We start from the raw sequence: 57,671 nt of genomic DNA, 5'->3' as shown, positions 1-57,671 counted from the left end.
TCCGATGACTTTACTCTTATGATCGACTACGCGCACAATGCAATGGCGCTTAAGAGCCTTCTTTCAACGCTCAAGGATTATCATCCCAACAGACTTATTAGTGTCTTTGGCTGCGGTGGTAACAGAAGTAAGCTCCGTCGTTTCGAGATGGGAGAAGTAAGCGGCAAGTACGCGGACTTTACGATCATCACATCCGATAATCCGAGATTTGAGGAGCCTCTTGATATCATGAAGGACATTGAGACCGGAATGAACAAGACTGACGGTAAATACATCATGATCGAGGACAGAAAAGAAGCGATCCGTTATGCGATAAACAACGGAGAGCACGGAGATATCATCGTGCTTGCTGGTAAGGGACATGAGGATTATCAGGAGATCAAGGGAGTTAAATATCCCATGGATGAAAGAGATCTCATTGCTGATATACTAAAAGAAAACAGTGATAAGTGATCGGCTTTAGATCACTTATCATACAGGATAAAAGGAGAGTTTTTTTGACAGCATGTGAGTATGCAAACGTCATAATAGATATATCTCACGAGAAGGTCGACAGGCCTTTTCAGTACAGGGTTCCCGAAAGCTTACGAAGCGGTATCGACATCGGGGATCCTGTTTATGTGCCTTTCGGAAGGGGAAATACCAGAAGAAAGGGTTACGTTATTTCTTTTACCGACGAAGCGGATTGGGACCCTGCAAAGATCAAAGAAATAGAGGGGATAGTTAAAGACAACATCTCCGCGCAGGATATCTCGATAAGACTAGCCGCATGGATGAAGCATCACTACGGATCGACCATGATCGCTGCGCTTCGAACGGTTCTTCCTTCTTCCAAGAAGCAAAACAGACAGGTCCATAAGTATGTTTCGCTGCGCCTTCCTTTAAGAGAAGCAACGGAATACTACTATGAGTGCGTTCGAAAGAAGCAGTCCGCAAGAGAGAGGATAATAAAAGAGCTCCTTGATAACCCCGAAGACAGAATACCTTATGAGCTTATAACGGGTAAGCTCGGCGTTACATCGGCGACTCTTAAGGCTCTTTCCGATAAGGGAATCATCAAGATAGAGAGCGAGGAGTATTACAGAAATCCCATTGCGGCTTCTTCCGACAGATATGGGAAAAAGACCTTGAGCGATGAGCAGCAGGCTGTTGTAAGCTCTTTTTCCAAGGATTATGACGAGGGCAAAAGAGATACCTACCTTATCCACGGGATCACGGGTAGCGGAAAGACCGAGGTATATATCGCACTTATAGATGATGTGATCAAAAGAGGTAAGCAGGCGATAGTGCTCATTCCTGAGATCGCGCTCACATATCAGACTTTGATGCGCTTCTACAGGCATTTCGGAGACAGAGTATCCGTCGTGAATTCATCAATGTCTCCGGGCGAGAAATTCGATCAGATGGAGAGAGCAAGGACCGGAGATATAGATATAATCATAGGCCCGAGATCGGCTCTTTTTACCCCGTTTTCCAACCTCGGAATAATAATTATCGACGAGGAACATGAGACGACTTATAAGAGCGAAACAATGCCCAAATATCACGCAAGGGAGACAGCCATAGAACTGGCAAGGCTTGTGCCGGACGGAGCAAGTGTTGTCCTTGGTTCCGCGACACCTTCTCTTGATTCCTATTACAAGGCACGGAACGGTCAGTACAAGCTCTTTGAGCTTAATAAAAGACTTACGGGCGGGACACTTCCGTTTGTAGAGATCGCGGATCTAAGAGAGGAGCTTCGAAAAGGCAATCGCTCTATCTTTTCAATAAGATTGCAGGAGCTTATAGAAGACAGACTTTCAAGAAAAGAGCAGGTGATGCTCTTTATCAACAGAAGAGGCTACGCGGGCTTTATTTCCTGCAGGGCTTGCGGTCATGTATTTAAGTGCCCTCACTGCGATGTTGCGCTCTCGGAGCACAGAGGAGGACGCCTTGTCTGCCACTACTGCGGCTACGAGGAGCCTGCCAAGAAGATCTGTCCCAAGTGCGGCTCCAAGTTCGTGTCTTCGTTCAGAGCGGGCACGCAGCAGATAGAGGACGAGGTCAAAAAGTTCTGGCCCGAGGCAAAAGTCCTTAGAATGGACGCCGATACGACGAGGACTAAGGGAAGCTATGAAAAGATATTGTCGGCTTTTGCCAACAAGGAGGCCGATGTTCTTGTGGGAACACAGATGATCGTAAAAGGACATGATTTCCCTGATGTAACTTTAGTTGGAATCCTGGCAGCCGACATGTCGCTCTATGCCTCGGATTACAGGGCAAGTGAGCGTACTTTCCAGCTTCTTACTCAGGCTGCGGGAAGAGCGGGAAGAGGAGAAAAGCCCGGCAACGTCATCATTCAGAGCTATCAGCCTGAGCACTACAGCATAATCACTGCGTCCAAGCAGGATTACAAGGCTTTCTATGAAGAGGAGATCGCGTACAGGGATATTTTAAGATACCCTCCGATCTCGCATATGATGTGCGTTCAGGTGCAGAGCGCCGGCGAAGAAAGAGGTATGCAGTTTGCGAACAGGCTCCGCGCTCTTATGGAACAGCAAAAGATCAAAAACGCTGTGTTTATCGGACCTGCCTTTGCTTCGGTTGGTAAGATAAACGATGTATACAGGATAGCCTTGTACGTTAAACTCGATGACTACGAGAAACTGGTTGAGCTTAAGGACAGCCTGGAACGCTTTGTAAGAGAATTAAGCGACGCCGGCAAGCTAAAAGATATTTCGGTTCAATTTGACTTTGATCCCGTAAACGGATACTGATAAGAAGTAATGATATAATAACCCTGCTGTTATCAAAAGTATTTGATAATAGTGGGGTTTAAGTTTTATAATAAGCAGGAACACAATAAGTATAGATAGAAGGAGGCCTAAATGGCACTTAGAACAATAAGAGAATTCGGCGATGAAGTACTTGCACGCCGTTGCAAAGAAGTAAAAGAGATCACACCAAGGATCAAAGAGCTTGTACAAGATATGATAGATACCATGTATGAGGCTGACGGCGTGGGACTTGCCGCTCCTCAGGTCGGAGTTCTTAAGAGAATTTTTGTTATCGATGTTTCACCCGAAGGGGATTCACCAATGGTATTCATAAATCCCGAGATCCTTGAGACAAGCGGAGAACAGACCGGTTACGAAGGATGTCTTTCAGTTCCCGGCAAATCCGGAATCGTTACAAGACCCAATTACGTTAAGGCTAAGGCGACCAATCTTGACGGCGAGGAATTTGTGGTAGAAGGCGAGGAGCTTTTTGCAAGAGCCATTCTTCATGAGAACGATCACCTCGACGGACATATGTATGTTGAAAAGGTAGAAGGCGAGCTTGTTAATAACGAGGATCTGATCGCACAGAATGAGGAAGCACAGGAATGAAGATAGTTTTTATGGGTACGCCCGATTTTGCGAGGGCAGCTCTTGAAAAGATAATAGATGCGGGCCACGACGTTGTTCTTGTTGTGACTCAGCCCGATAAGCCCAAGGGAAGAAGCGGTGAGCTTCAGATTTCGGACGTAAAGGACTGCGCTATAAAGCACGATATTCCTGTATTTCAGCCCGTTAAGATAAAAGAGGCCGATAACGTCGCTTACCTTAAAGGAATAGAGGCGGATATCTATGTTGTAGCCGCATTCGGACAGATTCTTTCAAAAGAGATACTGGACATCCCGAAATTCGGCTGCGTCAATATTCATGCTTCTCTTCTTCCGAAATACAGAGGAGCCGCACCTATCCAGCAGTCAATAATTGACGGCGAAGCTACAACAGGTGTTACCATCATGCAGATGGCAATAGGCATGGATACGGGAGACATTCTCCTTCAAAGAGAGATTCCGATTGACGAAAACGAGACGGGCGGAGGCCTTTTTGATAAGCTTTCGGATCTTGGCGCAGAGCTCATTGTAGAAGCGCTTCCCAAGATTGAAAGGGGTGAGCTTGTACCCGTTCCTCAGGATGAAACTCTTGCCACCAAATGCGGCAAGCTATCCAAGGATATGGGCAGCATCGACTTTGGTAAGGATGCCCGTTCTATCAGGAATCTTGTAAGAGGCCTTAATCCTTGGCCCAGCGCTTATTCTCATCTGGACGGTAAGCTTCTCAAGATCTGGAAAGCGGATGTTTTAGATGAAACACAGGTAAAAGAGCTTTCGAATGAGACGGCTCTTTTGACAGGGGCAGAGCCCGGAACGGTCGTATTTACAGGCAAAGAAGCATTTATCGTTTCTACCGGCAAAGATTATCTTTCGGTAAAAGAAGTGCAGCTTGAAGGTAAAAAGCGCATGGCGGTAAAGGATTTCCTTTTGGGATATAAGCTTACGCCAGGAACAAGGCTTTCATGATCAGTCTTAAGATTTAGGACTATGATTTTTCTGTCAGATACAGATTAGATACATAAGAGTAAAGGAGATGATAATATGTATTACGCACGCGGATTTTACGGATACGGATTTGATCCGATGTATATATTGGTGATAATCATGGGTATCCTGTGCATGGTTGCAAGTAGCAGAGTTTCTTCAGTATACAAGAAGTATGCGCGGATCAGAAGCAGAAGCAATATGACCGGAGCTCAGGTTGCCATGGAGATCCTTCGTAGAAACGGGATCACCGATGTGAGCGTAAGACATGTCTCCGGCAATCTTACGGATCATTTCGATCCAAGATCAAAAACAGTTAATTTATCGGATGCAACTTACGATTCACCGAGTGTTGCCGCGGTCGGAGTAGCGGCGCACGAGTGCGGACACGTCTGTCAGCATGAGTTCGGATATCTGCCGCTCAAGATAAGAACAGCTATTGTTCCTGCGGCAAGTATCGGTTCCAAGGCAGGTATTCCCATTCTTCTTTTGGGAATGTTCTTAAGCTTACCGTTTCTTATCAAGATCGGAATCTGGGTATTCTCACTTGCCGTTCTTTTCCAGGTAGTGACACTCCCCGTTGAGTTTGATGCTTCAAGAAGAGCGCTTGTGATGCTTGATGAATACGGAATTCTCGATCAGGAAGAGCTTGGTCATTCCAAAAAAGTTCTTTCAGCTGCGGCAATGACCTATGTAGCAAGTGCCGCATCGGCAGTAGTACAGCTCCTTAGACTTGTTTTATTAAACGGCAGAAGAAGAGACTAAAGGTTGATTCTTACTTGAAGGATAAGGCTTGCGATGAACGATAGTAATATAATAGGGGCAATACTTGGCACGGAGCGAACGAATCTCTCGCTTACGATCAGCAAAGTATGTGATGGCCTTTGCAGTGCATCTACATATAACAGATATGAAGGTGGCAAAATGCTGCCTGATAAGTTTATGCTGTCCGCGCTCCTTGAGCGAATGGGGAAAAACTCAAACAGAGTTTTGTATACGGTGACCGATGAGGAACATAGACTTCTTGATATCAGAAAAAATATTTTGGAGTCCATTGAGAATGAAGATTCCGAAAAGACAAGGCAATATCTTGAAGAGTATTCCTCTATTTCAAAAACAAGGAGCAAGAACATTCACAGGCAGCTCGAACTTGAGGTAAGTGGTGAACTGTGCCGAATGAAAAATGATACCAAAGGCGCAGTGTCTTTTTACAAGGAGGCATTTGAGCAGACTTGCAAGAAAAAGCTTGATGATATAGACAATTCGCTATATACGGTCAGAGAATTCGGACTATTGTATAAGATCGCAAGTATCAGTGATCATAATCTGCTTTTTAAGCTTGGTTATTTCCTTAAAAAGCTGAATGATAATCATTATTTGAAGGTTGTTTATTATGGTGAATTGATCTCGGAGCTGGTAAGTGAATCCGAGAACAGATGGATGAAGCAGGTGCAGCTTGAGTATATTGAGAGTGCATTGCAGTATAAGAGGCTTATCAAACAAAGTAAAGGTGTGGTAAGACTTCTTGAGCTTAAGAAAAAATACGCCGGAGAGCTTAGCGAGGAAGAAGAGACAATACTTAAATTTGACGATCTTCTCGGCTGGAATTGATGGGGAACAAGATGCTATGAGCGTATACAAAAAATCTAAGTTATTAAAATCACATAGAGTTGAAAAGGGTTTCTCAAGAGAAAAGCTTTCCGAAGGAATCTGTGATATCACTACGCTCAAGAGATATGAAAATGAGGGGATGCTCCCAAGCGAGGATAACTACAGGCTGCTTCAGGAGAAGATGGGCGGAAGACCCGAGCAGATCATAATGTCTTATGATATGGGGCTCTTTGTTGATGGTGACAGATACGTTGAGTATGAGAATCTATTGAATAATCAGAAGTATGATGAGCTTCGTATGAAGATGCAAATACTTAAAGAGGGGCTGAAAAATGTAGAATCTGTTGAAAAAGAGCAGTTCCTTGCCAGGCTGGAAACTCTTACTTATTATGACTATACAAAAGAGATGTTGGAGATCCAAGAAGGGTTATTAAAGAAATCCGTGCCTGATTATAAGGATGGAGAGTTTTCCATAACTCGTTTATATAATGACACTGAGTTAAATCTTTTGAATGATATAGCCATAACGAATGATAAGATCGGTTGTACCGAAATGGCTGTAAAAATATTCGAAAAGCTAGATGTTTATCTTGAACAGGCTGAAGATAATAAGGACAGTATGATAGCTGTGAAGATATATTTCAATTATGCGAATACTCTTGGACTTAGAGGACAGTATGAGAAGTCTATAGATATTTGCAAAAAAGGCATTGCGTTGGAAAAGAAAAACTCTTGTCAGGAGTTGTTATATGCATTGGTATTTAATATAGGCTGGCTATATGATCAAATATGGATGGACAATCATGACGAGAAATATAAGAAGGCCGCCAAAGAATATGTGGGATTATCGTTGGCGCTGGCAAAATATTTTGATGAGTCTCCGATCAATACACCAACGATAGAAGGATATTATAAAGAGAATTTCACCTAAGTTCTTTATATTACAATATAAAAAACGCACCGTACATTGCTAAGAATGTGTGGTGCGTTTTTTGATGTTTTTTCTCCCCCAATTATTCTATGAAAAAACATTTATTCAAATAGCTCAACGATGAGCGATAAGAATACAAGCTAACTCATATTTTATCGGAGGAGGATAGATTCCTGCATCGGGCTCTTTGATTTTTGCTACGAGTCCAAGTACAAGTGTTGCAAGTAAAGCTGCTGAAACTAACATCTTTTTCATATCTTTTCTCCTTTCAGTGATTACTGATTAAGTATAATTATATTCATGATAATTCATATCAAAAGGGCGTATCGTGCAATAAAATTTGTACGAAATACGCCCTTTTAGTATATGGAATATAGTGGTAATGTCTTTTTTATAAAGATGGGTGAGAGGTAAACCAAGCGGTGATTATAATGGGGGTTAAGTCATTGCTTGGAGCTCTCATTTTTTTGTGCCCAAATTTCGGACTTTCGGTAAAGTACCTGCAAATTTCTCGGATATATCTGATATGTGGTATAATTTGCATGGCAATTTTCTGTACTGTCAAATTGCTTAATCTGAACTTTGGCGAGGAGGTCTATCAATGTACAGACTGCGGAGAGACAGTTCGTTTTACTATTGAGAGGGTTGATTGAACATATATGATGCAGGTTTATGTATTAGATGCATTAAAAGAATTTAGCGATAAAAGATTCGAAGAAGCTTTGAAATATGTAGATGAGGCGCAGAGAGATAAGATTCTGCGTTTTCATTTTGATGCGGATAAAAAGAGGTCTCTTGCGGGACTTCTTTTGTCTTATTATGCGATATTTAAGGAATTTGGACTTGCTCCAAAAGACATAACGTTTGACAAGAATAAGTACGGAAAACCTTTTGTAAAAGACCGTGATGATATTTATTATAATATCTCACATTCGGGTAATTACGTTGTGTGTGCGATCGGCAGTAGCCCTGTGGGCATTGATGTTCAGGAGCATAAGAACGCGGACTTAAACATTGCCGACAGATTTTTTTCCAAGGAAGAAAAAGAAGCGCTTGCTACTGTCGGAAATAAAGGCGCGGAGACGGAAGAAGAGATTCTAAAGAAAAGAAAAAAGCTTTTCTATGATATGTGGAGTCTTAAGGAAGCTTATATCAAGTGTATCGGGATAGGACTTTCCAAGCCTTTGAATGAGTTTGGTATAGTATCGGAAGACGGCTTGTACAAGCTTTTTGAAGACGGCGTAATGTCAGATGATTATTTTTTTAAAAAATACGATATCGCAGAGAATTACAGCCTTTGCGCGTGTTCGAAAGATGACTCTTTTCCCGAGAATTTCAGTCAGCTCGGATATAGTGCTATAATAGATGCATATCATTAAAAAAGAGAGTTGATTATATGAAACTGATTTTTATCAGGCATGGTGACCCTGACTATGCCAGAGACGGACTAACCGAAAAGGGAAAGGTTGAGGCCAAGGCGCTGGCCGATATGATAGAGCGCTACAATATTGATGATGTGTATCAGTCTCCGCTTGGAAGAGCGGTTGAAACAGCGGAATATTCGCTGAAGGTACTTGGAAAGAAGGTGACAACCTGCGAGTGGCTTCGTGAATTCCCTGCTCTTATAGATCCAAATCTCTCGGAAGAAGTCCGCAGAGCTTATTCTAAGGATCGAAAGATAAATCCGGAAACAGGAAAATATGAAAAGCGCGTTGTTTGGGACATCCTTCCATCCTACTATGGAAGCCATCCCGAGCTCTTTGACTACAACGGTTGGAGAGACGCAGAACTGATGAAATACAGCAATGCCGTCGAGGTCTATGACCGGGTTACTTCGGAGTTTTCTAAGCTCCTTGAGTCATACGGCTATGTCAGAGACGGCTGTGCTTATAAGGTAAAAGAGGGAAATGACAAGACTATAGCTTTCTTTTGCCACTACGGTATCACGAGCGTTATGCTGTCATATCTGTGGCATATATCACCGATGGTTCCGCTTCAGTTCTTGTGCATAGCACCGAGCGCGGTTACCGTAGTCGTTACCGAGGAAAGAGAAAAAGGAATCGCAACATTCCGAACAAGCAGGGTGGGAGATATCTCACACCTAAATCTAATAGGGGAGAAGCCTTCGTTTTCAGCCAGATTCTGTGAAGTATTCGAGAATGAAGATGAAAGGCACTAATAATTATAATGGCAAATATCAGAGAGATCGTTTTAAATATATTGATCGAATACGACAAGGAAGGCAGTAAAAAAGCAGGTCTTATTAAGGACGTGCTCGAAAAATACGACTATCTTGAAACCAGGGACAAGGCATTTATAAAGAGAGTCGCCGAAGGCTGCATAGAGAGAAACATACAGATTGATTATGTGCTCGATTCTTTTTCCAAAGTCGAAGTAAAAAAGATGCAACCCTTTATCAGAAGCCTCATGAGAATGGGCGTTTATCAGATCATGTTCATGGACTCGGTTCCCGACAGTGCTGCCTGCAACGAGGCCGTTAAGCTTGCACAGAAGCACAAGTTCACGGGACTTAAGGGCTTTGTAAACGGGGTGCTTCGAAACGTTTCAAGAAATAAAGATAATATAGAATATCCCGATAGAACCGAGGATGGCGGAGCTAATTATCTTTCGGTCCTTTATTCCGTACCAAAGTGGCTTTGTAAGATGTGGCTCAACGACTATGGCTTTGAGCGCACGGAGAATATATTGAAATTCTTCTTGGAGCCCAGACCCACGGTAATTCGTTGTGCCGGAACAGATATAGGAGACAGTGTTAATGGTCCCAAATTTGTTTCGGAGCTTAAAAAAGAGCTCGAGGATGCGGGAGTTGTTGTAAAGGAAAATCCGATCCTTCCCTATGCGCTCGAACTTGAAAAAACAGATAATATCAAATATCTTCCGGGATTTTCCGAAGGAAAATTCGCGGTTCAGGATGTAAGCTCAATGCTTGTTACAGAGATCGCTAATCCTTTAAAAGGCCAGACCGTTATCGATGTTTGCGCCGCACCCGGCGGAAAGAGCATGCACGCTGCGCAGGCTGTGGGAGAGGAAGGAAAGGTCTTTTCACGTGACGTCTCTGCCGCAAAGAAAGAGCTTATTGCCGAAAACGCAGACAGACTTGGGCTTAATAACATCGCAATCGAGATAATAGATGCCAAGATCCATGATGAGAACATGAAAGAGAACGGCGATATTCTCTATCTCGACGTTCCCTGCTCGGGACTTGGCATTATCGGAAGAAAGAATGATATAAAGCAGAACATCAGGAAAGAGAAGCTCAGCGATCTTACCAAGCTTCAGTGGGATATCGTAAAGTCTTGCTGGGACTACGTTAAGGTCGGCGGAACGCTGATGTACTCAACCTGCACCGTCAACAAGGACGAGAACGAGAACATGGTCAAGAGAATCTGCGAAGAGTTTCCGTTTGAACCTGTAGATATAACGGATCGTATTCCGAAATTTATTCTTGATAATGATAAGTACAATATTAAAGATACTGCGAAAAAAGGTTACATCCAGCTGCTTCCCGGGGAGTTTGGAACAGACGGATTCTTTATTGCAAAGCTAAAAAGAGTTGATAGATGATGTGCTCGTCAGGCATGTATATTTTGGTTTATCTGTTTGACGATATTAAACGGTAATGGTAATATAGGAGTATGAAAAAAGGCACTACCGGTAGACGGTTAGTCCTGTTTCAATTTGGTTTATGATTATAACCGCTCAATCTGGCAGGACGGGGCGGTTATTTTTGTGTCTTGGAATCATGCTTACCAAACAGATAACCAAGACTAAAAAAAGTCGAGCACAGTGCTATTACTGCGATTAAGTCATTGATTGAAAGCATAATCAAGTCCCTCCAACAAAGATTTCTCAGATGAGATTTTTATTTGAACGGAGGTCACAGTCCTCCGATTGAAGGACTAACCGCCTACCGAATTACTGGTAGTGCCAAATCATATTATACAGAACAGATGTTCGACAGTCAATAAAGAAATTGATTCTATCAACAGGTTAGACCTTCATAGGTCTAGCCTGTTTTTTTATGCCTTCGAGGGGAGTTGACAAGTAACTATCTTTTATTCCATAATATATCAAATTGATATATTGTGAGGTGACGTTATGAGACAAAAGATCAGAAAGACACTACTACTTATTTCCTTTTTGCTTTTCCCGGTAACCATATTTTATTTTTCGCCCTACCTTATAATTGAGGCAGCGTCTGAACATATCATGAACGGAAGTTTTGTGGTATTTGCTTTGATGTTCGTATTATCTATGTTCTTCGGACGGGCGTGGTGCGGCTATTTATGCCCGGCAGGCGGACTTCAGGAATGCATCTTCAGGATAAAAGATACTCCGGCTAAGCAGGGATGGCGCGATAAGATAAAGTATGCTATCTGGATCGTCTGGATGATCGCGATCGTCGTGACCTTCATCCTCGGTAGAAACGATGTGACCATCAATTTCTTTTACCAGACCGATCACGGTATATCTCTATCGGGTATAAATAATTACGTGGTATACTATGGAGTGATACTGATTCTTGTGGCGCCGGCACTTATTCACGGTCGCCGGGCAGCATGCCATTACATTTGCTGGATGGCGCCCTTTATGGCAATTGGAAGTACGCTTGGAAGGTGGCTTCACTTGCCGCAGCTTCATATAGAAGCTAATGCTGAGCACTGCATTTCCTGCGGAAGATGCAACAAGGCGTGCCCTATGGGACTTGATGTTAAAAAGATGGTCTCTGAGGGCAGCAACAGCAGATGCACCGAGTGCATACAGTGCGGAGCCTGTGTTGATGAATGTCCCAAGAAAGTGCTTAATTACAAGCTTGTTTGGAGGCGATAAAATGGCCAAAGACAGAAAGATAGACCTGGTGATCCTGGGGCTCCTTTCCCACGAAGATCTCACAGGATATGATATAAAAAAACGTATAGACGGTAGCATCAGCTTCTTTTGGAAAGGCAGTTTTGGCAGCATATATCCCGCTCTTAATGAGATGGAAAAGAGCGGTCTTGTCAAAAAGAAGGAAGCCAAAAAAAGCAGCGGCAGAGAGAAGATCATGTATCACATCACTGCTGCCGGCAGGAAGGTACTTGCTGATTGGCTCAAGGACGAGCAGGCAAGCAATGACCTTAAGTATGAGACCCTTCTTAAGATTTACTTTGGAGGCTCTGAAGATAAGGCCGTTACCATATGCAATATTGAAGCCTTTGAGAAGCAGATAAAAGAGAACCTGGAGCTCCTTAAGCTGTATAAGGAGAACCTTGAGAGCGTACTGGATGAAGAGGGGCATATAAACTACTATCTTACCGTAACTTTTGGTATTGATACATATGAAGCGTACCTTAAATGGTGCACGAAGGCTAAGAAACTATTGAAGGGACGCAGATGATTTTGGCGACGGTAGGAGTATTTAAGAAAAGAAAGAATGAATCGTTGATTTGACGACGCTGAATTTAAATACGATAATTTACAAAATTTTACAGAAAAAAAGCAGTTTTCTCCTTGCTTTTCAAAAAATATTGTTATAAAATTGTTACTAATTGATGCTTGAAAAGTAGGGAGGATTGTCATGAATAAAAGTTTTAAGGGTGTGCCGCTAAAATATATAGGAATAGCGGTTCTTGTTATCTTGGCGTTAATAATAGGTGCTTCTTTAAAGAAGAAACCCGCTAAAGATTCGTCAGATGATTACAGTAAAAATGTAACCGAGTCAGAAAATAAATCCGATGATGTGCCTGATATTGCCGATGAGAATAAAAGTCTTATAAAACATTATAAGGATCTTACAGAAGAAGATCTTAAAGAACTCTATAATGTTTGTAATGATGAAAACGCTACTCATATTGCGGATGAAGAATCTGTTGATACAAAAATCATTTCTGATCCGGAGTACGTAGGTTATTTTTTTAGATATCACAAAAAAGGATATCAAAATATATTAGGTTTTATATATAAGGAAACTCTTGATGAATATGATATTTCCGAAGTAGATCATTATAGAGTAATTACTTTTCATAATGTAAAAAAAGAAGATGGAGAGTTAGAGTACCTTAAAGAAGGCACAATTGATTGTTCTACTGAGCTTGAATGTTATTTTGCTGGAGTACCAAATCTAGAAGAATTTATATGTGAAGGTGATGATCATTTCAAGAAATATATTGATCCGGAGGAAGTTGGAAGTTTATCAGAAATAGATGAAGAAAGCAGAAAAAAATTAATTGAAGATGCCAAAAGCAGAGTTGAAAATTTTCCCAGAGACTATGCGGATTCGGATAGTGTTGTTTCGGATGTGAAATTTGAAGGTGAAATACTTGAAAAGAAAGAGGATGGGAACTATGACCGCATAAACCACTATATTGTTGTGTGTTCTGCTACAGTATCCTCTAAGATGAATATTGTGGAGCCCATGAAAGTATATTTTCCGGTTGCTTATCATGCTATATGGAAACTTAAAAATGGTGAAAGTGCTTATTATAAATATGACATAATACTTGGAGATGAATATATGATGCGGGTTGGATATCTATCAGATGAAGATATGTTCCGTGAATGCGTTTCGGGTCAAAGGACTTATTATAACGGAGGCTATGAGCTTTCAGATTCGCTTAAATACCTTGATGAACAATATAATAGATTTAAAAATGAAGATTAACGCTATATGAGAAATAATCGCCCGGTCTGATAACAGATTCGGGCGATTTGCACTGATCTGAATAGTTGATTTTCACACGCGAGGGATATACAATGTATATACATAAAGGAGGTGCTATCTATGCAGGCTCAAGTTAAAGCATGGGGTAACAGTCAAGGAATCAGAATCCCCAAGGAAGTGCTACAGGAAGCAGGTTTTTTAGTAGATGATATTCTCGATGTAAAGGTATCTAATGGCATGATAATGCTTGTTAAACCCTTTAGACATAAGACATTGGAAGAGCGTGCTGCTGAATATGGTGGTAAGCTTAATCTTGATGGTGAATTTGACTGGGGCAAGCCGGTAGGAAGAGAGATTTGGTAATGAAAGATGAATTGCACCAGGGAGATATACTTAAGATAGAACATATCAGGAAACCGGTTCTTGTTGTAAGTAAGGATTTCTTTAATCAGACTTTAGAGATAATTGGCTGTCCTATTTATGATAAAGGAGAAGCGGGACCGCTACACATACATATCAAAACTGATGAGGTCGAGGGGGATGTACAATGTGAGAAGATATCACTTCTTGATCTGAGTATTAGGGGATATTCGAAAATAGACAGACTGAAATATCCAGATATAATAAATATTACGGACGCGATACAGGGAATCTTTGATTACATCTAATCTTTCCGAGAAGCATAAAATTATGAATGAATATATATTAGGTAAAGACAACAAAATAGACATTAAATCCCTTAACCTTGATGAAGTCACAAGCTTCATTAAGGATCTTGGCGAGCCTGCATTTAGGGCTAAACAACTCTATGACTGGATGCATGTTAAAAGAGCAAGAGGCTATGATGACATGAAGAACATCCCCAAAACGCTCAAGGAGAAGCTCATAGATAAATGCAGCTTTACAAGCCTTGAAGTAGTGCAGGTTCAGGAATCTCACATAGACGATACCAAGAAATTTCTTTTCGGTCTCTATGACGGCAATGTTATAGAGAGCGTTTTCATGAAGTACAAATTCGGAAACAGCGTGTGTATCTCATCTCAGGTAGGATGCCGAATGGGCTGCAGATTCTGTGCTTCTACGATCGACGGCGTTGAGAGGAATCTTTTGCCCTCGGAGATGCTCGATCAGATCTACTCAATATCCGAATATCTCGGAGAAAAGATATCCAGAGTTGTTGTCATGGGGAGCGGAGAGCCGCTTGATAACTACGACAACCTTCTTAAATTCATAGAGCTTTTGTCAGATGAACACGGAATGAACCTTGGACAGCGTAATCTCACGGTTTCTACCTGCGGTATAGTGCCCAAGATTCTGGAACTTGCAGATAAGAAGCTTTCCATAAATCTGGCTCTTTCACTTCACGCATCCAACAACGATAAGAGAAAAGAACTGATGCCGATCGCCAATAAATACGAGATACATGAGGTACTCGATGCCTGCAAGACCTATTTTGACAAGACAGGAAGGCAGCTTACCTTTGAATATTCGCTTGTTTCGGGGGTAAATGATACCGATGAAGATGCGGCGGAATTATCGGAATTGTTAAGAGGAATAAATTGTGTTGTTAATCTTATTCCCGTCAACCCCATAAAAGAGCGTGATTTCAGGCCTACAGACCGTTCGGGGGCATTGGCATTTAAGAATAAACTTGAAAAAAATCGAATAAATGTTACTATTAGAAGAGAAATGGGCAGGGATATTGACGGCGCCTGCGGACAGCTTCGCAGGAGGCATTTGGAGGAGAAATAGTAATACCTGCTTATTTTGTTGATGAAAAAAGTTGATTCCCGGGGAGGAAGATTTTGTTAAAGACTTTTTCCGTAACGGATATAGGAAAAAAGCGAAAACTGAATCAGGACTATGTCTTTTCATCCGATAGTAAGATCGGAAATCTTTCCAATGTGTTTATTGTAGCGGACGGCATGGGCGGCCACAACGCCGGAGACTATGCGTCAAGATACACTGTAGACACGATGGTTGAGGAAATCGAAAGGTCTTTTGAAAAGAGTCCTGTCAAGATATTGGAGCATGCAATTAAGATTGCCAATCAGAAGCTGCGAGAGAAGGCAGCGGAGAACCCCAATCTTTTTGGGATGGGTACGACGGTTGTAGCCTGCACCGTGCTTGGAAGGTATCTTCAGGTCGCCAATGTCGGAGACAGCAGACTCTATGTCATCAATGATAAAATCACACAGATTACAAGAGATCATTCGCTGGTTGAGGAAATGGTCAGGATGGGCGGAATCGACAGAGAGACCGCAAGGACACATCTTGATAAGAACATCATCACCAGGGCGATCGGTGCCACCAATACTGTGGACATCGACTTTTTTACCGTGGAATTAAATCGCGGAGACATTGTACTTATGTGCTCTGACGGACTTACTAATATGCTTGACGATGAAGAGATACGCATGATCGTAAGCGGCCAGAGAGATATTATAGAAAAAGCCCAGAAGCTGGTTGTTGCAGCAAACAATAACGGCGGCAAGGACAATATAGCCGTTATTTTGATCGAACCGTTTGCTGAAGAACGCGTGCGCGATGGAGGACTTGAATGATTAAGATAGGGATGGTGATCGGAGATCGCTATGAGGTGCTTGAGAAGATCGGCACCGGCGGAATGTCCGATGTATACAAAGCCAAAGATCATAAATTAAATAGACTTGTTGCCGTTAAGGTCCTTAAGCAGGAGTTTTCCGAGAATGAGAACTTCGTATCCAAGTTTAGGGTAGAAGCTCAGTCCACTGCAGGCCTTATGCACCCCAATATCGTTAACGTGTACGATGTCGGCGATGAGGATGGTATCAACTACATCGTTATGGAGCTTGTTGATGGTATCACTCTCAAAAAATATATTGAGAAAAAGGCGCGCCTCTCCGTTAAAGAGGCTGTCAGCATAGCAATTCAGGTTGCTATGGGACTTGAGGCTGCGCATAACAACAATATCATTCACAGAGACATCAAGCCTCAGAATATCATGATATCCAAGGACGGTAAGGTTAAGGTTACGGACTTCGGTATTGCCAAGGCTGCGACCAGTAACACCATTACATCCAATGTTATGGGATCCGTTCACTATACATCTCCTGAGCAGGCAAGAGGCGGCTACAGTGACGCCAAGAGTGATATCTATTCACTTGGTATCACACTCTTTGAGATGCTTACAGGAAGAGTTCCGTTTAACGGAGACACGACGGTAGCTATAGCTATTAAGCATATCCAGGAGGATCTACCCACTCCTGCGGATTACAACGATGAGATTCCGATCAGCGTTGAGAAGATCGTACTTAAATGTTGCCAGAAGAGCCCTGACAGAAGATATCAGAGCGCTGCTGAGCTTATTACAGATCTTAAGAGATCGCTCATTACACCGGACAAGGATTTTGTATCACTTGCAGATCCCGATGAAGAGGGCGCCACAAGAGTTGCGCATGATGAGCCGGTAGGCGGTCATTCCGAGACAGCAAGCATGCGCTTGTCGGAGACCGAACAGATGAGGCTTAGGGAAGAATCCTATAAGAATCGTCGCGACGATCGTTATGATGATGATTACGAACCCAGAAGAAAGAAGCCTCAGAGAGATTACGAAGACGAACTCGATGATGATTACTATTATGAGAGAGAACGAGAAAGAAGAAGGAGCTCTTTTGATCCGCAGTCAGGCAAGATAGAAAAGATGACTGTAGGTATGGCTGTTTTCTCTGCTATCATCATAGGACTTATAGTTATAATGCTGGTTGCAAGGGGCATGGGACTTTTCGGAAGCCCTGAAGATGCATCTGCATCCGCTTCATCTTCGGCTTCTGCATCAACGGAAGCTTCCGATGATAAAAAAAGCGGTGGCATTCAGGTTCCCGACGTGACCGGGAAGTCATACGCAGAGGCTAAGCTTATACTTGCCGATGAAAAGCATTTAAAGGTTGAAAAAGAAGCTGATTCCGAGAATACGGCACCAAAGGATACGGTTGTATCAACCAAGCCCGCTGCAGGCGAAAAAGTAAACAGCGGCGATACTGTTACCGTTTACATCAGTAACGGTTCCAATTACAAGGCTTCCGCGCAAAAAGAAGAAGCTAAAGATGACGAAGGAAAGGTTGCTGTTCCCAATGTCATCGGAATGGATTCGGAGGAAGCCGTTATCACACTTGTTGAAGCAGGACTTCAGGAAGGAAGAACGGTTGATGTCAATAACGATGACACCAATCTTACCGGAAAGATCTGTAATCAGAGTCCTACTGTAGGAACAATGGTTGAAAAGGGTACTATGGTCAACATGGAGCACTCCATAGGACCTGCCAATGTAAAGTACAGCTTTAAGGGCAGTATCGATGCTCCGCCTCCGGGAAAAGGTTATACTCCCGGAACACCTGTAAGAGTAGAATTTATCACATCGGACGGGAAGTCATTGCTTAACACGGAGACTACGGAATTTCCGATAGCCAATCTTGAGTACAATGACCTTACTTCACCGACAGGAAGAATATTATATAAATATACCGTGACAACTCCGGTTTCCACTAACCCCGATACGGGCGAGCAGACCGGCGGACAGACCACGGAAGTTGTAGATGAAAAAGCAGTCGAATTCAATCAGAGGAACTGATACATTTGAACAAAGGAAGAATTGTTAAAGGGATAGCCGGCTTTTACTACATAGAAACACAAGATACCAATATTTATGAATGTAAGGCTAAGGGCATCTTCAGAAAAGACAATATCAAACCGCTTGTCGGTGACGTGGTTGGCATCGACATCATTGATGAAGAAAAAAAGCTGGGTAATATAATCGAGATATTACCCAGAAAGAACTTACTTATAAGACCGCCTGTTGCCAACGTTGACCAGGCGGTTATTTTGTTTGCGATAGTTAAGCCCAATCCCAATTATAATCTTTTGGACCGCTTTCTTATCATGATGAGGCAGCAGAACCTGCCCGTTATCATCTGCTTTAACAAGCAGGACATCGCATCTGAAGAAGAGCAAAAAGAGCTCTATGATGCGTATGAAAAATGCGGCTACAAGGTTCTTTTTATAAGTGTCAAAGAGGAAAAAGGCCTTGATGAGTTAAAAGAACTTCTAAAGGGCAAGACCACGACTCTTGCGGGGCCGAGCGGCGTCGGTAAGTCATCTCTTTTAAATAAGCTTGTTCCTGACGCGCAGATGCAGATAGGAGAGCTCAGCAGAAAGATCGAGCGAGGCAAGAACACCACAAGGCATTCGGAACTCTTTTTCGTAAAAGAATTATCCGCCGGTGATGAGCAGACCTTTGTTATTGATACGCCGGGATTTACTTCGCTTGGAATGTTTGATCTTACGACGGACAATCTTATGAATTATTATCCCGAGTTCGAGGACTATGAACCCGAGTGTAGGTTCGGAGGTTGTTCTCACATCGCAGAACCCGATTGCGGGGTTAAAAGAGCTGTCGAAGAGGGCAAGATAGCAAAGGTTCGATACGACAACTATAAAGTGCTGTACGAGGAACTTAAAAACATGAAACCCGACTATGGGAAGAAGACCAGATAAGAGCACTTATCAGATAAAATAGGAGTTATAACAGATACAGATGAAGATATATGTTACAAGACACGGTCAGACCGATTACAACAAAGACAGACTCATGCAGGGAAGAAGCGATATTCCGCTTAATGGGACGGGAACGGCGCAGGCGCAGGCAACAAAAGAAAAAATTGGTGACGTTAAGTTCGATGCCGTATATGCGAGCCCTTTGATCAGAGCGGTTCAGACGGCTTCTATCATAAGCGGATATGCGCAGGAAGATATAATAAAAGACGATAGGATCATTGAGGCCGACTTTGGTAAGTACGAGAAAGCCAATTACATGAAGCTTCCTCTTCCGATGAAGCTTTACTGGATGTATCCCGAGGTATTTTCGGCTCCCAAAACCGTTGAGAGTATTAAGAGCATGGTCAAAAGAACTTCCGAGTTCCTAAAAGAGCTTGAAGAAAAAGACTATGAGAACGTCCTTGTAGTTTGCCACGGCGGAATAATAAGACCTATAAGAGGCTATCTCGAGGATGCCAAAAGAGGCTTTATCTGGAGACCCAGGCCTGCTAACTGCGAAGTGTTTGTATATGAATCAAAAGACGGCAAGCACAGACTTGTTGAGGATATAAAATGATAACAGCGACTAATCTAAAAAATGATTTAGGTTAGTCGCTGTTTTATTATTTATAATTTTATGTTGTCTCACAAAGTAAATCTTGTATTATTGCTAATATATGTTCCAACTTAGAGTCACTTAGTTTCTTTAATTTCTCGATTATAGTCTTCAATTTGGAAGGATTATCATTCCCGGGATCAAAGAATTCACTGGGTGTAATTTCTAAATATTCACATATGTAGAAAAATGTCGTCATTGAAGGAAGAGATTTACTGTTCTCAGCCATTAATTCTCACCTCTAATTAAGTATTTTAGCTTCATAGCGGCTGATTATGTCGTCTGAAATGCTATATTTATATTGCAATATAGTATTATAAATGATACTGTTGATATGGTTAAATTGACTTCAAAAAAGTATTGGTGGAAGAGTGATTATGAATAACTACAGAGATAGTCTTGAAATAGATCTGAAGGATCTATTCTCTTTTTTAGTAAGGCATATGCGTTTCTTCGTTATAGTCATGGTGATAGGTTGTACCTTGGGTTCTGGCTACGGATTTATGAAGGAAAACTTGTCGAATGATTCCGGAAACAAGAAAGAAGATTCAGTGAAACCTCTTTTGACTTCTAAAGAAATCTATGAAGTAAATTCATCGGTAAACACGTATACGACATACTTTAATCGCTATAATGAGGTCTTGAAGTATAAGAACGAGTCTCCTCTTATGGAGATTGATGGATATAATGCGCCCAAAAGCACATGTACCTACGTTTTGAGCGGTTATGGTCCGCTTAATTCAGCTAACTCTGAAGCCGGTTCTATCACAAATATCAATAATACCTCAGAAAAAAGTGTTGTCGATAATATCATCAATTTGTATACCGTTGAAGTAAACAAAGAAGAAACTGTTGATAAGGTTAAAAAGGCTATGGGAAGTGAGCTTGATGACAGATATATTCGTGAGCTTTATTCCATAGAAAAAGATGGATGCAGTCTTATGACAGTAACTGCATACGGACGAACTCTGGATGAAAGTAAGGATAATCTAAGCCAGCTTATGCAGGCAATCGAGGAAAAATCGGGTGATGTAGCCAAGAGTGTTAAACATGACATTGCTATAGCCACTACTTCATCAAATTATGAGAAATCCACATACATCATTACCAGCAAGGATAGTATCACCGCCCAGCTTAAAGAAATAAATAATTCAATGATGTCAGTTACGGGTAATTTGAACGGCAATCAAAAGAGCTATTTTACAGAGCTTTTGAATAAATCAGACATTGAGTACGGTATAGAGATAGAGAAGGAAGAAAAACAAGGTTTTGAAATAAAATCTGTATTGAAATACGGTATTTTCGGATGTGTAGCTGCAGCATTTGCTTTGGTGATCATTTACAGCGCTATGTACGTTTTGTCACCTACAGTAAAGACCGAAGATGACCTCAAGTATGCTTTTCAGATACCTGTAATCGGAACTGTCCAAAACTTCGATGCGGATAATTTGAATATGCTTAGCAGCGGAATCTGCGCTACTGCAAGAACAACTCCTTCTTCCAATGTATTCATTGTTTCATCTTATATGGATGAAAATGTTGAAGCCATTAAGATTAAGATAATAGATAAGGTAAAGGAGAAAAATGTAAAGCTGGAAAAAGGCTTAAGCATGCTCACAGATCCCGAAACTCTTGATAAAGCTATTGCATCTGACGGAATTGTCCTGCTTGAGACCATTAGAAAGTCCAGATACGAGGATATAGAAAAAGAGCTTGAACTTTGCAAAAACTACAACATCAAAGTACTTGGAGCAGTGTTAAACTCTTTATAAATCATTATTGTTATTTGAATCATTTGGTAAACAAAGAACTCCAACCCTAGATGGAGCTTAGGGTGGAGTTCTTTTTATGAAATAATATTTAGAATATTGGGGGCAAATGTTGTTTATGCTTTATTATTGCAAAACTGCTTCAGCTTCTTCTTCCTCAATGATATTGGTGGCAAATCCCAAAGGCTTGAATAACTGTTCAATTCTTAAGAAACCAGCAGTTTTTGCAGGCTCTTTATCAAGCATATCCAGACCGTCTTGGTATGCAGGAGCAGAGATATCAAAGGCGGGGATGAAAAGCACGTAGTGCTGATCATTGTAATTAAAGTGGCATCTCTTAGGGAGAGAGATCTGCTCGCAGAGATATCTTATAAGCATAGGGTTTATATCTATCTTTTTATCAAAATAAATATCAAGGATCTGCAGTGGTGTACCGGTTTGCTCTGCAAGAGAAGCTTGTGCCTGTGCCTGAGCCTGAATACTGTTAATTGCTTCCTGTGTAAAGTTTGGTGTCGCTACTCCTGATCCATTGTTTGATGAGGCAGAAGCGTTATTTGACGAACTATTATTAGCAGGAACTTCAGCAATATTTGCTTTTGTGATCGTTATAGGTGTTGTACTGCCACCGGTTATTCCCGGAGTATTATTCTGATTTTCAATGGCAGAAATAATAAGATGAAGATTTGCAGGAGTAACTGTCACGTTTCCGTTGAGATTCATAAGAGTTACAGTATAAGAACCGTCGGTATTTCTGTTTAGAGTATAAGCAAGCTGACCTATCTCATTATTCATTACGCCTTCATCCGAGATCTTGTAACCGTTTTTAGCTTTAATAGTTATGGATCCGCTTATGGATTTAGGTGCGCCGTTCTCTTTGACCTGTAAATATTCTTTGTTGTTGTAGTCATTATGTATGAATTCAGGTCTGCTGTATGTGACGTCTGCATTATTGGCACCTTCTACTGTTACAGAGTGGAATCTGTTTGTATCAGTGATCTCACCTGAATCATAGGCGTTGTCAGAGTAGTTGTTGGTGATTTTGATTTTTGAACTATTTTCCGGAACCGACAAGGTCCCTGAATAATAATTGGTAATAGCTACAAATTGTGAAGAACTACTACCCGTTGAGGCAACATCACCTCCATCATTATTTATTATGGATCCATTAGAACCTGAAACTGAGCCTCCGGGTAGATTGTTCTCAACGGTTCCATTGTTTGTTGAGATAGAACCGGAATTGCTCTCAACAGTTCCATCGTTTGTTGAGATAGAACCGGAATTGCTCTCAACAGTTCCATCGTTTTGAATGATTGAACCGGAAATATTATTGTTTTCGACTATTCCACCGGACTCATTATCACTAATTCTTCCATTATTATTTTCTACAGTTTTAAAGTTATTGTTAAGCCAACCATCATTGTATTCAACAGTGCCATAGTTATTTTCCATAATTTGATCTTCTTCAATATTTCCGCTTTCATTTTCGCCCAGATCAGGAACTGGTTGAGCCAAAATAGAGGCATGTGCTTTTGTGGGAGTGGCTAAGCTGACTAAAATTGGTACTAGAAGCAAGATTGAACTAAGTAGAGCTACAACTGTTGGATTGTTATTATTTCTTTTTTTCATATGTGTCTCCTTGGAATCCTGATTAAATATTTTCATATATATAGACACCGATAATCTCAAAATTCCTAAGTGACATTTCAAATTTTTTGGATTTTTTCATGACAGAAAAAAACCTCCTTACCGGTTGTCCGGTAAAGAGGGCACATATCATAGCAGAGCGCTTATCTTATTCTGTCGGAAGAGTCTCGGCTCTTTCTGCGATGTTCTGCTTGAAGTTTATGACGTCATGGTCGTACTCTTCATCCATAAGTGTTGAGTTGATGAGGAAGTCCGCTGTCGCTTTGTTGTTTGCAAAAGGAATATCGTAAACCTGTGCGATCCTCATAAGAGCCTTTACGTCGGGATCGTGAGGAGCCGCTGTCAAAGGATCTGAGAAGAAAACAACAAAGTCGATCTTTCCTTCCACTATCTTAGCACCGATCTGCTGATCGCCTCCGAGAGGACCTGAATTGTAGCCTCTTACCGGAAGGTCGGTTGCATCTGTTATCATGCGGGCTGTTGTTCCCGTTCCGCACAGAAAATGCTTTTTAAGTGTATGAGCATTGGCTTTGCACCACTGTATGAGCTCTCCCTTTTTGCCGTCATGGGCGATGAGAGCGATAGTTTTTTGTCTTGGTATTGTAAGTGTTATAGTCTCTGACATATTATATCCTCCTACCTGTCCAAAATACAACAATATAGCCGCTGTGTAAAGGGTTTATATGCTTTAATAGTAGGACGATTTTGACCTTTTTTATATGATGGAATATAATTGCGCTATGACTAATCGAAGAATGAAAAGAAAAAAGAGCTTAATAAAGCTATATATAAAAACACTGGCAATCTTTTTGTGCATAGGCTTTATAGGATTGGGCTGTGTGATGTTGTTTGCCGGAAATGACAGTGACGACAGCGAGAAAGCTTCCGAAGTTGCTTCGAAGTTTGTATCTAAGGTTCAGAGCGTTATGGCATCGGATTCCGATGAAGAAGAGACGGAAGAGACCCCTGATGAGGAAAAAAACGAATCTAACGTTAATTCTTCAGCATTTGGAGGTGGCGTACTCAGCTCACCGGCTGACATTAACTTACACAGCGTCGACGGCGGAACCAAGAACTACGCTTTCACCTATAACGGAACGGAGTTTTCCGCGATCTACACCGCAGATAACTGGAAGGTTATTGATTCTTATCTTATAGACAATACCGAGGATATTACCATTATCTGTGAGGCACTTATCGCGGAGCATCCTGTTCACGGAAGTGATATGCAGTCATACAGAACTGCGGATGATATGGCCTATGAGTGGGAGCAGCATAATCTCGCATACAAGTTCCTTCCCGAAGGAAACAGATGGAAAGAGAAGACCAAGGACGTCGATCTCAATCCTGCCGATCAGGGACTTTCATTTGATGAGATCTATGAGAGGCAGACAGGTAAAAAGCTATCTATAGAAGAACTTTTAAAGCACATATCAAATTAAAATATGAGCCACGATTTATTTTTCCGAAAAAGAAAAATAGGTCGTGGCTTTTTGCTGAGGTCACTATGTATCCCACATGTCGCCTACAATACAATGTATTCATACAAAACAACATGTTTCAATTAAAGGAGGAACAGTATGAATACCATTAGTCTTATTATTATCGCAGCAATTATTGCCGTGATCCTTATCGTAGTTGCGGCAGGATATGTGAAGGCGCCTCCGGACAAAGCATTTATCATTTCAGGTATGCGGAGGGCGCCAAGAATCTTGATAGGTCGTGCAGGCGTCAAGATCCCGTTCTTTGAAAGAGTCGATAAATTGTATCTTGGACAGATGACGGTCGATATCAAAACAGAGCAGTCCGTTCCTACAAACGACTTCATCAATGTAAACGTTGATGCTGTTGCAAAGGTTAGGATCGGTACAAGCCAGGAAGCTATACAGCTTGCAGCTAAGAACTTCCTTAACAAGGCACCCGAGCAGATCACAAATGACCTTAAGGATTCCTTACAAGGTAACATGCGTGAGATCATCGGTACACTTGCTCTTAAGACCATCAACACCGACAGAGACAGCTTCTCAGATCAGGTTATGGAGAAGGCTTCAAGAGATATGAACAAGCTCGGTATCGAGATCCTCTCTTGTAACATCCAGAATGTTACTGATGAGAACGGTCTTATAAATGACCTTGGTATGGACAACACAGCTAAGATCAAGAAAGATGCGGCTATTGCTAAGGCACAGGCAGACAGAGACGTAGCGATCGCTCAGGCAGAGGCTGACAAAGCAGCCAACGATGCAAGAGTTATTGCACAGACAGAGATTGCCGAAAAGAACAACGCACTTGCCATCAAGCAGGCTGAACTTAAAAAGCAGGCCGATACCGCAAGCGCTGTAGCAGACGCAGCTTATTCAATTCAGGAGCAGGAACAGCAAAAGACCATTCAGGCCGCAACTGTTAATGCCCAGATCGCAAGAGCAGAACGCGAAGCCGAACTTAAGCAGAAAGAAGTTATTGTAAAGCAGCAGGAACTTGCAGCTGAGGTTGAGAAAAAAGCCGATGCCGAGAAGTACCAGGCTGAGAAAAAAGCTGAGGCTGAACTTATTCAGCGTCAGAAGAAAGCTGAAGCTGCCAAGTACGAGCAGGAGCGTGAAGCCGATGCTAAAAAAGCTCAGGCTGAAGCGCAGAAATATGCGGCTGAGCAGGAAGCTTCAGGTATCAAAGCTAAGTACGATGCCGAGGCAGCAGGTATCGCAGCTAAAGGTAAAGCGGAAGCCGAAGCCATCAAGGCAAAAGGTATCGCTGAAGCCGAGGCAATGGAGAAAAAGGCAGAAGCCTACAAGAAGTACAACGGTGCTGCTATGGCTGAGATGATGATCAAGATCATGCCTCAGATGGCTGCAGAGATTGCAAAGCCTCTTTCTCAGATCGACAAGATCAACATCTACGGAACAGGCGACGGAACAAACGGCGCAAGCCAGATTTCAGGAAATATGCCTATTGTTATGAAGCAGGTATTTGATACCATGTCGGAAGCTACGGGCGTTGATTTCACCGAAATCATGAAGGCCGGCACATATGATGCCAAGGTTAATAAGAACATTAATCTTAACGGCGCAGGCGTAGATATCAAGGTTGATAAGAACGAATCAAAGTAATCTAAAAAAGCTATGAGTAAATAGTAGCGTGAATATTTGTAGTATAATGAATACAAATATTCACGCTATTTTTACGTAAAGGGAGAGCCTATATGACGTATTTCACATGCTTTTTTCTTGATAATGAAAAAGATATAATAGTGAGTCTTTATAAGGATATTGAGAAGCTCTTTTATATATTGTCAACGCCCAATCATCATTCGGGAAATCTTATAAGAAATCTTGCGAGAACCTTCAAGCTGCCGCTTTCAGAGGACGCCAACGGAATGCTTGTGATAAAGGGCGAGGTTCCCTGCTATATCGATGGAAGTAACGAAGAGAGCTATATCTTTTCCCTGGGTGATACGGAAGTAGCAAGGATTTATCCCGACGGAAGCGTAAATGTTGTTGCAACTATGCCCGCCATCGCCAAGACGCTTATGAGTCAGTCCAAGGAATACAGCCTTGAAAAAGATAAGATCATATTTAAGACCTTTATAAATAAAGATCTTAAATTCCGCTCCGATCTGCACACGCATATGAACGGCAATCTGCCTGCGGATGTGCTTATAGCGCTCGGAATCTATCATCAGATACGATATCCGCTATATTATGTCAAAAAACTCGATCTAAAGCTCACCGACGAGCAGTGGGAAAAGGTAAACGCTCAGAGAGAAAAAGTTGCAAGGCAGTTCGTTTATTCGGATCTTCAAGGCAAGTACCTCGACAGAAAGATAAACGACAGGACCTTCATAAACTTCGCGGATCTTATACTTAATAACCTGGACAACGCGGAGCTAAACATCGTTAAGATAAGAGGATCGCTCTCTGTGATCAAGGACGGACAGGCTGTATTTACCAACCTTGAGAAGGTCTATCTCTACAGATATGTTTTTACCAAGGGACAGGAGAGCGAGGATAAGATAGACATCGGAGATGTGTCGCAGATTCCCGATGAAGACGTCAAAAAGACTCTTAAAGAAATGCTGCGCGATAAAGAGAATCCCGACTACTGCAACAATACTGTCTTTCAGGACAAGCTCCTTTGGATAGCGAGAAATTATAAAAGATACGGCATAAAGTACGCCGAGATAAGCGATACAACGCTTGTAAAAAAATACGAGTCACTTGAAATGCTAAGACAGGTTCATGAGGTTATGCCCAAGATCTACAGGGAGACGGGTGTGATGATCCGCTTTCTTGCCGCAATGCGAAGGATTCCTCTTACCATTATAAAAGACGCCGTGACACCTGCAGACTACCTTGCGCAGAACCTTGAAGTACTTAAAGCGACGGCGCTTGATCCGTACGTTGCGGGCTGCGATTTTGTGGGAGAAGAGATCAACGACATAATCACATTAAAGCCAGCGTTTAAAGAGATAGTTAAGATCGCGTCCAAGGACCCGTCTTTTGTTATAAGAGTTCATGCGGGCGAGAATGACAGCCAGAAGGATAATATCGCACACAGTATTTCCTGTGTAAAAGATTCTCTGGCGTCCGGACAGAAGATGCCATACATGCGCCTTGGACACGGACTTTATACTTACAGTCCGAGATCGGCCAAAGGAAAAGCCGTGCTTAAGCAGCTAAAAGAAAACGGTGTGGTGCTTGAGTTCCAGCTTACAAGCAATGTCAGATTAAATAACCTTAATTCACTTGATAAGCATCCTATCAGAGCTTATCTAAAGCAAGGAATAAAGTGCGTTCAGGGAACGGACGGAGCGGCGCTTTACGGAACAAACTCAATAGATGAAGAGCTTTCTTTACAAAAGCTTTTAGACCTTTCCGAAGAAGATATGCTTCTTATGAAGAGGTCGGAGGAAGAAGTTATAGAAAGAAGTGAGAAAGCTTTTTTTGAAAAGACGGACAGATACAATGCACTTCTTGCAGGTCGCGATATGGAGGAAGTGCTCCTTGAAAAGATGAAGGCCGTTAAGATCGGTAAGAAGCTGGCCAAGAGTGACGGGCTTGATGCTTATACGGAATTAAAAGAGAATATCAGTGAGATCACTTGGGATTGTACACCGGTCGTTCTTCTTGGCGGAAGCTTTAATACGGAGAAGAGAGCAACGAGGGTTACACCCGAAGGAAAAGCACAGCTTGACGCTCTCATTAAACATTTTTCACCTGAAGAGATCTGCTTTGTCATAGGTCATAAGCTTTCCGGATATGAGAAGTATCTGGTCGAACATAATAAAAAAGGCTTTAAGATATATGCCGTCGTTCCCGCCGTTATTTCAAAGGCAGAGAGAGACAAGCTGATCGTAGCGGGAGTCAGCATACGTGTTTCGCCTGAAGCTCAGGGTATGGGAATATACAAGAGCTTTAACTACGAGATATTTGAGAGAAGACCCTCGATGGTCGTTGCCTTTGACGGAAACAGCGCGGCCGCCAATCTCATCCAGGAAGCCAAGAACGGCAAAGGAAAGGCGCAGATTCTTGTCTGGGGCAGATCCAAGACTCTTAAATACAAGGCGGAATCTCTTAAGGGATATGTAAATATTTTTGATGAGATTGTTCCGATAGAATCTTACCTGAAAGATTGGGATATATTCTTAAGTTCAAGAAGAAAATAGGTATATAAGGCACAAGCTTTTGATATGAGGCTTGTGCTTTTTTTGCTTTGGATGACATTATAGCAAACACATATGTAACAAATGCTTTACAATTTGTAAATTATGTGATATATTTTCTGCGTACCATAAATTTAGATTAAAGACGGAAAAGGGAAAGAAGGGTTAAGGAAACTATGAAAAAAAGAATTATATGCGCAACTTTAGCGCTCACATTAGCAATGACGGGATGTAGCCTTACAGGAAAAACAGATTCCGGAAGTAACACCGGAGCATCTATAGACAGTACTACCGAGGTTACAGGCGACGATTCACAGACAGGAAGCACAGTTGATGACGGTTCTACAAGCAGTACCGTTGATGACAGTTCTACGGGTAGTTCCGAGGATGTGACTGAAGTATCTACACAGCATAAAGGAGAACCTATCATTGATTCCGAAGGTAATTATTTGTTTAATCCTTATGTTGGTGCAGGTTTGCTTAAAGACGAGTATCCGCAGGAATGCTGGGATGCTTTATATAATTTTATTGATGCACTCAGAGAGGGAAAAGATACTTTTGAGTGCCCGAGCCAGGAAGCTTTTGATTTTTGTACGAATCCTGCAATCTGGGGTGAGTACTTCCCTGTTGCATCTCTTTTGATAACAATGGATAGCTGTAATGAGTTCAATTATCAGGACGGTAAAGGTGGAATTGGCTATTGGATTCCAAAAGAGGAATTCCTTGAAAAAGAAAAAGCTTTCGAAGCGGATATAGAGAGCATCCTTAAGGAATGTGTGAAGAGTGATTACAGCGATTTCGAGAAAGCTTTTTATCTCTATGATTACATTTCTAAGAATTTTACTTACGGACATGATATGGCTGACGGTTCGGTACCGGACGATGAGACCTTTGAAAGATACGGCACTTACAACTGTTTCGTAAACAGGAATGGCATCTGTTCCGGTTTGGCACCTTCTTATGTATATCTGCTTCTTCAGTGCGGAGTTGATGCTATCGTAGTACAATCTTCTGATGGCGCTCATGCTTGGGCATATGTAAAGATTGGCAACGAGTACTATTACAGTGATCCTACATGGGGACTTAGAAGCGAAAACGGCGATTCACTCCCTCTTGATTATTTCCTGATGTCTTCGGAAAAACGTCATGAAAGTATGAGCGGAGATTATGGCGTCTATATTTTTGATGTTAACGCCGGTGAATTTGCTTCCCGAAATCCTTTTACGGAAACAAGTGATAAGTTCGATTTCTTACGTGATACTACATTTGTTTCAATCGACTCTGACAAAGATATACTGACATATACCGACAAAACCGGTAATAACGTTGAGTATAAGTATTGATAATGATATTATGAAAAAAATATTCTAATAACGATAAGAGGGCAACTAACGAGTTGCTCTTTTATTTAAATGAAGCGTGAATGTGGGAAAAGCAATGAAAAAGAGTATTTGGGATTGGCTTGAAATAGAGCCTACAAAAGACATAAACAAAATAAAAGCAGCTTATGCAGAGGTTGCCAAGAAGTATCATCCGACAGAGCATCCCGAGGAATTCAAGCAGCTTAGGGACAGCTATAAGCTTGCTATCAGGTATGCCCAAAAACATAAAGATGATCCTGAAGAAAAGTTTTTTGAAGAGGTAAAAGCTTTCGAGGTCGAAGAGGTTATTCAAGATAAGGAATCTGAAATAAAGGGAAAAAGTGTAAGTGAGCCGGCCAAGCTGAAATTTGATTTTAGCAGGATTTCTTTTACGGATAATCTAAGCGACAGACAAAAAAGAATGCTAGATCTTTTTGCGGGCATGATTTCTTTTGCTTCGAGTCAGCCTGAAATCTATGGCCATGAAAAGGTAATGAAGGCCATTACTTATAATTGGGACAGATCTCCGTATAAAGAGGAGATAACACCGGTTTTTGTTTCGTATCTGGTAGATATCCTCAGACAATCCGAATTGCTTAGCACACGCGCATATGAAGTTATTGAAGATCTTATCTTTGGAGACGGAACTGATAATGATCTTAAGGAGCTTCATTCACAATTTCTTTTGCTGAAAAACGAAAGCACGGTTGTGACTCGCAATGAAGCGGATATTACTATGGAGCGGATTGGGAAATGCTTTCTGAAGCTTTTGGATAAACCTGCGCCGGTGGTGTATTTGGGACCGCAGATAAAGGCTCTGGATAAGTATAAAAAGAAATCTCAGGTTACTTTGGTCAATAATATACTTCTGTTTAAAGGAAAAGAAGTTAAGTATTATTTTTGCAGCGATCTTTATTATGACATCGATAAAAGAAGCGATGCTCTTAAAATATATGATCATAACAAAAAAATAATTGTAAAGATTCCTTCGTATAATCCCGGATATCGTTTGGTTTTGGAACATCTGCTAAATAATAAAAGCACGTACTTAGGCGCGAAAAAATCTGACGCAAGCGATTATATTTCAAAACTGGACAGTATCTTTAAAGTTTGGCTGCCGCTTCAGTATAAAACAATAATTATAGTAATATGCGGCCCAATAGCTTTGTTGTCGAGAATATTTTACGTACTGGTGCAAAGATCCAATATTTTGTCCGGAAGCGGAATACTTCACACCGTTTTAACTATAGTAGTATTGATGGTTGCCATTGCCGGTATAATGTCAACCGGATTTTTCTCGGTAATCTTAATATTTGAGCTTGGAGAAACAGTCGGAGCACTAAAAAAATCCGGTGCCATGCCTGAGCTTGTGCGTGACATAAAAAAAGGAAAAGCTTTATATGTTAAAGGCGGAGGGATATATATCTTTGACAGATATATTATGTACTATACGCGTGATGGAAGCAGTATTGATCTGATAAAGAACTTGATCCGGGTGGAGATATACGGTGAAAGAGGCGTCAGTTCAAAACTGAAAATGGCTTTTACTGATGGAAGAACCGTATATTGTAATGTTAATTCCTGCTCAGCCGCAGGAGCTGTACTGGATGTTCTGTTCGCCAAGTTAAAAGAAAAGGAAATTATAGCGGAAAAAGAAGAAAAATGGAATAAGTACGAAAAATTAAAGCTGAAAAAATCCGGACTTTTTATAAGTAAATACCTTATTATGGAAAATCTGAAAAATACTTATCAAGGGGCTGTTATGATGATAATTATTGGTATCATGGCAGCGTTTTTCTTAATCTATGATAAAGTGCTTGTGAAAAGTGAGGGTGGTTTTCAATATTATGCTATATTGATTACTTTTGCGATAATATTGATATCCATGGCGATTTCAGGCAATATCATTCGTTGTTTCAGAAGATATCATAAAAATATACTTATCGATGCACAGATTCAGATTCTTAAAAATATTGGATATCACAATGAGAAATATTCATTGTATATACTTGATGATTATTTTGTTTCATTTAGGCACTATACACTGACTATAATACCTTTTAATGAAATAGAATCCGTAAGCGGAGAAGACGTTAAACCTCCGAAAAAGCAACCATATGAAATATCATTAGTCGAAGAAAGCGCAAAGCCTTCTTATGTACTCATGATAAAAACAAAAGACGGCAAGATGTGGAAGTTCTGTAATGACTACGGAAAAAATAGTGATCGAACTGTTGTGGATGAAATAATAAGTGAATTAAAGTGTAAATTAGATGAGAAAAAGCATTTGGGATTGGCTTGAAACGGAGCCTACAAAAGACATAAACAAAATAAAAGCTGCATATGCAGAGGTTGCCAAGAAGTATCATCCGGCAGAGCATCCGGAGGAATTCAAGCAGCTTAGGGACAGCTATAAGCTTGCGATCGAACTCTCGAAAAAAGAAGGTGCTCCTGCATACAGAGTTATTTCTTTTGATACCGGAGATGAAAAACTCAAATTCAATCTCGGCAGCAGCAAGGAAGAGGATAAAGAATTCAAATTCAATCTCGGCAGCAGCAAGGAAAAGGATAAAGATCTCAAATATGATCTAAGGGATAAAGACGAAGCCGCAAACAGGACGAAGTTGGATTTTAGCAGTGTTTCGGATATGGAAACACTGAATGACAGACAAAAGAAAATGCTAAAGCTTTTTCGTGATATGATTCCTACTTCTTCAGGGGATTATAAGATTTACGGGCATAAAAAGGTAATGGAGGCTATTACTTACAAATGGCTGCAATCCCCGTATAAGGAGGAGATAACACCGGCGTTTGTTTCAGGCTTGGTGGATATTCTGAAAAAATCCGAATATCTTGATGTAGATGCTTATGAAGTTATTGAAAAGCTTATTTTCAATGAAATACAGAAAAATGATTTGGGTAACCTTCATTCGCAGCTTCTTTCTATAAAAAATGAAAGCGCTGCAGTTGCGCGTAGAGAAGAGGTTATAACTAACGACCAGATTGAAAAATGCTTTTATAGGCATTTGGACGGGACTGCTCCGATAGCGAAATTTGAGCCATTATCAAAAATAGAAAAGCTGTTTAAAAAGCCTTTTCGTATAACGCTTTTCGACGATATGCTTTTATTTACAGCCGAAGAGATAAAGTATTATTTTTATGAAGAACTATCTTTTGATGTCAATCGGTGGAATGATAGGCTTACTGTTTACGACTCCGATAAAAAAGTAATATTAACTCTTGCGCCGACAAATCAGCATTATCGTTTGATTCTGGGCTATTTGATTAATAGTAAATGTACTTATCTTGGAGAATGTCGTTCCGGTGAAACGGGCTATATCAGAAAATTAAACGGTTTTTATAAAATATGGCTTCCGATAAGTAAAAAAAGAATTCACATACTAAAAAAAGTCGCAGTGCTTTTGCTGGTAGGCGTGATTGGTCTTTCGTTTAATATTTTTACAAGGGCAGTCACCGATTCCACGCTTGATGCCTTTTTACATATCATTACTTATTTGGGCTTTACCGCATGCGTCTTTTCGCTAATCTTTTTTGCTTATTTTCTTATAAGGATGTTTTTTGATTTTATCATATTGTTATTAAAGATACATGTAAAAAGAGAACTGTTTAGAGACATAATAAAAGGAAAAGCTTTTTATGTTACCGGCGGTTGGCTCTATATTTTCGATAAATATATACTTTATTTTTCGAATTCGGAACCAAAGATTGTGCCGATAAGATATATACAATGGCTTAAACCGGATAAGAAGAGAGAAGATGATTTTTGGCCGGGGCTTAAGATATGTTTTAATCAAGGCCAAATGGTTTCTTATGATATCCGTTCGGTTTTCTTTGCGAATGCCGTAATTGATCATATTAACTCCAAAAGAGCGGAGATTATCAAAATTTCGGAAGATGAAGAGATAAGGAGGAAATATGAAAAGTTAAAATATAAAAAGCCGGGTATTTTCAGAAGAAAATTTATAATAGCAAAAGAAGTTAAAGAGACGTATACGGCAGCCTGCATAATTTTTTTTATGACAATAATATTTATGATTCAAATGATCCTTGGCATTGAACAGTATGGAATAGAAGATTCTGATATGAACTTTTCGATATTTCTTCTTGGAATACTGATCGTATCTTCGATATGGACAGGTTATTCTCTGTACAGTTTCCATAGATACCCGACTAAGTTACTGGTTGAAGTGGGAATACAGATGCTAAAGAAAAATAGATATTTTAATAATATTTACTCGTTGTATGTGTTGGATGATTATTTTGTATCATGCAGTAATTTTACTTTAAAGATAATACCACTCGTTGAAGTTGATTCGGTTGAAATGGGACGCGGATTAACATCACATTTACTAAAGATAAAAATGAAGGACGGTAAGAAGAAAACATTTTGCCGCAAGATCACCAATTATCAGGATGAAAACGTAATAGGAGAAATAATACGTAATATAGAAGGAAGGTTGGCATGTTAGTAGGAATTGATTTGGGCACTACCAATTCACTGGTTAGTGCATGGACAGAAAAAGGAGTCGAACTGATTCCGAATGAATTTGGAGAATACCTAACTCCATCCGTTGTCTCTTTTGACAATGGAAAAGTACTTGTCGGTAAGATTGCGAAGGAACGTTTGGTGACGAATCCGGATGTGACCGCTTGCGAGTTCAAAAGGCATATGGGAAGAGAGGATAGATTTGAACTTGGGGAAAACGGTTCGTTTACTCCGGTTGAACTGTCTTCGATGGTGTTAAAAAAGCTGATCCTTGATGCGGAAAAATATCTCGGAGAAAAAGTGGATAATGCGGTAATAAGCGTTCCGGCGTATTTTGACGATCATCAAAGAGAGGCAACGAGACTTGCCGGAGTGGCTGCGGGTGTCACTGTGACTCAGCTTATCAACGAGCCTTCGGCTGCAGCATTATCCTACCATTTTGAAAACTTGGATAAGGATGAAAAATTCATAGTGTTTGACTTTGGCGGCGGAACATTGGACGTAACACTTGTTGATGCCTTTGCAAACATGGTTGAGATCTGCAATATTTCGGGTGACAATAGGCTCGGAGGAAAAGATTTCAATGAGGCGATTGCATTTGATATGTGCAAGAAATTCGGTTTCGATTGGGAGACGCTTGATAAGAAAACAAGGGCAATCCTGGTTAATTATGGGGAATCCGTCAAGATAGAACTCTCATCCAAAGACAATATAACAAATACTTATACCATAAACGGACAGGATTATACTTATGAACTTGATCAGCAGAGATTTATTGATATTTCTGCCTCTGTTTTTAAGAGACTTACGATAGTACTAAAGAGACTGATGAACGATGCATGCATAACTCCTGAGGACATTTCGGGTGTTATCATGGTTGGCGGATCATCCAAGATGCCAAGTGTCAGAATATATATGGAATCTCTTTTCCCCGGAAAGGTAAAACTCGACAGAAATGTTGATGAAGCTGTCTGCAGAGGCGCGGGCATTGTTACCGGAATATCTCTTAGGAAGGATAACGTAAAAGATATTGTCATGACCGATATCTGTCCGTTTTCGCTTGGAACAGAGGTGCTCGGTGATAAGATGTCGGTTATTATTCCTAAGAATCAGATTCTTCCGGCCAGCAAGCAGAGAAGATATTTTACTGTAAGTAATATGCAAAAAAAGCTTGTATTTAATATATACCAAGGCGAAAAGCTGAAAGCCTCAAACAATCTTAAGCTGGATGTTATAGAGCTTGAGATACCTCCCAGGCCGGCAGGAGAAGTATACGCCGATGTGCGGTTTTCATATGATCTGAACGGAATTTTCGATATAGACATATATTGCCCGGCTAACGGCGTCGAAATTCACAGAAACAGAGGTGCGGTTGAAGGAATCAGCAAGGACAAATACGCTGAGTTAAAGCTCAGAATGGATGAGCTGAAGCAGGATCCGAGAGAAATTCCGGAGATAAAGTATCTTTTGGAAAAGGCGCTTAGATTGTATGAGGAAGGCAATAAGTGGCAACGAGATTTCCTGGAAAAAGAAATAGTGATGTTCGATAATTTCTTAAATACGGCATCGGTAACCGAATGTAAGAAGGCTGCTTTATTGTTTTCGATCAAGCTTGAAAAGGTTGAACAGAATATGTTCAGCTTTGCAAGTGAGAAAGAGAATCTCTGGGAAGAGTATTTAAGTGAGACTTCAGATGATAAAGATTTATAAAATGTATGAAGCCGGTGTAAGTCCTGCACGAACTCGTCACCGTGATTCGAAAGTGTATAAAAAAATCAGCAAAGGGAAGGCGCTGGGCGCCGCGGATTTTATGCAGAGAACGCTTCGATCAGCCGGGAGACCTGCCTGTCGCTGTACATGGGATATCCAAGCCACGAGGAACTGGTTGTACGAAGATAGCACTGCTGTAGAACGCGGCAGATGTGCGCATCAATGATCGCAGGATGTGCAAAGACTCAGGGCGAGCAGCCTGCAGCAGAGTCAAGCGTAGAGGCATCTGCAGAAGCGGCGGCAGAGACTACCGAAGCTGCAACAGAGGCTACAAGCGCAGAGGCAGCAGAGGATGCTCAGAAGGACGGCGCTGTTTTACTTGAGCCCACAACAGATAGGCGCACTTGAAAAAAGTTTCTGCATTGCGCATAATCTTTGAGCTTGTTCTATTTCTTTTTACTTATTTTGATTTTTACAATTAAAAATAAAGTGTATGCAAGTGTGAATAGTGAATAATAAAACCATAAGAGACCGCCGCCCCAAATCTGAATTATTTTTATCTCCATGATTACGGCTTCCCATCCAATATAAAAATCTCCTTTATCAAAAAAGGCAGTACTTAGATAAGCTCCATTATTATAAACATCATATAAGTCGCACCCCCAGACCATACAAGGTATAAGAACAAATACCCACAAAAAAACGGCTATTCCAATCATTATATTCTTTTTTCTCTTGTTCATTATTTTGACCTCTTTTGTTCAAGATTGAAAAACATGGATATTCAGGCATAGAAGGTGCCGGTATAGATGAGTCCCCAATTTTATATAAAGTTATATTCTCAAAAGACATCTTATGTTCCCCTTTCCTTTTACGAATAATATCCTTAATAAGCATGTATATTTTAACATGTGGTAAAAGGATAGAGCTATAATACATTGATTGGTATATCCTCGGCGAGAGACTATTTTATTGTAATTGTGAGTAATCCATTTTTGGAAAAAGATAGATTTATATTTGTGAGAATAAAAAACTGCGTACTAACTGATTAGTACGCAGTCCTTTTATTATCTTACCTTTTTGGGTACCATATCAATTTTTACCTGAGGCGCTCCGGAAGTATCGATAAACATAGCCATGATTATTACATTGTTATCATTAAACATTATATTACCCTGCTTTGCGTTGTTCTCAGTTATAAATTGCAATGACTTTCTGGTATCTTTATCTGAGCTGTCATCAGGCGCAGCAATTGCTTTAATTAAACCCAAGTCTTCGGTGTAGAGTGTGACTTCATAAATGCCGCTTTGCTCTGTTGCTGAAATGATCATACATGAGCTGTCACTACCTTCTTTGTAATAGTATCCGCAGTAATCCGAGTCGTCATATTTAACTTCGATTGAATCGATCAGGTCGGAAACCGAAACAGAGCTTTCTGCATTTGCAGATTCTTCTTTTGAAGCTGCTTCGGTGGAAACGGATGTTTTTTCTGAAGAAGCCTCTGTTGAACTTATTGATTCTTCCTTAGAGGATGCTGCATCGGAACTTTCCGTAACTTCCTCGGCAGCAGTTGAAGCCTCAACAGATGCTTCTATGGTTGATGAACTTGAAGCACTGCTCGGTTCATCTTTTGCGATGTTCGCGCAACCAAATATTGTAGATGCTGCAAGTAAGCAGCATAAGGTCATAGCTAATTTCTTTTTCATTTTAAACTTACCCTCCGTTTATAAAACTTTTTTCATATAATCTTTTTCTGATTCTAGCATATAAAAGTCTAATTTGAAAGAAAAATTCACAAAAAAGTCATAAAAGTTATATTTACTTGTAATATAAGGCGAATAATAGTATTATTACCTATGAGTTATGAAAGAAGGATGGGTGGTTTTTGCGATGCTTGAAAAGAGATATGAACCACGGGTTAGAGATAATAAAGTAACAATTATAGATAACAGATATGCATTTGTATATCTCCTTATGTTATTTATGATGGTATTTTTATTAATTGCTTTTATTATATGCGGCGCAAAGGATAAAGAAACATTGATGATAGTTGTCATTGGAATTGCAGTCGGATTTCTGTTCTTTGCATTTTTGATATCGGGTTTGGAATGCAAATATGTGATCAGACCTGAAAGTATATCTATAATGTATGGCATTTTCGGAAAGAAAATACATTTGGATAAGGTGACACAGTGTTTTTATAATTCAAAGAGCTATATCACATTGCTTGATGAAAAAGGAAAAGAAAATACGATCGATCTCACACATCTTTATCCCGATTCGGATAAGTTTTTTACAGATGCTTTGCGAAATATGAATGTTCGTATCAGGGAAATCGGAGACTATGTTGAGACAACGGATGGCACGAATTTTAACTATCGTTTTGACATGAAACAAAAAGATGCTGCAGTCATAATTGTCATTTTATTATTTATGGCTTTATTCCTGGACAGTGTATTTTTGGCTGGAATGCCCGGTTCGGATTTTACGGTTAGATTATTACTATTGGCGTTTGCCATTGGAAATACTGCTTTGTGGTTGTTTTTTGCCGAAAAGCTTACGTGTACTGTTTCTGTTAAAGGTGAAATTATTGAAGTTCGCAGATGGTTTAAAAAGACAAGAAGTATAAATGTAAAAGATATTTCCTGGGTCCATACCGAACTTAAGCATCATTCAAACAGATATGGCGGAAAAGATATTGAAGAAATGGAAATTCATCTTGGTGATGAGATTTTAAAGCTTCCGGTAAACATAGGAAGAGCCTATACCAATTACGACCTGTTTGTAGCTTATCTTCAGGACAACGGAGTGCCGTTCTCGCTTGCTGACTCGGAATTATATACTTATGAGGAAGCTAAAGAGGATTCGGAAAAAGATATTCCGGAGTTATTTAATCTTAATGAGCATGCATTTACTGTAGATGACAATTACATAATTGAAAACGGTATTTTTGCCGGAAAGAAGTTTAACGAAGAACTGTTTCAAAATGTTGGAAGCACTGATACCAATACAAAGAATAGAGTTCTGGCAAATCAAATACTTGGTAAAATAGCATCAATAATGTATTTTGCCAATTCTTTTGTATTTATAGCTGCGATGCTCTTATTACGCGCGAAGGTAATCGGTGTCGTTACGGCTTTTGCTGTTCCTTTGGGCGTTTTTATAGGAGTTCTTTTGTTATCTGTGATAACTGAGCTTTTAAATTACCTTACTATAACAAAAGATGCATCACGCTTTGCAGCGACAGTATTTCATGCCCATACAGTCGATAAGGAACTGACTGTGGTTTATGCCTACGACGCAGGAGATGAAGTCAGACTCGCGGAACCTCTGTTTTTAAATTCAAACCTAAAGCAGAAGGATTATGAAGCGTTATACAATGTTCCCACATATATATGGGCAAATCCCCAAAATTCTCCGCTTTGTGTTGAGGGAACGGATACAAAGCCATTGGGTAAGGGAAAAACAATAGCAAAATTGGTAATTCTTTCTGTTTTGGAGATAGCCATAATAATAGGGTGTGTTTTTATTCATCGTGTATCGGCAGAGAATTCAGTCGGAGAAAAGACAGAGAACACGGATTGTGAATCTATCCTGTATACTTATGATGTGAATTATGAGGAAGATTTAGCAAGCGGTACGGATTTGGTATTCAAGGATGAGGATACGGAAATGTCTACGGCAACATATAAATGGGCTGCTGAGGCAACAACGATCTATTCTTATCTGGAAGGCGGAAATACTAAGTATATCGGAGGACATTCAAGAGCTGATAATTCCGGTGATGAGGCAAAAGAGTTTTTGGAAAAAGCATGGAAAATATCCGACAGAGATTCTGCAATGGAAGTCATAGACAAGCAAATAACTTACGGTCATCAGGCTAAGTGCAGAGCTTATATTCAATCCAATTCAAGAACAAAAAAAGCCATTGAAGCACTTGAAAGAGATTATGGTCAAAGCTTTTCGTTTGAAGATTCGTTCGATATAGATGAAGCATATTTTGAAGAAAATAATATTTCAACAAAAGATTTTTATCACACGAAGGGCGCGGCTTGTGCTTATATGCGATTTGGCGAAAACGGACTGGCTGCGTATGATTATATGAGACTTATTCGCGTTATCAAGATCTGTTATGACTGCGAGTATCTGTCTGCCGATGAGTGTATGGGATTGATACACAACATGGAATTGGCGATTCAAAAGCAATATGGTAGTTTTGAAGAAATCAACGAATGCTATTTATACGGGGAAATGTTTAGAGTGGCGGGGAATCACTCGAATAATAATTTGAATGATATTGCGTATGCACTCAATGAAATAAGAAATGATAATGTATATGCAAAATCAGATATAGATTTTGGAACTGAGTTAACAATAGATTGGAAGGAATTGTTAACGAAACGAGATTCATAAAAAGGAAAGAGGGAAAAATATGAAAAAATCATTTATTGCAATGGCAATCAGTGTAATGGTCAGCGCTGCTGCAGTGGGATGTACATCGGCAGATGTTCAGGAACAGGGCGCTATCAACACAGAGACCACACAGGATGCAACAGAAGAAGTAACGCAGGAGACTTCTGCGGAGCAGGCGAGTGAAGAAGTTTCGGAAGAAGCTTCGGCTGATACTGCTTCATCTGAGGATTCGTCATCGGATGAGTCTTCCGAAGCTGCTACAGAAGGAGCATCAAAGGATTCAAAATCGGAAGCTTCAGACGCAGATGCGTCAACTGCTAAAGCTGATGATAAAAAGGATACGGCTTCTTCAGACAGTGAATACGATTCAGAGATTGACAAGCTTTTAAAGACAAAAGCGGTTACTCCCGATAAGGAAGAGCTTCTTTCGAATATGGCCAGAGTTGTTACAATTTCAAATGTGCTTGATAAAAATGGCGTTTTTTCTAAAGCGGATAATAATTCAAAGGCCAGACTTCGAGATCAAGTAATCAGGTACAGCACATATGAGAATTCGGAGCTAAAAAAGATTGCATCACTTAAAACCGGAGAAGAAGATTATAAAACCGTTATAAGTGTAGAAGACGCCAAGAAAATATGGTTGGATTTCTATGGCGAGGATGATTTTAATCCCGGAGAATATGAGGATGTTAAGGATGGAAAGATTTACTATGTTTTTGGTGATGGAGAGCAGGTAGCATTAGCATCACACTGTGAGTACCATGAGGATGATGAGTATGTTCTTTTCACGGGACCGGTTTTTGAGGGACATAACATAAACGACGGAACATTTAAAGGATATGCGGATATATTGTTTAAGAAGAATACCGATAGCGTGTTTGGTTTTACTGCAATATACGGAAGATATAGAAAAGACACGGTAAAGGTAGCTTCCGTCACTACATCTTCAGAACTTGCGGCTTCGAAGGGTAAGAATTATTCCGGTAAGAATCTTATAGACGGTGATTACTCCACAGTATGGTGTGAAGGTGCTAAAGGAGAAGGCGTTGGAGAAACAATAACGCTTAAACTTGATAAGAAACAGTCTGTAAACGGTGTCCAGATTTGTAACGGTTACACTGCAAGTTATGACCTTCATCATTCAAACGGCGTGCTTACGGATATAGAAGTTGATTTTGGAAATGGCAAGAAGGTAAGTGTAGACCTCTTTGCACATGATATTGAGAACGAAACCGTAGAGAATCTGGTGGAGGATAATCTTAATCATATTGAACTTGATGAACCTGTTGAGACAGATACGATCACTATCAAGATCACAGGAGCCAAAAAAGGTGCGAAGTATGATGATACTTGCGTAAGCGAGATTATGGTTTATTAAGAATTAAAAAGCAATGTGTATTGATCTGAAAATACACATTGCTTTTTTGTCTATAATGGATCACAAAGCCCGTACCCCGGGACTATTTCAATCAGCCTGATCCGGTGAATGTCCGGAGTTTCCGTAAGGCTCGATTGCGTCTATTTTTTCCATATCTTCATCTGATATTTCAAAATCAAAAACATTCGCGTTCTGCGCGATCCTGTCGGGATTTACCGACTTGGGAAGCGGAACGACGTCGTGTTGGATCTCCCATCTTAATATTATCTGTGCGACGGTGCGACCGTATTTATCCGCAAGCTCTTTTAACAAAGGATGATCAAGTGACTTGCCGCGTCCGAGCGGGCTCCATGCTTCAACAAGGATGCCGTGCTCCTGACAGAAATCCACAGTATCTTCCTGAAGGAATCCGGGATTTATCTCAATCTGATCTACCGCGGGGATGATATCAAATTCCATGAGCGCCTTAAGATGATGATTAAGGAAGTTGGAAACACCGATTGCCTTAACTCTTCCCGACTTGTAGATCTCGATCATGGCCCTCCAAGTATCGCGGTTGGTGTTCTCCCAATCATCGTCGAAAGCATAGGAAGCGGGCCAGTGAATAAGATAAAGATCAAGATAATCAAGACCGATCTCGCTCATTGTCTTTTCAAATGCTGCAAGTGTTTTATCGTATCCAAGCTCTGTCTTCCAGACTTTACTTGTCACAAAGATGTCTTCTCTTTTGACATTATTCTCTTTTATAAAGTCGTTTATCGCCTGTCCTACCTGCTTTTCGTTTTCGTAAAAAGCGGCGGTGTCGATGTGGCGGTAACCGGTTTCCAGCGCGGTTTTCGTTGAATTATATGCTTCAACCGGATCTTTTATCTTATAGGTTCCAAAGCCCAGACACGGAATCGCTGTGTCGTTGTTAAGCTTGATTCTTGTAGCAAGTGTACTCATTTCTTTTCCTCTTATTTTTCTTTTAAACAAGATCACTAAGTTTCTTTCCGAAAAAGAAGTCTTTCTCTATCTTATAAAACTCTTTCCACATCTTAACAGTCTTGCAGCCTCGTGCGCGAGGGCATTTCTCAGCGCCTTTTTCAAGACATGCTACCGGGGCAAAAGAGCCTTCCATGAGCTCAACGATCTCGCCGACCGAGTATTTCTCGGGACTTCTTGTGAGAGTATATCCGCCGTGCTTGCCGCTCACGCCGGAAATAAGTCCGCCTTTAACAAGGTCTTTTACTATGATCTCAAGGTACTTTTTGGAAATACCTTGTCTTTCTGCAATATCTTTAAGGGGAATGTGTTCTTCGTCCTTGTGCTCAGCAAGATCGATCATGACCCTTAATGCATAACGTCCTCTGGTGGAAAACATACAACATCACTCCTTTTCTTTTACCTATTATATACTAGGATAAATGGGCTCATCAATAGTAAAATCCTGCGCTGCGAGCGGGTAAAACAAAATATTACTTCGGGTTATCGCTTGCGATAGATATTACTGATTGAATTACCTATTGACATAGTAGGTCATAGGAGATATTATTGCAACATAAAATTTCAAATTCAAATCCAAATTCAAAGGAGATTAGAGACTATGAGCAATTACAAATTTGAGACACTTCAGTTACACGTTGGACAGGAACAGCCCGATCCCGCTACAGACGCAAGAGCGGTTCCGATCTATCAGACCACATCTTATGTATTTAGAAATTCACAGCACGCAGCCGACAGATTCGGACTTGCGGATGCGGGTAACATCTACGGAAGACTTACCAATTCCACACAGGATGTTTTTGAAAAGAGAATTGCAGCCCTTGAGGGCGGTAGCGCAGCACTTGCAGTTGCATCAGGTGCAGCAGCCATCACTTATACGATCCAGGCACTTGCAGCAAACGGCGGACACATAGTTGCTCAGAAGACCATCTACGGCGGTAGCTACAATCTCCTTGCACATACATTACCTCAGTACGGAATCAAGACTACTTTTGTAGACGCTCATAATTTAAAAGAAGTTGAGGATGCAATTCAGGACAACACAAGAGCCATCTACCTTGAGACATTAGGAAACCCCAACAGTGACATCCCGGACATCGACGCGATCGCAGAGATAGCTCACAAGCACGGACTTCCTCTTGTTATCGACAACACATTCGGAACACCTTACCTCATCAGACCTATCGAGCACGGCGCTGACATCGTAGTTCACTCAGCTACAAAGTTCATCGGCGGACACGGAACAACACTCGGCGGTATCATCGTTGAGGCAGGTAAGTTCAACTGGAAAGAGAGCGGCAACTACCCTCAGATCGCAGCTCCCAACCCCAGCTACCACGGAGTATCTTTCTACGATGTTGTAGGACCTGCTGCATTCGTTACATACATAAGAGCCATCCTTCTTAGAGATACAGGAGCTACGATCTCACCTTTCAACGCATTCCTTCTTCTTCAGGGTGTTGAGACACTTTCACTGCGTCTCGACAGACATGCGGAGAACACCAAGAAGGTTGTTGAGTTCCTTAAGAACCATCCCAAGGTTTCCAAGGTCAACCATCCTTCAATTGCAGATCATCCCGATCATGCGCTTTATGAGAAGTATTTCCCCAACGGCGGTGCTTCAATCTTTACATTTGAGATCAAGGGCGGAAAAGAAGCTGCTTGGAAGTTCATCGATAATCTCGAGATCTTCTCACTTCTTGCTAATGTTGCCGATGTAAAGAGCCTTGTTATTCACCCCGCTACAACAACTCACTCACAGCTTAATGATGAGGAACTTGCAGATCAGGGAATCACACAGAGCACGATCCGTCTTTCAATCGGAACAGAGCACATCGACGATATCATCGCAGACCTTGAAAAAGGCTTTGCAGCTATCTGATAACTAATTTGCTAACAAAGTTTTTTCTTCATAAATCTTTAGACATACCGCTTGGTTTTACAGCCGAGCGGTATTTTTTCGTAGGACTTGACTGATGTGTTACAATATATGTAACTTGAAAAACGCTTTATAGGAGGAAAAAAGAGATGAAGAATAAACTTCTTGTCATGATGTTGACAGGTTGTGTTCTTACTATGGCTGTGGGATGTACATCCGCTGAAGAGCCGACTGTAGGTACAGATACCGGCTTTGAGGAGATGGCTCCCGAATTTGCTACAGAGGAGACACAAGAAGAGGCAGCTCCCGAAGAAAATACGGAGACTTCTGAAGAGCCTGCAGCAGAAGCATCTGAGGATACTCAGCAGAGCGCAAGTTCAGATATTGCTGACGGTACATGGAGTGCATATCTTGATAACACAAGGAAAGATGACGCAGGTAAAGTAGGCGAAGCAGGAGAGCCGATGAGCATCATTTATGATGGCGGAGTCGAAGGCGACGTTCTTAACGTAGTCGGAGTGCTTGGTCCCGATCCTTACGATCCTACAGGATTTACTGCTGATGGTTCACATGCGCTGAAGCTTACAGATTCAACCGAATTCGTTATGAGCGGCGGAGATACAGGTCCTGAGACGGTTACAAAGGATGAATTCGGAGAACATTTCAAGAATTGTCTTGGCTCAGGCGGACTTGGCTTTGAAGTAGTGATCGAGGGCGGCGCAGTTAAGAAAGTGACTATTTCAGCGTAAGCATAGCTTGCAATTTAATATTGATTATAATTTCAAATGTGATCGGGTCTCCCAATTTAGATATTGTGGAGACCTGATTTTTACCAAAGAAACAGTGGGCGAATAATCCCTATTTAAGAGAATTTGTATATGTATCCTATTTTTATTATTTATATCATCCTTCCCGTGATCTTTTTATGGAGGTCACGAATAGCCAAAGAAGGCGAATGGAATAACGGTTTTCTTTCCCTGGAACAGTCCAAAGCATTACAGGGAATCTGTGTAATTATCATAGTTATTCACCACATATCTCAAAAGGTTTTTGCAGATCAAGAAATTTCAGCTCTTGTAAGGAGCGGTATGTCCCCTTTTGCCAATATGGGGGCTTTTTTGACTTCGGTTTTTTTCTTCTTCAACGGATATGGTCTTTACAAAAGCTATATAAATAAACCGGGTTATCTTGATCATTTTCTTAAAAAAAGACTGATAGCCCCGCTCGTGGCTTACTATGTGACCGGATGGGCTTTTCTTGTCATAAGACTTGCTCTCGGCGAAGAAATGGGCCGAAAGCTCTTTGTTCTTTATCTGACGGAAATTGTTCACTGCAGTCCCTATAGCTGGTACATAGTGATCCTGATGATCTTTTATGTTGTTTTTTATCTGGTCTTTAAGTATGCAAAAAATGAGCGCTCGGCGATTACTCTTTTTACGATTATTGTCCTTGCGTATATTGCGATAGCTCTTTTTGTTCCGAAAAATGACTACTTTATCAGAGGCGAGTGGTGGTACAACTCTATTATCATGATGCCTTTGGGAATGTGGCTTGCAAGAAGAGAAGATAAGATCATTGATCATGTAAAAAGAAATTACAACAAGTATCTCGTAATCCACCTTATCCCGGCTTTTCCCGCGTTCAGATTGTCTTATCTGATATTGAAAAAAATCGGCTATTTTTCGGACAGTATTCCAAATGGCATAATATGCAAGTTGATCAGCCTTTCGGCGCAAACTCTTGCTATATATGTGTTCATTGCCTGCATACTGCTTATAAGTATGAATATAAGTATCGGAAACAAAGTGCTGGCTTTCCTTGGCAAGTATACTCTTGAGATTTACCTGATACACGGAATATTTGTTGAGCTTTACGATCATGACTTTGTGGGAATAGCACCTTCACCTTTCCCCATAGAAAAAGTCAGCCTTTACGCGCTCGCCGTGATCGCATCAACCATCCCACTTGCGCTGCTCCTTAAGAAGCTTGAGAAGGTTGTCACAGGGAAATAAGTTGGATGGTAGAGATGATTGCAACAAATGTGCAGAGATAAATGTTTATCAGGTAAAGACATTGACCATGGTTAATATAAATTGAAGTGTATTTGTGCAGGAAGAAGAGGATGAGGAATGGTAGACACAATATTTGAAGTAATTGAGCAATATGCGTGTATTATTATTTTTGGCGCCGTAGGTATATTATTTTTTATTTATCCGTTTATAGAAAAGAGGATGACTTTTAATATAAAAGACATTGCTTTATATTGGACTATCGGAGCTTTTTTCGCTGCACTGGCTATTGCAATATTGGTACAAAACGGTGTCGTTATAGGAGTATTATTAACTTCGTTATTTGGCGCACTTTTTTTGTGGGTGGGAGTGTCAACGCTGTACGATGTTTCCAGGCATAATATTGAGGTTAAAGGTATACTCATAAAAATAAAAGAGATAAGTTCATTTAGCAGAAGGCGAAGAATACATTATGAACTGACCTTTAATGTCCCGGAAAAGCGAGCAGAATATACAGTTAAATATGCTTCACCTAAAAGAGGATATACTGTTGGGAAAACTTTCGCGGTATATATTCCGGAAAATGGAAACACTGCTTTTATTCACCGAGATTTGTGGTCTATAGTTGGTATTATTGAGTTGTTGTTTGGGGGAGTATGGATAGCTCTGCTTTTAAAAATCCTCAATATAATTTGATAGATATTCTTAAGACATTGACCATGGTTAATTAAGAGGAGAGTATGAAATGCTGGGGAAAAAAATATCCATAATAACAATTGCAGTACTGGTACAGGCACTGCTTTTTTATTTGATGACTTCAACCGGTAATATATCTTTTTTATTTATAGGTGTTAGAAGTATCTTTATTCTTGTGTGGGTAGGAGTTTTTGCGATAGTGGATTATACCTATACAAAAGATATCAAGCATGCGATAAAAATGGGAATTATTTATACCGTTATATGGGGAGCTGTTGGGAGCGGCGTGGAATATCTGTTATTTGCGCTGTTTAACAGGTTACCTGATATAGTGACCGGTGCATGGTATGGTGTACAGAATGTTCTGTGCTTAGGCAGTGCGTTGGCAGTTAGCTATTATTTTTTCTCCGAACGAAAAAAGATAAATAAGTTGATAGTAGTAGCAATGGTTGCCGTGTTTATCGTATTTATTATAACAGTGAATTATATTATTCAGAATGTACCAACTGATTTTTCAGGTTGCGTTTTTCATACGACGCCATTGATTGTATATCATCTTCAGGACATTGCGCTAAAGAGGGCCTCGGCAATATTCTACGGTATTGAAGGCGTGCTGAGCTGTATATGCTTTGGAAAAGGCTTTAAATGATAAGGAGTTTGCATTGCAATGATTGTTTGTATTTGCGTAGTGGCTTTAGGCGCATGCTTTTTTCTATACGGGCTATATCTGTTATTGCTTAACAGGATTTGTGATACTGAGATTGTTGCCAAGTACAGACCTAAAGATGAACCTATTAGAAATTGTAGCTTCTTTGCGTATTACAAAGATGGGAAAAAGATAATTGCGAATGTGCAGAATTTGGTTTTGTTTGGTGAACAATATCAAATAGATGCTGATTATACAGTGTATGTCAGCGAACGATTTCCGCGCATTCTTATTACAACAAGGAAGATCTCTGCTTTGCAGATTCTCTTGGCAGTTTCTTGTATCTTGATCAGTTTTATTTTTGTGGGAGTAGCCTTTTTTATGTACTTTTAAATGAATCATGGAGGAATGTATGAATAGTAGTGATGCGATTTATTCGAGCAGACTTGAAAATCTGATACTTCTTGATGGAAAAGATATGGATCTTTCAGATGTGTCCTTTGAATTTGATAAAGACTGTAAAAAGCTCATTTGCATATACATAGCCCTATTACTGCTTTCTGTAGTTGTTATGGTGTGTATGATAAAGTTTTGGAATATTCTTTTTACTAATACGAGACTTGATGATATAAATACGAGACTTAATATCAGAGGGGCATTGTTTATGATAATGCTTATTGCACTGTTCTTGTTTTCTTTATGTGAAATAGTAGCATTATGGAAAGCAAGATACAAAAGTGGGTTTAAAGGGATACGCGGAACGTGCGACAATGTGGTTCGCATCTCATCAAGAAATGGAGAATATCATGCTTATCACTGTACAACTGAGCTTGGAGAGCATGGCATTGCTTTTGTGCGTGGACGCAAGCAGCGAGTGTCCATCGGAGATGCGATAGTATATATCAGAGTTTTTGGCGATGATTTAATCTATAAAGATCAAAGGAGATAATCAGAATGATGAACCATTCTGATTGCCTCACAGAGTCTTTAAAAAAACATTATTCTTTCTTTTGACGAATTCAAGCAGCTCCTTGGTGAAGCCGCTTTTGGAATATATCACGAAGTACTCATTTCTATTATCTTTTTTCCATTTGACTGCGGGGGATTTTTTTTGGAGATTCTCAAGTGTTTCCATTCCTTTTTTGTTTTTGGAATATTTGCATTCTCCAAATACAATATCCGTACCGACCGAATCATATGCAAGGATGTCAATCTCGACATCTTTTGATCCCCACCATCTTCCGACACGATTGAATGAAATGCCTTCAGAGAGAAGACTCCATACATCGTTTCTGCAAATGTCTTCATACACATATGAAACGTGATTATCAATAAAATTGTTCTTTATCTTATCCTCTACATAGTTTGAATGCCCTGATTCCAGCATGCTTTTGTTTGGATAAACAAACTTAAACCAGAATGAAATGAAATTATCCTTGATTTGGTACAATCCCATCTTGCTCTTTTCGGGATTCTCTTCTGTGATAGGAACTTCTCTTTCAACAATGTCCAGATCAATAAGCGTTTTCAGATATGAAGTCAGATTTGATTGAGATACTCCTAATGCTGATGAAATCTTGCTTAGCTTATGATTTCCCGCAGCTATTGTTTTTAACACGGAAAAATAACTTCCTATCTCCGTGACTTCTTTCTGAAGAAGGAACTCCGGTTCTGCGTACAAGAATGATCCTGTTGCTAAGATGTTTTCGTTTATTGATCTGTATATGTTCTTTTTTGTGTCAAAAAGTTCTATGTATTTTGGTACGCCACCTGTTACGGCGTATTGCTGTATCTGTTCTTCAAGTGATAATGACTCATTAAATTCGTGGTAAAAAGAAAAATCGATCTGTTTTAACTTTATTTGAGCGGTTCTACGGCCATAAAGAGGAGAGTCATAGTTCAAAACCTGTGATGTCATCATGTTGATCAAAGAACCGCATAAGATAAGCATCACATTAGACTTGAGCAATATTTCATCCCAGGCTTTTTGCATGATGGAAGGGAACGCTTTATTGGCTTTGCATAGATATTGAAATTCATCAATTACAAGCACGATACGTTCTTTTTTTGCTTCATCAGCTATTATTTTAAATAGTGGTGTCCACGAATCCAAAGAGGCACTTGCCAATAGTTCGTTATTATATTTCTCGGCTATAAGCTGTCTAAATGTATTTCTGTTTTCTGATTCATTCTCCTCGGTTGCCAAAAAATATATTGAGTTCTTATTTTTACAGAAATGGCTGATGAGCGTAGTTTTACCAACCCTGCGTCTTCCGTATAAAACTACAAAGGAGGCAGAGTTTCTTGAGTATTCATTTTCCAATGTTTTCAGTTCATCAATTCTATCTATGAATGTGGACATAGTAGATACCTCAAAAGTTATATTTGTAATTATTATAATTCAAATTATTATAATTGTAAATATAACTTTTGCTTATTGCTTTTTATATTAGCACCATGTAAAAGGTATATTTCACATATTCAGATGTTCTTTCCAATAATTCAAAAGTAAGCATATTATTTCCTTTACACATAATGAATTCTTAGATAATCTGTTAATAACATATATTTGACTGCATTTGCTATTATGATGATATTATAAAATGTTTTGGAAGGGGAATAAATACGACTGATGATTGCATTATTGCTTTTAGGAATTTCTTTATTTGCATTCGGTATAGTATTTGTTCTTTTGTGGCTGATACTGTGTCTGCCAAGCAATAACAGATCGGTAAAATGCACCGAGCATACTGAAGGAACGGTGATACGTTTTTACTCGGGAGATTCGATTGACATCGCGCTTCCTGTGGTTGAGTACTATGTGGCCGGTAAAAGATATAAAGTAGTCGGTCCGAAATTCAAAGGAATAAAATTCAAAGAAATACCGGATCCATTCAATAAACATGCTGTTTCTGAGGAATCCAATCTTACTACAAGAGAAGATCTTCCTGATGTATTGAAGGTTACTTATTACGATCATAAGCTGATGAATAAGCACAAAGATCCGATCTTCGAGCTTTATCCTATAGGAAGTCGTGCTTCTGTTTATTACAATCCCGACAAGCCAAAGATGGCCTATGTGCAGAGATGCATTACATATGGCACAGGATATAAGATTATGTTTGTCTTAGGGATTATCATGTGCGTTGTGGGGATTGCGTTGTTTGTGGCTTATTTTATTATTTGATTATGACTGAAAATGAGAGAGGTGATACAAATGGCGAGACGAAAAGAAATACATTATTACAAGCCATATATGGGCGCATTAACCGGATGGATCGGAAGAAAGTAGAAATGCACTTATGGCTGAATTGGAGAATGAAAAATAAACCGGAATCAATGTGCAGGAGGTCTCATCTCCCAATCTTGTGGAGATGAGGCCTTTTTTATCCCATATCTTGCGGTTGAAAATGCAAACAAATGTTCGTATAATAAAAGTGAAGAAGCGAACAAATGTTTGCGAACAAATCAGGAACAATAATCAGGAAAAGATCAGTAGATTAGTACAACTCAACCGAAAGAGAGGGCTTTGATATGATATTGGCAGTTGATTTTGACGGAACCTTAAGTCTTGGAGAGTGGCCGGAGGTAGGGCCTGCGAACGGGGCGCTTATAACATATTTGAAAGAGAGACAGAATCTTGGAGACAAGCTCATACTGTGGACGTGCAGAGCGGGAGAGGCGCTTGCCGATGCGGTTGATTTTTGCAGCAGCAACGGACTTGAGTTTGATGCGGTCAATGACAATCTTCCCGAGATCACTGAGAAGTACGGCAACAACAGTAGGAAGATAAGTTGCGATCTGTACATAGACGACAGGGCGGTAGGCTGTACCGACATGGCTGTTGAATGTGCGATAAATCAGTAAGGATGTGTTATATGGATCATGGGAAGAATAATTGATAAAGTAGATGTAATTTGTGAGCACAAGAGCGACGGGACCGTTATTCCGCTTCGCTTCAGGCTTGTGAATGAGGATGGCGCTTACGAGGCCTACACGATAAAGGGATACCGTGAGATCCTTAAGAAGGGCTGCTACACAACACCGGACGGCGTCACAGTCAGCAGCAGAGACAAGATCTTCGAATGCCGCGTCCTTATCCTCGATATATACCGAACGGTCCGCCTGTATTTCAACACCGGGACCTGCGACTGGAAGCTCTCCGTGTAGAGTGTGTCCACGACCTTAAAAGTAATTGTACACCGCCTGCTCTTTGGTTATAATTATAGGAACAGCTTGTATATTACAGCAAAGGACGGACTCAAGATGGAGCATATTTTTCCGAGAGTACTTATATGTGCACCGGGGAGCGGCAGCGGCAAGACGGTTATTACCTGTGCGCTTCTTCGAATTTTGATAAAGAAAGGTCTTTTACCCGCATCGTTTAAGTGTGGACCCGATTATATCGATCCGCTCTTTCATCAGAAGGTGCTGGGTATCCCTTCCAGAAATCTGGACTTTTTCCTTGCAGGTAAGGGCGGCGTTATGCGCTCACTTAAAAGAGGCATAAAAGACAGAAATATAGGCATCATTGAGGGCGTTATGGGATTCTACGACGGCCTCGGTGCTTCTTCAATAGAGGGCTCAAGCTATGATATCAGTAGGATTACGGGAACTCCCGCGATCCTGGTTGTCAACGCCAAGGGAATGAGCAGATCGATCGCGGCTGTTGTTAAGGGGTTTTGCGAATACATGGACTACGATCACAACCAGATCAAGGCGATCATGCTCAACAATATCTCTCCTTCGATCGCGCCTGATATTATCAAGCTTGTGGAGGAAGAGGTTCATATCCCCGTTATCGGATACCTTCCCAAGATAAAAGAGGCCGATATTATGAGCAGGCACTTGGGACTTGTGCTTCCGGATGAAGTTCCGGAGCTTGTGGAAAAAATAGATATAGTTGCGGATAAGCTTGAGGAAACGCTTAACTTTGAGAAATTCCTTGAGATCGCAGCGGAAGCGGATACAATTCCGGACGTGGAAGAGAGCTTTGCTCCGGCATATAAAAAGAAAAAGAATTTAGGCAATCCTCAGATTGCTATAGCAATGGATGAGGCATTTTGCTTTTACTATGAAGATAACCTCGATATGCTAAGGGACATGGGTGCTAAGATATCATTCTTTTCACCGCTTCACGACAAACAGCTTCCCAAGGCACAGGGTTATATCATAGGCGGCGGTTATCCCGAGCTGTATGCCAAAGAGCTTTCGGAGAACACCGATATGATCAACAGCTTAAGGGGCGCTTATCTTAGGAGAGTTCCGATCTTTGCGGAGTGCGGCGGCTTTATGTATCTTCAGGAAAATATGAAGGACAAGGACGACAACGAATATCCTATGGTCGGCGTGATCCCCGGCGAATCGTATATGACAAACAAGCTGTCGCATTTTGGATACGTTACTGTGACGGCTGCAAGAAACAACGACTACTTAAGACCGTTTGAATCAGTGAGCGGACATGAGTTCCATTACTATGACACCTCCGATAACGGAGATGCCTGCATAGTATCCAAGGGAACCAGAAACCGCTACTGGAAGGGAATACATTCCAACAACAATCTGTTTGCGGGATTTCCTCACCTTTATTATCCTTCATGCCCCGAACTTATTGAGCGGTTCATGGAGAAGGCAGTCGGCGGCCTTTGATAAGCGCCGGAGAGATTTACCCATAGTGGGAGGACTTTGATGAATATCCATCTTTGCAAGGGTGATGAGACTCTTGAACAGGCACTTGAATATATCAATGAACACGACAAGGAAGGCAGAAAGTATACCTTCGACAAAGAGAAGGACCGCTGCTACATTGGAGATGAAGCCTTTGCGACTGCTCCTTGTATCATCAATTACAAGAATAATTATTGGGCTCTTCACTACGCAGAATAGTTTATACATGTACTCAATTATGGTAAAATAGTAGTGCAACAAAGTGGCTGATCATACGAGGTGATTGTCATGAAGCGCAGGCTGTTTTCCGGTTTTTCCAAAAAGGACCTGATCAATATCGTATTGGTATTTTTTTGTTCTCTTTTTACCATAATGTATAGCCGGAATGTTCATAATCTTAGCAGCGTATCCGGCGTTTTTTCTTATTTCACTTATATCTTTAAATATGTTCCCGTTACGGTTGTGACTGCGCTCTGCGGAATCGTGCCCGGAATGTGGACGGTGCTTATAGTTTTTATCTATAGGTGCTTTTTATCCAGTGGATTCTCATATCTTACATTTATATATCTTGTTATGGTCTGTGCCGTGCAGATCCTCACTATGAAAGGATTCTTTAAGAAATGGTACAAGACACTCATGGCCGCAATTATCCTGCAGTTTATCGCGGGAGATTTCTGGGGAATAATACTTGTTCTCCTCGGAGGAAGATCTGCGGCAAATATAAATTTAGTAAACTTATGGAAGTTCTTTTTCTCGGAAGCGCCGGGATGTCTTTTGTGCTGCTTCTTTGTCTTTTTCCTTTTTGGCAGATTCCCCGACAATTATAAATTGCTTCTCGGAAACGGCATCTATTATGTCGACGAAGAGCTCCTGAATGAAGATGAGAAATATATCGTCGAGGGTAAATCCAGGATAGGAAAAGTGGTTACGCTCATCATCGTATTCGAGGCTTTGGTTCTTGGAGTGTCTGCGGAGATTTCGGCAAACACGCTTATTCCGACGCTCGGTGTTGTTGCGGAAATGGAAGAGAGCGGGGATAACACACTTAAAAAATATAAAGATCTGAGAATTGCTCACAACGCAGAAATGCTTGAAGGAATCGTAAGTAATACACTTACATCGGAAAACGCGCAGCTAAGCTCCGTCTCATACGCAAGGGCATATAACAACTCGCAGTATGGCGTCAAACTGGCGATGCTTATTTCCATCATAATCACTCCGCTTGCGGTATTCGTAAACGGCTTTGCACAGAGGAGGATCGCGGAGCCTATAAGAAATCTGTCCAAGGCGGTAACCGATATTTATAATTCTTCGGAACTTGATCTGGAGAAAAAAGTTGATGATATTCATAAGCTTCCGATAAGGACCAAGGATGAGATCGAGGAGCTTTATCATGCGGTGGATCTTACGCTTTACAGACTTATGGAATATATAGAGCTTGTAAAATCAAGACAGGTCATAGAAGATCAGCTGCAGACCGAGAAGCTTGAAAATGAGGCCAAAACAAGATTTCTTTCCAATATCTCTCATGAGATAAGAACGCCCATCAATGCTATGCTCGGATTTGATGAGATGATATTGAGAGAAGCAGAGGATAAAGAAATCCTGGAATATGCGCTTGATATAAAGAATTCGGGAAAGACTCTTTTGGCACTTATAAATGAGATCCTTGATTTCTCCAAGATAGAAGCGGGTAAGATGGAGATCATCCCCGTAGAATACGAAGTCAGATCTTTAATAAATGATATTGCCAATATGACGCAGCTTAGAGCCAAGGATAAGGGACTTGAATTTGTGCTCAGGGTACAGGAGGATATTCCGCATATTCTTTTTGGCGATGAGATACGAATAAAGCAGTGCATAATGAATATGATGACCAATGCTATCAAGTATACCGACAGAGGAAAGGTAATGCTTGATATAGGATGCGAAGAATATGTTCCTGAGTATCCCGATGATAATTTTGACGAAAACATAATTCTGAAGATCAAAGTAAGCGACACCGGAATGGGCATCAAAGATGAGGATATGGCAAAGCTCACTGATGCTTTTGAAAGACTTGATGAAAAGAAAAATCGAACGATCGAAGGTACCGGTCTTGGAATAAACATAGTATGCAGTCTTCTCGATCTGATGGGAACCAAGCTTGAAGCAAAGAGTACATACGGTGTGGGCTCCGAATTTTGGTTTGACTTAAAACAGGTTGTTGTTGACAAAGAGCCTATAGGACAGTTTACGCAAGTCTTTAAAGATTCCGCGATAAGCGCGCTGAGTTATCAGGAGAGCTTCCATGCACCCGGAGCAAGCATTCTTGTTGTGGATGATATGAAGACCAATCTGACGGTTATGGAAGGTCTTTTAAAGAAGACGATGATGAAGGTGGACACGGCGCTCAGTGCAAGTAAGGCGTTTGAGCTCGTAACCACAAATAAATACGATGTTATTTTCCTCGATCACAGAATGCCCGATATAGACGGAATTCAGGCCCTTCATGAAATGGAGAAGATGGTGGACAATCTTAATAAGGGAGTGCCGATCATTGCGCTTACCGCAAACGCCGTTTCCGGATCGAGAGAGATGTATCTGAAGGAAGGCTTTGTAAATTATCTTTCAAAGCCCGTAAATCCTACTAAGCTTGAGGAGATGATCCTTAGCTATTTGCCGGAGTACAAGGTTACCAAGCCGGGAGATGAAGGATTCGAGACAGAAGCCGAGAAACCGAATAACGCGGAAAAAGAGGCTATGGCGGAGCTTTTGAAGGCGAGAGGCGTTGATATAAATGCTGCGATCGCCCGCTGCGGTTCTCCTACGGTCGCCATCGATGTCATGAAGGACTTTAGGCTCACTATAAAAGAGAGAGCCGACATGATAGAAAAGAGTGTGAAGGAAGGGAATATAAAGAACTTCACCGTTTACGTGCACGGACTAAAGAGCTCGGCCAAGGCAATCGGCGCATTTTCACTTTCCGAGAAGGCGGAGTTTTTGGAAAAATGCGGATTGGAACAAGATGTTGAAAAGATAAACGAGAAGTATGAAGAGCTTGTCGAAGAGTACAGAAGCTATTATTCCAAGCTTTCATTTGGGGAAGACGATGAAGAGAAAGCTTCGAACAAACCGCTTATAGACGAGGAGGAACTTGAGGGGGCATTTTTATCAATAAGAGAATTTGTATCGGGATCTTATTTTGACAGTGCGGATGACATTATGAGCATGCTTGAGGAATACAGTATTCCTGATGATAAAAAAGAGAAATATGAAGAAGTAAAAAGACTTTTGGCCGCTGTTGACAAGGACGGATTGCTGAAATTATTGTAAAACCGATGCAGAGGAGATGGGAAAAGATGGAAAAAAGCGTACTTTTGATCGGGCATGATAAAAGCTTTATGGTAAACGCTATAAAGAAGGGCCTTGAAAAAGAAGGATATGAGGTTACCCGTGTAAGACCGAGCGTGCAGGGGGTTGTTGAGGTTGAGCACAGGCCGGAGTTTTATATTCTGTATATGGGCGAACTTACGCGGGGGCATGTGGATCTTTTTGAATATCTTAACGAGGCTATTGATAATGAGAACTTTATGCTGTATCTTATAGGGAAGCAGGAAGAAGTTGAGCTTGCC

The 57,671-nt window shown here is 40.8% G+C and carries 53 protein-coding genes (2 of these 53 only partly in view); 44 read left to right on the top strand and 9 right to left on the bottom strand.

Annotation, left to right across the window (positions count from 1 at the left end; translation table 11 throughout):
• The 7 genes from D6853_RS06745 to D6853_RS06715 all read left to right on the top strand — a co-directional run.
• Positions 1-453 carry the 3' portion of a UDP-N-acetylmuramoyl-L-alanyl-D-glutamate--2,6-diaminopimelate ligase gene (locus D6853_RS06745; protein ID WP_120657269.1) on the top strand. 1,041 nt of this gene lie to the left of the window's left edge, so the window shows 453 of its 1,494 coding nt (coding positions 1,042-1,494); its start codon lies off the left edge, out of view; it ends in the stop codon at positions 451-453.
• Between the two features lie 44 nt (positions 454-497).
• A complete protein-coding gene (priA, locus tag D6853_RS06740; protein WP_120657268.1) occupies positions 498-2,756 on the top strand; it encodes a replication restart helicase PriA in 2,259 nt (752 codons plus the stop codon).
• A 111-nt stretch (positions 2,757-2,867) separates the two neighbouring features.
• Positions 2,868-3,368 carry a peptide deformylase gene (def, locus tag D6853_RS06735; RefSeq protein ID WP_120657267.1) on the top strand — a complete coding sequence of 167 codons (501 nt, stop codon included), beginning with the start codon at positions 2,868-2,870 and terminating at the stop codon, positions 3,366-3,368.
• The gene (gene fmt, locus D6853_RS06730) at positions 3,365-4,330 is read left to right on the top strand and encodes a methionyl-tRNA formyltransferase (RefSeq protein WP_120657266.1); all 966 of its coding nucleotides are present in this window, start codon (positions 3,365-3,367) and stop codon (positions 4,328-4,330) included. The genes def and fmt overlap by 4 nt, the downstream gene beginning before the upstream one ends.
• 75 nt (positions 4,331-4,405) lie before the next feature.
• Positions 4,406-5,113, top strand: coding sequence for a zinc metallopeptidase (locus tag D6853_RS06725; RefSeq protein WP_120657265.1), 708 nt, complete (start codon positions 4,406-4,408; stop codon positions 5,111-5,113).
• Positions 5,114-5,146: 33 nt separating this feature from the next.
• Positions 5,147-5,959, top strand: a complete 813-nt coding sequence (locus tag D6853_RS06720) for a hypothetical protein (protein ID WP_120657264.1) — start codon at positions 5,147-5,149, stop codon at positions 5,957-5,959.
• 16 nt (positions 5,960-5,975) lie between these two features.
• On the top strand, positions 5,976-6,890 hold the full coding sequence (locus D6853_RS06715; RefSeq protein ID WP_120657263.1) for a helix-turn-helix transcriptional regulator: 915 nt from the start codon (positions 5,976-5,978) through the stop codon (positions 6,888-6,890).
• Positions 6,891-7,004: 114 nt separating this feature from the next.
• On the opposite strand, the gene D6853_RS15275 is transcribed toward D6853_RS06715, so the two are convergent.
• On the bottom strand, positions 7,005-7,145 hold the full coding sequence (locus D6853_RS15275) for a hypothetical protein (protein WP_158588685.1): 141 nt from the start codon (positions 7,143-7,145) through the stop codon (positions 7,005-7,007).
• 404 nt (positions 7,146-7,549) lie between these two features.
• Here D6853_RS15275 and D6853_RS06710 point away from each other — a divergent pair, with 404 nt between their 5' ends.
• The 13 genes from D6853_RS06710 (at position 7,550) to D6853_RS06650 (ending at position 19,699) form a co-directional block, all read left to right on the top strand.
• Positions 7,550-8,269: a 4'-phosphopantetheinyl transferase family protein gene (locus tag D6853_RS06710; RefSeq protein ID WP_120657262.1), complete on the top strand. Its 720-nt coding sequence runs from the start codon at positions 7,550-7,552 to the stop codon at positions 8,267-8,269.
• Positions 8,270-8,286: 17 nt separating this feature from the next.
• Positions 8,287-9,069, top strand: coding sequence for a histidine phosphatase family protein (locus D6853_RS06705; protein WP_092241916.1), 783 nt, complete (start codon positions 8,287-8,289; stop codon positions 9,067-9,069).
• Positions 9,070-9,077: 8 nt separating this feature from the next.
• Positions 9,078-10,475: a 16S rRNA (cytosine(967)-C(5))-methyltransferase RsmB gene (gene rsmB / locus D6853_RS06700; protein WP_120657261.1), complete on the top strand. Its 1,398-nt coding sequence runs from the start codon at positions 9,078-9,080 to the stop codon at positions 10,473-10,475.
• A 534-nt stretch (positions 10,476-11,009) separates the two neighbouring features.
• Complete coding sequence (locus tag D6853_RS06695; protein WP_120657260.1) at positions 11,010-11,741, top strand: 4Fe-4S binding protein; 732 nt, start codon at positions 11,010-11,012, stop codon at positions 11,739-11,741.
• Between the two features lies 1 nt (position 11,742).
• The gene (locus D6853_RS06690; protein ID WP_158588684.1) at positions 11,743-12,288 is read left to right on the top strand and encodes a PadR family transcriptional regulator; all 546 of its coding nucleotides are present in this window, start codon (positions 11,743-11,745) and stop codon (positions 12,286-12,288) included.
• Between the two features lie 180 nt (positions 12,289-12,468).
• Positions 12,469-13,551, top strand: a complete 1,083-nt coding sequence (locus D6853_RS06685) for a hypothetical protein (RefSeq protein WP_120657258.1) — start codon at positions 12,469-12,471, stop codon at positions 13,549-13,551.
• Between the two features lie 120 nt (positions 13,552-13,671).
• Positions 13,672-13,914, top strand: a complete 243-nt coding sequence (locus D6853_RS06680) for an AbrB/MazE/SpoVT family DNA-binding domain-containing protein (protein ID WP_120657257.1) — start codon at positions 13,672-13,674, stop codon at positions 13,912-13,914.
• Positions 13,914-14,219, top strand: a complete 306-nt coding sequence (locus tag D6853_RS06675) for a type II toxin-antitoxin system PemK/MazF family toxin (protein WP_120657256.1) — start codon at positions 13,914-13,916, stop codon at positions 14,217-14,219. Before D6853_RS06680 ends, D6853_RS06675 begins: the two co-directional genes overlap by 1 nt.
• Before the next feature lie 22 nt (positions 14,220-14,241).
• Positions 14,242-15,303: a 23S rRNA (adenine(2503)-C(2))-methyltransferase RlmN gene (gene rlmN, locus D6853_RS06670; RefSeq protein WP_120657255.1), complete on the top strand. Its 1,062-nt coding sequence runs from the start codon at positions 14,242-14,244 to the stop codon at positions 15,301-15,303.
• Positions 15,304-15,356: 53 nt separating this feature from the next.
• Complete coding sequence (locus tag D6853_RS06665) at positions 15,357-16,115, top strand: Stp1/IreP family PP2C-type Ser/Thr phosphatase (RefSeq protein ID WP_120657254.1); 759 nt, start codon at positions 15,357-15,359, stop codon at positions 16,113-16,115.
• Positions 16,112-18,160, top strand: a complete 2,049-nt coding sequence (pknB, locus tag D6853_RS06660) for a Stk1 family PASTA domain-containing Ser/Thr kinase (RefSeq protein WP_120657253.1) — start codon at positions 16,112-16,114, stop codon at positions 18,158-18,160. Before D6853_RS06665 ends, pknB begins: the two co-directional genes overlap by 4 nt.
• Positions 18,161-18,165: 5 nt before the next feature.
• The gene (gene rsgA / locus D6853_RS06655) at positions 18,166-19,083 is read left to right on the top strand and encodes a ribosome small subunit-dependent GTPase A (RefSeq protein WP_120657252.1); all 918 of its coding nucleotides are present in this window, start codon (positions 18,166-18,168) and stop codon (positions 19,081-19,083) included.
• A 40-nt stretch (positions 19,084-19,123) separates the two neighbouring features.
• Complete coding sequence (locus D6853_RS06650; RefSeq protein WP_120657251.1) at positions 19,124-19,699, top strand: histidine phosphatase family protein; 576 nt, start codon at positions 19,124-19,126, stop codon at positions 19,697-19,699.
• A 58-nt stretch (positions 19,700-19,757) separates the two neighbouring features.
• Here the strand turns inward: D6853_RS06650 and D6853_RS06645 are convergent, their stop codons facing one another.
• Positions 19,758-19,967, bottom strand: coding sequence for a hypothetical protein (locus tag D6853_RS06645; RefSeq protein ID WP_120657250.1), 210 nt, complete (start codon positions 19,965-19,967; stop codon positions 19,758-19,760).
• A gap of 148 nt (positions 19,968-20,115) precedes the next feature.
• On the opposite strand from D6853_RS06645, the gene D6853_RS06640 reads away from it, so the two are divergent.
• The gene (locus D6853_RS06640; protein ID WP_120657249.1) at positions 20,116-21,510 is read left to right on the top strand and encodes a hypothetical protein; all 1,395 of its coding nucleotides are present in this window, start codon (positions 20,116-20,118) and stop codon (positions 21,508-21,510) included.
• A 123-nt stretch (positions 21,511-21,633) separates the two neighbouring features.
• On the opposite strand, the gene D6853_RS06635 is transcribed toward D6853_RS06640, so the two are convergent.
• Together D6853_RS06635 and D6853_RS06630 are read right to left on the bottom strand one after the other, a co-directional pair.
• Entirely contained in the window at positions 21,634-23,133 is a 1,500-nt protein-coding gene (locus D6853_RS06635) for a hypothetical protein (protein WP_147367725.1), read from the bottom strand.
• Positions 23,134-23,299: 166 nt separating this feature from the next.
• Positions 23,300-23,776, bottom strand: a complete 477-nt coding sequence (locus D6853_RS06630) for a methylglyoxal synthase (RefSeq protein WP_120657247.1) — start codon at positions 23,774-23,776, stop codon at positions 23,300-23,302.
• Between the two features lie 115 nt (positions 23,777-23,891).
• On the opposite strand from D6853_RS06630, the gene D6853_RS06625 reads away from it, so the two are divergent.
• The 8 genes from D6853_RS06625 (at position 23,892) to D6853_RS06590 (ending at position 36,793) form a co-directional block, all read left to right on the top strand.
• The gene (locus D6853_RS06625; RefSeq protein WP_207667208.1) at positions 23,892-24,593 is read left to right on the top strand and encodes a hypothetical protein; all 702 of its coding nucleotides are present in this window, start codon (positions 23,892-23,894) and stop codon (positions 24,591-24,593) included.
• Positions 24,594-24,731: 138 nt separating this feature from the next.
• Entirely contained in the window at positions 24,732-26,255 is a 1,524-nt protein-coding gene (locus tag D6853_RS06620) for a flotillin family protein (protein WP_120657245.1), read from the top strand.
• Between the two features lie 92 nt (positions 26,256-26,347).
• On the top strand, positions 26,348-28,810 hold the full coding sequence (locus D6853_RS06615) for an adenosine deaminase (protein ID WP_120657244.1): 2,463 nt from the start codon (positions 26,348-26,350) through the stop codon (positions 28,808-28,810).
• Positions 28,811-28,983: 173 nt separating this feature from the next.
• Positions 28,984-30,150 carry a transglutaminase domain-containing protein gene (locus tag D6853_RS06610; RefSeq protein WP_120657243.1) on the top strand — a complete coding sequence of 389 codons (1,167 nt, stop codon included), beginning with the start codon at positions 28,984-28,986 and terminating at the stop codon, positions 30,148-30,150.
• A 94-nt stretch (positions 30,151-30,244) separates the two neighbouring features.
• Positions 30,245-32,470: a hypothetical protein gene (locus D6853_RS06605; protein WP_147367722.1), complete on the top strand. Its 2,226-nt coding sequence runs from the start codon at positions 30,245-30,247 to the stop codon at positions 32,468-32,470.
• On the top strand, positions 32,442-34,658 hold the full coding sequence (locus D6853_RS06600) for a hypothetical protein (protein ID WP_120657241.1): 2,217 nt from the start codon (positions 32,442-32,444) through the stop codon (positions 34,656-34,658). Before D6853_RS06605 ends, D6853_RS06600 begins: the two co-directional genes overlap by 29 nt.
• Positions 34,652-36,385 carry an Hsp70 family protein gene (locus D6853_RS06595; protein WP_158588683.1) on the top strand — a complete coding sequence of 578 codons (1,734 nt, stop codon included), beginning with the start codon at positions 34,652-34,654 and terminating at the stop codon, positions 36,383-36,385. Before D6853_RS06600 ends, D6853_RS06595 begins: the two co-directional genes overlap by 7 nt.
• 210 nt (positions 36,386-36,595) lie before the next feature.
• A complete protein-coding gene (locus D6853_RS06590; RefSeq protein ID WP_120657240.1) occupies positions 36,596-36,793 on the top strand; it encodes a hypothetical protein in 198 nt (65 codons plus the stop codon).
• A gap of 38 nt (positions 36,794-36,831) precedes the next feature.
• On the opposite strand, the gene D6853_RS06585 is transcribed toward D6853_RS06590, so the two are convergent.
• Both D6853_RS06585 and D6853_RS06580 read right to left on the bottom strand, forming a co-directional pair.
• On the bottom strand, positions 36,832-37,128 hold the full coding sequence (locus D6853_RS06585) for a hypothetical protein (RefSeq protein WP_120657239.1): 297 nt from the start codon (positions 37,126-37,128) through the stop codon (positions 36,832-36,834).
• A 324-nt stretch (positions 37,129-37,452) separates the two neighbouring features.
• Positions 37,453-38,091 carry a hypothetical protein gene (locus tag D6853_RS06580; RefSeq protein ID WP_120657238.1) on the bottom strand — a complete coding sequence of 213 codons (639 nt, stop codon included), beginning with the start codon at positions 38,089-38,091 and terminating at the stop codon, positions 37,453-37,455.
• 157 nt (positions 38,092-38,248) lie between these two features.
• On the opposite strand from D6853_RS06580, the gene D6853_RS06575 reads away from it, so the two are divergent.
• On the top strand, positions 38,249-40,798 hold the full coding sequence (locus D6853_RS06575; RefSeq protein WP_120657237.1) for a DUF1266 domain-containing protein: 2,550 nt from the start codon (positions 38,249-38,251) through the stop codon (positions 40,796-40,798).
• A gap of 19 nt (positions 40,799-40,817) precedes the next feature.
• On the top strand, positions 40,818-42,176 hold the full coding sequence (locus D6853_RS06570; protein WP_120657236.1) for an NADase-type glycan-binding domain-containing protein: 1,359 nt from the start codon (positions 40,818-40,820) through the stop codon (positions 42,174-42,176).
• A gap of 87 nt (positions 42,177-42,263) precedes the next feature.
• Here the strand turns inward: D6853_RS06570 and D6853_RS06565 are convergent, their stop codons facing one another.
• The gene (locus tag D6853_RS06565; RefSeq protein WP_120657235.1) at positions 42,264-43,121 is read right to left on the bottom strand and encodes an aldo/keto reductase; all 858 of its coding nucleotides are present in this window, start codon (positions 43,119-43,121) and stop codon (positions 42,264-42,266) included.
• A 22-nt stretch (positions 43,122-43,143) separates the two neighbouring features.
• A complete protein-coding gene (locus D6853_RS06560) occupies positions 43,144-43,539 on the bottom strand; it encodes an RrF2 family transcriptional regulator (RefSeq protein ID WP_092242283.1) in 396 nt (131 codons plus the stop codon).
• A gap of 222 nt (positions 43,540-43,761) precedes the next feature.
• Here D6853_RS06560 and D6853_RS06555 point away from each other — a divergent pair, with 222 nt between their 5' ends.
• The 6 genes from D6853_RS06555 (at position 43,762) to D6853_RS06525 (ending at position 49,339) form a co-directional block, all read left to right on the top strand.
• Complete coding sequence (locus D6853_RS06555) at positions 43,762-45,042, top strand: O-acetylhomoserine aminocarboxypropyltransferase/cysteine synthase family protein (protein WP_120657234.1); 1,281 nt, start codon at positions 43,762-43,764, stop codon at positions 45,040-45,042.
• Positions 45,043-45,188: 146 nt separating this feature from the next.
• A complete protein-coding gene (locus tag D6853_RS06550; RefSeq protein WP_120657233.1) occupies positions 45,189-45,788 on the top strand; it encodes a hypothetical protein in 600 nt (199 codons plus the stop codon).
• Between the two features lie 129 nt (positions 45,789-45,917).
• A complete protein-coding gene (locus D6853_RS06545; protein ID WP_120657232.1) occupies positions 45,918-47,051 on the top strand; it encodes an acyltransferase family protein in 1,134 nt (377 codons plus the stop codon).
• Between the two features lie 117 nt (positions 47,052-47,168).
• Complete coding sequence (locus tag D6853_RS06540) at positions 47,169-47,744, top strand: DUF3592 domain-containing protein (protein WP_120657231.1); 576 nt, start codon at positions 47,169-47,171, stop codon at positions 47,742-47,744.
• A 49-nt stretch (positions 47,745-47,793) separates the two neighbouring features.
• Positions 47,794-48,393, top strand: a complete 600-nt coding sequence (locus D6853_RS06535; protein WP_120657230.1) for a hypothetical protein — start codon at positions 47,794-47,796, stop codon at positions 48,391-48,393.
• Positions 48,394-48,802: 409 nt separating this feature from the next.
• Entirely contained in the window at positions 48,803-49,339 is a 537-nt protein-coding gene (locus D6853_RS06525; RefSeq protein ID WP_120657228.1) for a hypothetical protein, read from the top strand.
• Between the two features lie 27 nt (positions 49,340-49,366).
• Here D6853_RS06525 and D6853_RS06520 read toward each other — a convergent pair whose 3' ends face one another.
• Positions 49,367-50,752, bottom strand: a complete 1,386-nt coding sequence (locus D6853_RS06520; protein ID WP_120657227.1) for an AAA family ATPase — start codon at positions 50,750-50,752, stop codon at positions 49,367-49,369.
• Between the two features lie 270 nt (positions 50,753-51,022).
• On the opposite strand from D6853_RS06520, the gene D6853_RS06515 reads away from it, so the two are divergent.
• The 7 genes from D6853_RS06515 to D6853_RS06480 form a co-directional block, all read left to right on the top strand.
• Positions 51,023-51,577: a DUF3592 domain-containing protein gene (locus D6853_RS06515; protein ID WP_120657226.1), complete on the top strand. Its 555-nt coding sequence runs from the start codon at positions 51,023-51,025 to the stop codon at positions 51,575-51,577.
• A 347-nt stretch (positions 51,578-51,924) separates the two neighbouring features.
• Positions 51,925-52,257: a hypothetical protein gene (locus D6853_RS06505; protein WP_120657224.1), complete on the top strand. Its 333-nt coding sequence runs from the start codon at positions 51,925-51,927 to the stop codon at positions 52,255-52,257.
• A gap of 18 nt (positions 52,258-52,275) precedes the next feature.
• The gene (locus tag D6853_RS06500) at positions 52,276-52,560 is read left to right on the top strand and encodes a hypothetical protein (RefSeq protein ID WP_120657223.1); all 285 of its coding nucleotides are present in this window, start codon (positions 52,276-52,278) and stop codon (positions 52,558-52,560) included.
• A gap of 96 nt (positions 52,561-52,656) precedes the next feature.
• Positions 52,657-54,039 (top strand): cobyrinate a,c-diamide synthase, encoded by a 1,383-nt coding sequence (locus tag D6853_RS06495; protein ID WP_120657222.1) that lies wholly within the window; start codon positions 52,657-52,659, stop codon positions 54,037-54,039.
• Between the two features lie 39 nt (positions 54,040-54,078).
• Positions 54,079-54,276 (top strand): hypothetical protein, encoded by a 198-nt coding sequence (locus D6853_RS06490; protein WP_120657221.1) that lies wholly within the window; start codon positions 54,079-54,081, stop codon positions 54,274-54,276.
• Positions 54,277-54,345: 69 nt separating this feature from the next.
• Positions 54,346-57,372: a HAMP domain-containing hybrid sensor histidine kinase/response regulator gene (locus tag D6853_RS06485; RefSeq protein WP_120657220.1), complete on the top strand. Its 3,027-nt coding sequence runs from the start codon at positions 54,346-54,348 to the stop codon at positions 57,370-57,372.
• 26 nt (positions 57,373-57,398) lie between these two features.
• On the top strand, positions 57,399-57,671 hold the start of the coding sequence (locus D6853_RS06480; RefSeq protein ID WP_158588682.1) for a response regulator. Its footprint extends 489 nt past the window's final position; the window shows 273 of its 762 coding nt (coding positions 1-273); the start codon lies at positions 57,399-57,401; its stop codon lies off the right edge, out of view.

This window comes from Butyrivibrio sp. X503 (assembly GCF_003625475.1).
Classification (GTDB): domain Bacteria; phylum Bacillota; class Clostridia; order Lachnospirales; family Lachnospiraceae; genus Butyrivibrio.
This window is presented reverse-complemented; position numbering and strand designations above follow the sequence as displayed.

What these genes read in the sequence shown, in the direction of transcription:
- def (WP_120657267.1), top strand. Translation starts at nt 2,868, where the DNA reads ATGGCACTTAGAACAATAAGAGAATTCGGCGATGAAGTACTTGCACGC.
- fmt (WP_120657266.1), top strand. Translation starts at nt 3,365, where the DNA reads ATGAAGATAGTTTTTATGGGTACGCCCGATTTTGCGAGGGCAGCTCTT.
- D6853_RS06725 (WP_120657265.1), top strand. Translation starts at nt 4,406, where the DNA reads ATGTATTACGCACGCGGATTTTACGGATACGGATTTGATCCGATGTAT.
- D6853_RS06720 (WP_120657264.1), top strand. Translation starts at nt 5,147, where the DNA reads ATGAACGATAGTAATATAATAGGGGCAATACTTGGCACGGAGCGAACG.
- D6853_RS06715 (WP_120657263.1), top strand. Translation starts at nt 5,976, where the DNA reads ATGAGCGTATACAAAAAATCTAAGTTATTAAAATCACATAGAGTTGAA.
- D6853_RS15275 (WP_158588685.1), bottom strand. Translation starts at nt 7,145, where the DNA reads ATGAAAAAGATGTTAGTTTCAGCAGCTTTACTTGCAACACTTGTACTT.
- D6853_RS06710 (WP_120657262.1), top strand. Translation starts at nt 7,550, where the DNA reads ATGATGCAGGTTTATGTATTAGATGCATTAAAAGAATTTAGCGATAAA.
- D6853_RS06705 (WP_092241916.1), top strand. Translation starts at nt 8,287, where the DNA reads ATGAAACTGATTTTTATCAGGCATGGTGACCCTGACTATGCCAGAGAC.
- rsmB (WP_120657261.1), top strand. Translation starts at nt 9,078, where the DNA reads ATGGCAAATATCAGAGAGATCGTTTTAAATATATTGATCGAATACGAC.
- D6853_RS06695 (WP_120657260.1), top strand. Translation starts at nt 11,010, where the DNA reads ATGAGACAAAAGATCAGAAAGACACTACTACTTATTTCCTTTTTGCTT.
- D6853_RS06690 (WP_158588684.1), top strand. Translation starts at nt 11,743, where the DNA reads ATGGCCAAAGACAGAAAGATAGACCTGGTGATCCTGGGGCTCCTTTCC.
- D6853_RS06685 (WP_120657258.1), top strand. Translation starts at nt 12,469, where the DNA reads ATGAATAAAAGTTTTAAGGGTGTGCCGCTAAAATATATAGGAATAGCG.
- D6853_RS06680 (WP_120657257.1), top strand. Translation starts at nt 13,672, where the DNA reads ATGCAGGCTCAAGTTAAAGCATGGGGTAACAGTCAAGGAATCAGAATC.
- D6853_RS06675 (WP_120657256.1), top strand. Translation starts at nt 13,914, where the DNA reads ATGAAAGATGAATTGCACCAGGGAGATATACTTAAGATAGAACATATC.
- rlmN (WP_120657255.1), top strand. Translation starts at nt 14,242, where the DNA reads ATGAATGAATATATATTAGGTAAAGACAACAAAATAGACATTAAATCC.
- pknB (WP_120657253.1), top strand. Translation starts at nt 16,112, where the DNA reads ATGATTAAGATAGGGATGGTGATCGGAGATCGCTATGAGGTGCTTGAG.
- D6853_RS06650 (WP_120657251.1), top strand. Translation starts at nt 19,124, where the DNA reads ATGAAGATATATGTTACAAGACACGGTCAGACCGATTACAACAAAGAC.
- D6853_RS06645 (WP_120657250.1), bottom strand. Translation starts at nt 19,967, where the DNA reads ATGGCTGAGAACAGTAAATCTCTTCCTTCAATGACGACATTTTTCTAC.
- D6853_RS06640 (WP_120657249.1), top strand. Translation starts at nt 20,116, where the DNA reads ATGAATAACTACAGAGATAGTCTTGAAATAGATCTGAAGGATCTATTC.
- D6853_RS06635 (WP_147367725.1), bottom strand. Translation starts at nt 23,133, where the DNA reads ATGAAAAAAAGAAATAATAACAATCCAACAGTTGTAGCTCTACTTAGT.
- D6853_RS06630 (WP_120657247.1), bottom strand. Translation starts at nt 23,776, where the DNA reads ATGTCAGAGACTATAACACTTACAATACCAAGACAAAAAACTATCGCT.
- D6853_RS06625 (WP_207667208.1), top strand. Translation starts at nt 23,892, where the DNA reads ATGACTAATCGAAGAATGAAAAGAAAAAAGAGCTTAATAAAGCTATAT.
- D6853_RS06620 (WP_120657245.1), top strand. Translation starts at nt 24,732, where the DNA reads ATGAATACCATTAGTCTTATTATTATCGCAGCAATTATTGCCGTGATC.
- D6853_RS06615 (WP_120657244.1), top strand. Translation starts at nt 26,348, where the DNA reads ATGACGTATTTCACATGCTTTTTTCTTGATAATGAAAAAGATATAATA.
- D6853_RS06610 (WP_120657243.1), top strand. Translation starts at nt 28,984, where the DNA reads ATGAAAAAAAGAATTATATGCGCAACTTTAGCGCTCACATTAGCAATG.
- D6853_RS06605 (WP_147367722.1), top strand. Translation starts at nt 30,245, where the DNA reads ATGAAAAAGAGTATTTGGGATTGGCTTGAAATAGAGCCTACAAAAGAC.
- D6853_RS06600 (WP_120657241.1), top strand. Translation starts at nt 32,442, where the DNA reads ATGAGAAAAAGCATTTGGGATTGGCTTGAAACGGAGCCTACAAAAGAC.
- D6853_RS06595 (WP_158588683.1), top strand. Translation starts at nt 34,652, where the DNA reads ATGTTAGTAGGAATTGATTTGGGCACTACCAATTCACTGGTTAGTGCA.
- D6853_RS06590 (WP_120657240.1), top strand. Translation starts at nt 36,596, where the DNA reads ATGTGCGCATCAATGATCGCAGGATGTGCAAAGACTCAGGGCGAGCAG.
- D6853_RS06585 (WP_120657239.1), bottom strand. Translation starts at nt 37,128, where the DNA reads ATGAACAAGAGAAAAAAGAATATAATGATTGGAATAGCCGTTTTTTTG.
- D6853_RS06580 (WP_120657238.1), bottom strand. Translation starts at nt 38,091, where the DNA reads ATGAAAAAGAAATTAGCTATGACCTTATGCTGCTTACTTGCAGCATCT.
- D6853_RS06575 (WP_120657237.1), top strand. Translation starts at nt 38,249, where the DNA reads ATGAAAGAAGGATGGGTGGTTTTTGCGATGCTTGAAAAGAGATATGAA.
- D6853_RS06570 (WP_120657236.1), top strand. Translation starts at nt 40,818, where the DNA reads ATGAAAAAATCATTTATTGCAATGGCAATCAGTGTAATGGTCAGCGCT.
- D6853_RS06565 (WP_120657235.1), bottom strand. Translation starts at nt 43,121, where the DNA reads ATGAGTACACTTGCTACAAGAATCAAGCTTAACAACGACACAGCGATT.
- D6853_RS06560 (WP_092242283.1), bottom strand. Translation starts at nt 43,539, where the DNA reads ATGTTTTCCACCAGAGGACGTTATGCATTAAGGGTCATGATCGATCTT.
- D6853_RS06555 (WP_120657234.1), top strand. Translation starts at nt 43,762, where the DNA reads ATGAGCAATTACAAATTTGAGACACTTCAGTTACACGTTGGACAGGAA.
- D6853_RS06550 (WP_120657233.1), top strand. Translation starts at nt 45,189, where the DNA reads ATGAAGAATAAACTTCTTGTCATGATGTTGACAGGTTGTGTTCTTACT.
- D6853_RS06545 (WP_120657232.1), top strand. Translation starts at nt 45,918, where the DNA reads ATGTATCCTATTTTTATTATTTATATCATCCTTCCCGTGATCTTTTTA.
- D6853_RS06540 (WP_120657231.1), top strand. Translation starts at nt 47,169, where the DNA reads ATGGTAGACACAATATTTGAAGTAATTGAGCAATATGCGTGTATTATT.
- D6853_RS06535 (WP_120657230.1), top strand. Translation starts at nt 47,794, where the DNA reads ATGCTGGGGAAAAAAATATCCATAATAACAATTGCAGTACTGGTACAG.
- D6853_RS06525 (WP_120657228.1), top strand. Translation starts at nt 48,803, where the DNA reads ATGAATAGTAGTGATGCGATTTATTCGAGCAGACTTGAAAATCTGATA.
- D6853_RS06520 (WP_120657227.1), bottom strand. Translation starts at nt 50,752, where the DNA reads ATGTCCACATTCATAGATAGAATTGATGAACTGAAAACATTGGAAAAT.
- D6853_RS06515 (WP_120657226.1), top strand. Translation starts at nt 51,023, where the DNA reads ATGATTGCATTATTGCTTTTAGGAATTTCTTTATTTGCATTCGGTATA.
- D6853_RS06505 (WP_120657224.1), top strand. Translation starts at nt 51,925, where the DNA reads ATGATATTGGCAGTTGATTTTGACGGAACCTTAAGTCTTGGAGAGTGG.
- D6853_RS06500 (WP_120657223.1), top strand. Translation starts at nt 52,276, where the DNA reads ATGGGAAGAATAATTGATAAAGTAGATGTAATTTGTGAGCACAAGAGC.
- D6853_RS06495 (WP_120657222.1), top strand. Translation starts at nt 52,657, where the DNA reads ATGGAGCATATTTTTCCGAGAGTACTTATATGTGCACCGGGGAGCGGC.
- D6853_RS06490 (WP_120657221.1), top strand. Translation starts at nt 54,079, where the DNA reads ATGAATATCCATCTTTGCAAGGGTGATGAGACTCTTGAACAGGCACTT.
- D6853_RS06485 (WP_120657220.1), top strand. Translation starts at nt 54,346, where the DNA reads ATGAAGCGCAGGCTGTTTTCCGGTTTTTCCAAAAAGGACCTGATCAAT.